Source organism: Burkholderia stabilis (assembly GCF_001742165.1).
In the GTDB taxonomy this organism is placed as follows: domain Bacteria; phylum Pseudomonadota; class Gammaproteobacteria; order Burkholderiales; family Burkholderiaceae; genus Burkholderia; species Burkholderia stabilis.
The window spans coordinates 515,165-572,835 of record NZ_CP016444.1; the positions used below are offsets into that span (position 1 = coordinate 515,165).

Genomic DNA, 57,671 nt, shown 5'->3' on the forward strand with positions numbered 1-57,671 from the left:
AAAGTTAAAGGAATCGTGATTAATTGCCGGGTGCTCCGGCCGGCGCCGCCGAATCCGTCAGAGCCCCGTCTGACAAGGATTTTCGGGGAATTCGCGGTTCGCCCATTTCCGGGGGAATCCCGCACGAGCCGCAACTTTTTAGTGTTTTTTTTATGTTTGCGGTGTCGGGTAGGCGATCAACAGGAGGCGCGGAAAGAAAGGCCGAAAGGAGGGCGGCAAGTTGCAGCAAGGTGCGATCGAAAAGCATGGGCTGCACGACCCTTCGTGCCCACAGGATCGCAGGCGTGTTTGCGTCGAACGTTCTGCCGTTGCTTACCGCGATGTCCGAATCATCTCGTCATCCTGCGCTAACGTGACAATGCCGCCAGTTGACACCGGTCTGCGCATCTCCTGATCGACTGCGACGACTTGATCTCGGTCCGGGACATCAGTTCGGCACATCACCCGAGTCGCTCGTACACAATCTTTCCCGGCGAGAACGAATCGCTGCGCGCGACTGGCCACCACGTGTCATACAGCGCGGACCCAAAGGGTCCGTCACCCAGCAGCACACCCGGCTTCAGATACTCGAGCAGCGACGACAAAAGATCGATCTGGTGCGGCGTGACACGCTGGACAATGTGATGCGCGCGCAACTCGGACGGGTGTTCAAGGCCCGCAGCTTGCACCAGCTCCTGCAGCGCGTGCAGCGTATTGCGGTGGAAATTGTAGACGCGCTCGGCCTTGTCAGGCACGACGAGCGCGCGCTGGCGAGCGGGATCCTGGGTCGCGACGCCGGTCGGGCAGCGGCCTGTATCGCAGTGCTGCGCCTGGATACAGCCGACTGCGAACATGAAGCCGCGTGCCGAGTTGATCCAGTCCGCGCCGATCGCGAGCGCGCGTGCGATGTCGAATGCGGTGATGATCTTGCCGCTTGCGCCGAGCTTCACCTGATCACGCAAGCCGATCCCGACCAACGTGTTGTGCACGATCAGCAAGCCTTCCTGCAGCGGCATGCCAACGTGGTCGGTAAATTCGAGCGGTGCGGCGCCGGTGCCGCCTTCCGCACCGTCGACCACGATGAAATCCGGCACGATGCCGGTTTCCAGCATGGCCTTCGCAATGCCGAAGAACTCCCAGGGATGTCCGATACACAGCTTGAAGCCGGTCGGCTTGCCACCCGAAAGATCGCGCAGTTGGTCAATGAAGACGAGCAGTTCGCGAGGCGTCGCGAACGCCGAGTGCGCGGACGGCGAGATGCAGTCCTGCCCCATCGGGATGCCGCGCGTCTCGGCGATTTCGCGCGTCACTTTCGCCGCGGAGAGGATGCCACCGTGACCGGGCTTCGCGCCCTGCGACAGCTTCACCTCGATCATTTTCACCTGCCCATCGCGCGCTTGCTGCGCGAATCGATCCGGGTCGAATGTGCCATCGGCGTTTCGGCAACCAAAGTAGCCCGAACCGATTTCCCAAATGAGGTCGCCGCCATGTTCGCGATGGTACGGCGAAATGGACCCTTCACCCGTGTCGTGCGCGAAGTTGCCTTGCTTCGCGCCGCGATTGAGGGCGCGGATCGCATTCGCCGACAGCGCGCCGAAGCTCATCGCCGAGACGTTGAAGATCGACATGTCGTACGGCGCCAGGCGGGACGCGCCGACGCGGATCCGGAAATCGTGTCCGTCGAGTTGTGTCGGCACGAGCGAATGATCGATCCACTGGTGCGCGACGATCTTCACATCGAGTTTGGTGCCGAACGGTCGCTTGTCCCCGACGTTTTTTGCTCGCTGGTAGACGAGGCTGCGCTGCACATGCGAGAACGGCTTCTCGTCGGTGTCGCCCTCGATGAAGTACTGACGCACGGCCGGGCGAATGAACTCGGACAGGAAACGCAGGTGGCCCGCGAGCGGGTAATTGCGCAGGATCGCGTGCCGGTGCTGCCGCATGTCGGACAGGCCTAGAACGATCAGCGCGGTGACAGGAATGAGCCACAACCACGAGATCGCCTGCCGGGCCACGAGGATGGCAACGGCAGCGAAGAAAAGGGCCACGCACCACATCGCTAGGTAGCGTTTGCTGAACATTGGAACTCCATGAGAAAGATCGAGCGCACCGAGCGACTGTGGAAGGTCGATCGGGGGTTTCAGGCGCCGTCAATCCAGCCACGAAACCTCAATAGGCCGGGTCGGCTTCAGGAACGACGCCGGCGACGCCTGATCATGAATTTGTGAACCTTGGGCGGAATGAATTACGAATCGGCGGGGCAGGCAGGACGCCCGCTGCCGAAGCTGCGCACGGCGCTCGCGATCCGGGCGGCGAACTGCTCGATCATGCGCTGTTGCACGCGCACCATGTCGGCATAGCTCCCAGGGGCGGCCTCGTTGAGCCGCGTGCTGCACGATATGCGCGGGCCCGGCGTGTCCTGCTGCACGCCGACGGCCCAGTCGGCTTCGAACTGGGCCATGCGCCCCGGCCACGCGTCGAAGCGGCGCACCTGCGTGCGGATGCTCATGACGGTCTGGTTCGACGGGCGCGGCAGGCCGGTGACGTTGCGCGCGCCCAGTTGCTCGACGAGTGCCGACGAAAGCGCCGCGCGCAGCTCGTCGCCGAGCGGTGCGACCCAGCGTTCGTTGTCGAGTATCACCGCGGTGCCCGTGCCGCTGCGAACGACCATCTGCTGCTGGTCGAGCTGGGCGGGGATGCCGACCGGCAACACGTTGATCGCCAGCGGCACGGTGCCGCGCGCGGTCGTCGCCGTCGCGGACGCGGCCGGCGAGACGAGCGTGTAGTAATGCACCGGGTTCGACGCGCAGGCGGTCAGCGTGATGACGGCGCCGGCGCCCAGGGCGATCGTCCTGGCGCGAATCGGGAAGCTCATGGTTGTCGTGGCTCCTGTTGGACAGGCGGGTTTGAAGTGTCGGCGGGCGCGAGCGGTGCATGATCGGCCCCGGCGCCGCGGAGCAGCGATTCGGGGCGGCGGCCCAGCATGTCGGTCAGCGTGCGCAACGATCGCGCGGTGCGCTGGACTTCGGTCAGCGTGTTCGCCAGGTTTTCCTGTAGCGGGCCGTCCTCGGCGATGCCCTGGCGCAATGCGCCGAACGTCTGGTTCGCCTGGTCGAGCGCGCGCGTCGTCGACGGCAGCAGCTGGCCGTTGACCTGCCTGAGCGTCGCGTCCAGGTTCGTCAGGCTCGAATCGACATGCTTGCCGATCGAATCCAGCGGCATCTTGTTGATCTTGTCGACGATGTCCGCGATCTGCTCCGGCAGCTTGTCGAACGCACTCGTGACGGTGGGAATGGTCAGCGGCGTCGCATTGGCATCGAACGGCACCTTCGGCGCGTTCTTCACGAAATCGAACGAAATGTAGAGCTGACCCGTCAGCAGGTTGCCGGTACGCGTTTCCGCCCGGAGCCCGTACTCGACCAGGCCCGCGAGGAACTGGGCGGCGCGCGGATTGCCGTTGCCTTCGGTCTTCTGCAGTTTCTCGACGACGGGGCCGAGCCGATACGGATAGACCTTGACCATGACGATGGACTGGAAGCGCTGCGCGCTACGGTCGAAGTCGAGCTGGGTCGAGACGACCTTGCCCATTTCGATGCCGGAAAATTCCACCGGCGCCCCGACCGCGAGCCCGCGCAACGGCTGTTCGAAACGCAGCCGGATGAGCTGGGACGGACCGTCCGGCGCGGCCATCGCGGCGGCTTCGTCGACGGCGAGCGTAAACAGGTTGCCGGCAGGGGCGGCCGTCGTGCCGCCGTCTTCCGGTGTCGCGAACGCGATGCCGCCGCCCACGATCGTCGCGACCGACTGGGTTTTCAGCTTCAGGCCGTTCGCGTCGAGCGAAAGATCCATGCCGCTCGCATTCCAGAAGCGCGTATCGGTCGTCACCAGGCGATCGTACGGCGCATCGATGAACACCTGCAGGTTCATGTCGCGACTTTGCATGTCGAGCTTGTACGACGCCACGTGGCCCACCATCAGATGGCGGTAGTAGACCGGCGAGCCGATATCGAGCGAGCCGAGATCGGCGGCGCGCAACGCGAAGCTCGTCCCCGGCGTGCCGTTGATGACGGTAGGCGGCGTTTCGAGCCCGGTGTAGGCTTTGCGCGCCTTGTCCGAGCGGCCCGTGTCCATGCCGATGTATGCGCCCGAGAACAGCGTATCGATGCCCGATACGCCGCTCATGCCGACGCGGGGCCGCACGACCCAGAAGCGCGTGTCGTCGCGAATGAGGTTGCGCGCATTCTTCACGAACGAAACCGTCGCGACCACGTGTGAACTGTCGTCGCTCAGCGAAATGGCGGTCACGGTGCCGATCACGACGTCCTTGTACTTGACGGGCGTCTTGCCGGCCTCGAGGCCCTGCGCGGTGTTGAACGTGATCGTGATTTCCGGTCCGACGGACAACCACGCGTGGATCACCATCGACAGGCCGATCAACGCCGCGACGAGCGGCACGAGCCAGACGAGGGAAAGCCGCATGCGGTTGCGTGATACGGGCGGGTCGTGGGGTTCGAGGCCTTGCGGGCCGGATGCAGGATTCATGCTTCCTCGGCGTCCCAAATGAGGCGTGGGTCAAAACTCATCGCAGACAGCATCGTGAGGATGACGACCATGCCGAAAAACAAAATGCCGGCGCGCGGCTCGATCTCGGACAGCGGACCGAACTTCACCAGCGCACAGATGATCGCGACGACCAGCACGTCGAGCATCGACCAGTAGCCGACCAGCTCGACCGCGCGGTACAGCACGGTCCGCTCGCGCATGGCCGTCACGCTGCGCCGGCCGGTCGTGACGAGCAACGTGCCGATCGCGAGGAACTTCGTGCACGGCACGACGACGCTCGCGATGAAGATGACCGACGCAATGCCGTACGAGCCGGCTTTCCAGAACACCACGACGCCGCTGAGGATCGTCGATTCGCTGTGGCTGCCGAGCAGCGTGGTGCGCATCACCGGCAACAGGTTGGCCGGGATGTAGAAGATCAGGCTGGCGATCAGGAGCGCCCACGCACGCACGATGCTGTCCGAACGACGCGCATGCAGCGCGGACCCGCACCGCGGGCAGCGTTCCGTTTCGGCGGCAGGTGGCTCGGCGGCCGGCGTGGCGGATGCATGTGTGCGGCAGACGAGGCCGCACGCATGGCACCCGACCATGCCCAGTTGACCGGCGCGCACGGGCAGGCTCACGGGTGGCCTCCGGCGGGTTCCACCGGCACGACCCGGTCCCATAGCTGGCGCGTATCGTGCCCCGCGATCAGCGAGATCAGCACCATCAGAACGGTCGTGGCCCACAAGCCGGCGCCGGGAATGATCTGCATGATGCTGGACAGCTTGATGATGGCGATGAGGATGCCGAGCAATCCGACCTCGATCATGCTCCATGGCCGCAGCGCGACGAGCAGCCGCATCAGCGGGCCGAACGCGGGTGCGCGATGTCCGGCACGGGCAAAGGCCAGCACCCAGATCAGCGTGGCGATCTGCAGGAACGGCACCACCACGATGGCGAGGGCCGTGGGAATCGCGATCGGCGCGGCGAAGCCCTGGGCAAGCGCGAGCGCGGATTGCCACAGCGTGGCCTCGCTGTGCAGCCCCTGCATGCTGATCCGCATGATCGGGCAGAGGTTGGCGATGGCAAAGACCACGCCGGCCGCAACCGCCAGTGCGAGCCACCGGTCGATATCGAGCCAGCTCGATCGAAACAGCACCGCGGAACATCGTTCGCAGCGCGCGACCTCGTGAGGCGCCAGCGCGCGGCGTCGGTAGACGCTGTCGCAATGCTCGCAGGCGATCAGGGTCGGAAATGTGTCCATGTGTTCGGGTTGCGCGCGCGGATAGATTCGATGACTTGCTTTGCAGTGTGCTTGGCGTCGATGGACGTTTTTGTGCGGCTTGATGGAGAAATGATGGAGCCGCGATCAAAAGGCGCAGGCCGCCGGGCAGCCATGCCGGGCGGCGAATGCGGTGCGACGGGTTATGAACGTGCCCTGCGCGCCAGCTTGACGAGGTCGATCACCGTCGCGGCCAGCCCGGCCAGCAGCACGGCGGCGAGCACCAGATAGCTCGGCGTCTCCCGGATCACAACCGCGATCGGGTTGTCGGTCGCAGGAGACGAAACGACGAGGATCAGGCCGTAGACGACGAACCACCCGGTCGCGATCGTCAGTACGACAGCGATCGTCAGGAGACCGATGATCCGTGCAACGCGCGGCCGCGATCCATGCTGCGTGTTCACGGGGTGCTGCGCAGCCGGTAGCCGACGCCGCGCATCACCTCCGGCATCCCGGACGCGCCGGCGCATTCGAGCTTCTTGCGCAACCGGCTGATATGGCTGTCGACGGTACGTTCCAGCGCATCGACGTCGGCGAGGCAGGCATCGATCAGTTCGCCGCGCGTGAACACGCGGTTCGGCGAGCCGGCCAGGTGGGCGAGCAGCCGGAATTCGGTCAGCGTCAACGCGACGCCGGTTTCCCCGGTGTCCGTGCGGACCGTGGTCAGATAGCTTTGCGTATCGATTTCGAGGTTGCCGACCTTGATGAAGCGTCCCGCCGCGGCCGTTTCCAGACGGCGCAGGATCGCGCGGATGCGCGTGACCACCTCGGCCGGATTGAACGGTTTCGTGATGTAGTCGTCCGCGCCGAAGCGCAGCCCCTGCAAGCGATCGATTTCGCGGTCGAGCGCCGTGATGATGACGATCGGCGTGTCGCCGCGGCGTCGCAGTTCGACCAGGACTTCCCAGCCGTCTTTCTTCGGCATCCAGATGTCGAGCAGGATCAGGTCGGGTTTCAGAACGGGCTGCACGTCGAGCACGGCCTGGCCGTGACCGACGCGATAGGTGCGAAAGCCGTCGTGAGCGAGGTAGGCGTCGAGTATTTCGGCGATCTCCGGCTCGTCTTCGGCGATGAGTATCAGAGGGTTCATCGGTATCACTGGAAGTGAACGTGACCATGTAGGCAGGCCGGCGGCGCGGCACGTGCGCCGCCGGACTTCACCGTGCGTTCAGTCGTCGCGAACGGATGGGCGACGACTCGCTGCTCAGTTGTTCGCCACGTCGTTGGCGGGCGGCACATCGGTGTCGGTCAGGCCGCCACCGAGTGCCTTGTAGAGCGCGACCGCGTTGCCCAGTTCGGCGTTGCGCAGATCCAGCAACGCCTGACGCGCGGCATACAGCTGCCGCTGCGAGTCGAGCAGTTCCAGCCGATCCTCGATGCCGGCGCGATAGCGCAGGTTCACGAGATCGGTACGGCGCTCGGCGCTCTTGACGACCCTGGTCTGCGCGTCGATCTGGCGGCTGAACGTCTCGCGCCCGGCGAGACCGTCGGCCACTTCGCGGAACGCGGTCTGGATCGAGCGTTCGTACTCGACGACCGCGCTGGACTTGCGCACTTCCGCGAGATTCAGTTCGGAGCGCAGCCGGCCGCCCTGGAAGGTCGGCAACGTGACCTGCGGTGCGAAGCTCCACACGTTCTGGCCGCCGGCGAACAGGCTGCCCAGCCCCGGGCTCAGGAAGCCGATCGACGAGGTCAGCGACAGGCGGGGGAAGAACGCCGCGCGCGCCGCGCCGATGTCGGCGTTGGCGGCGACGAGGTTCTGCTCGGCCTGCTGGATGTCCGGCCGGCGATACAGCAATTCAGACGGCAGGCCGGCGGGCAGTTGCGTCATCACCGGCTGGCGTTCCAGCGACAACGGGTCGGGCAGGTTCTTCGGCAGGTCGGTGCCGACCAGCAGCCGCAGCGCGTTGCCCGCCTGCTCGACGGCGCGCGAACGCGCTTCGAGATCGGCGCTGGCGCTCGCGACCTGGCCTTCGGCCTGCGCGATGTCGACGCCGCTCGCCTGATCCGCGAGCTTGAGCCGGCGCGCGAGGTCGAGCGACTGGCGCCAGTCGTTCAGCGTGCGTTCGGACAGCGCACGCTGTTCCTGCGCGAGACGCTCGGCGAAATACGCGTTGGCCACGGAGCCGACGAGCGCGATCTGCACCGCGCGGCGGCCGTGATCGGTCGCGAGGTAGCGCGCGAACGCCGCATCGGACAGCGACTTGACGCGACCGAACAGGTCGATCTCGAACGCGCTGACGCCGACGTTCACGCCGTACTGGTTCTGCGTCGTCTCGAATATCGGCGGGTTCGATTGCGAGTCGGCCGGCGTACGCTGGCGCGTGAAGCTCGCGCCGGCGCCGATCGACGGCAGGCGCGCGGAACGCTGGATGCCGTACTGCGCTTCGGCGGCCTGGACGTTCAGCGCGGCCAGGCGCAGGTCGCGGTTGTTGTCGAGCGCGAGCTCGATCAGGCGCTGCAGGCGACGGTCGCCGAACATCGTGCGCCAGCCGAGATCGGCCGCGTTCGCGTGCTGCTCGGCCGCGGCTGCGGTCGTATAGGCGGTCGGCACCGGCATTTCGGGCTTGACCAGCTTCGGCGCCATCGAGCACGCCGACAGCGCGAGGGCGGCGGAAACCGCAGCGGAAAGAATGAGCAATCGCATGGCATCAACCTTCTTGTTCATGGGTCACGGTGGCGGGCTTCTTGCCGGATGCGCGCCATGCCGAGATGCGTTCCTGGATGCTCATCACGAACACGAAGAAGACCGGAACGAAGAAAATGGCCAGCACGGTGGCGGTAATCATGCCGCCCAGCACGCCGGTACCGATCGCATGCTGCGTCTCGGAGCTGGCGCCGGAGGCGATGACGAGCGGCACCACGCCGAGCCCGAACGCGAGCGACGTCATCAGGATCGGTCGCAGGCGCAGCTTGGACGACTGCACGGCAGCCTCGATCAGCCCCTTGCCTTCCTCGCGCAGCTGCTTCGCGAACTCCACGATCAGGATCGCGTTCTTCGCCGACAGGCCGATCACGGTAATCATCCCGACCTTGAAGAACACGTCGTTCGGCAGCCCGCGGAGCATCACCGCGCCGAGTGCGCCGATCAGGCCGAGCGGCACCACCAGCATCACCGACAACGGAATCGCCCAGCTCTCGTAGAGCGCCGCGAGCACCAGGAACACGACGATCATCGACAGCGCCATCAGCATCGGCGCCTGCGATGCCGATTCACGCTCCTGCAGCGACTGGCCGGTCCATGCCACCGTGAAGCCCGGCGGCAACTGCGCCGCCAGACGCTCCATCTCGGCCATGGCCGCGCCGCTGGAGTAGCCGGGAGCCGAACCGCCGGAGATACGTGCGGACGGGTAACCCTGGAAGCGCACCATCTGGAGCGGGGCTTCCGACCAGACCGGATGCACCACTTCGGACAGCGGCACCATGCCGCCGGTCGCATTGCGCACGTAGAGCTTCATCACGTTTTCGATCTGCATGCGTGCCGGGGCATCGGCCTGGATGATCACCTGCTGCATGCGGCCCGCGTTGGGGAAGTCGTTCACGTAGGTCGAGCCCATCGCGGCCGACAGCGTGTCGCTGATGGTCGTGAACGACACGCCGAGCGCTTCGGCCTTCTCGCGGTCGATGTCCAGCCGCACGCTCGTGCCGGCCGGCAGGCTGTCCGGATAGACGCCGGTCACCACCTTGCTTTGCGCGGCCAGTTCGAGCAGCTTGGTTTCAGCCGCCTTGAGCGCCGCGTAACCCTGGTTGGCGCGATCCTGCAGGCGCATCGTGAAGCCCGAGCTGGTGCCCAGCCCGTCGATCGCCGGCGGCAACAGGCTCATGACCGTGCCTTCCGTCACGCCGCCCATTGCTGCCTGTGCGCGCATCGCTTCTTCCAGCGTGGACGAACCCTCGCGCTTGTCCCAGTCCTTGAGCACCGAGTAGTTCAGCGCCGCGTTGGAGCCGAGGCCGGAGAAGCCGTAGCCGATGATGGAGATGCTCGACTGGATCGCCGGACGCGACGCGAGATGCTTCTCGAGGGTCTTGACCACGTCACCCGTGCGCTCGACGGTCGAATCCGCCGGGAGCAGGAAGCCGGTCATGAAGTAGCCCTGGTCTTCCTCGGGCAGGAACGACGACGGCAGCATGCGGAAGCCGAACACCAGCGCGGCGGAAATCGCGACGAACAGCAGCATCACGCGGCCCGTGCGGCCGACCAGGCGGCCGACACGCGTTTCGTACCAATCCGTGAGGCGGTCGAAGCGGCGGTTGAACCAGCCGAAGAAGCCGCGCTTCTCGTGGTGGCCGTGCTCGATCGGCTTGAGCATCGTCGCGCACAGGGCGGGGGTCAGCGTCAGCGCGAGCAGGGCCGAGAACATGATCGACACGGCCATCGACAGCGTGAACTGCTGATAGATCACGCCGACCGAGCCGCTCGACATCGCCATCGGGAGGAACACGGCCGTCAGCACCAGCGTGATGCCGATGATTGCGCCGGTGATTTCCTTCATTGCCTTGATCGTCGCGTCCTTCGGCGACAGGCCTTCTTCCACCATCAGGCGTTCGACGTTCTCCACGACGACGATCGCATCGTCGACGATGATGCCGATCGCGAGCACCATGCCGAACATCGTCAGCACGTTGATCGAGAAGCCTGTCATCAACATGACCGTGAAGGTGCCGAGCATCGCCACCGGCGCTACGATCGCCGGGATCAGCGTGTAGCGCACGTTCTGCAGGAACAGGTACATCACCAGGAACACGAGCACCATCGCTTCGAGCAGCGTGTGAATCACCTTCTCGATCGAGATCTTCACGAACGGCGCGGTATCGAACGGGATCGAGTAGGTCATGCCGGCCGGCATGGTCTTGGCGATCATGTCCAGTTGCTCGCGCACGGCCTCGGCGGTCTTCACCGCATTGGCGCCCGGCGCCAGCTGCACGCCGGCGAAGGTGGCGGGTTTGCCGTTCTCGCTGTTGACGAAGGTGAATGCCTGCGGGCCGAGTTCGACCCGCGCGACATCGCCGAGCACGACCTTCGAGCCGTTCGCATTCGCGCGCAGCACGATCTTCGCGAACTGTTCCGGCGACGTGAGCTGGCCTTGCGCGGTAAGCGGCACCGTCACGCGCTGGCCCGGCAGGGCGGGCGCCGCACCGAGGCTGCCCGGGGCGATCTGCACGTTCTGCTGGCTGACGGCCGTCGTCAGGTCGTTCATCGACAGGCCGTAGGTGATCAGCTTCTGCGGATCGACCCAGATGCGCATCGCCTGTTCGGAGCCGAACAGCTGCACCTTGCCGACGCCTTCGACACGTCGCAGGTCCTCGACGACGTTGCGCGCCATGTAGTCGGCCAGCGCATTTTCGTCATAGCGGCCGCTTTCCGACTTCAGGCCGACGAACAGCAGGAAGCCCGTTGCAGCCGACTGCACGATCACGCCGTTTTGACGCACGACGGGCGGCAGGCGCGGTTCGACCGACTTGAGCTTGTTCTGAACCTCGACCTGCGCCATCGCCGAATCGGTGCCGGGCTTGAAGGTCGCGGTGATCTGCGCCTGGCCGGACGTATCCGCCGACGATTCGAAGTACAGCAGGTTTCGCACGCCGGACAGCTCGCGCTCGATGAGGCTCAGCACGCTGTCGCTCATCGTTTGCGGCGTGGCGCCCGGGTAGGTGGCGGTAATGGTGACGGTCGGCGGCGCGACCGACGGGTAGCGCGCAACCGGCAGTTCGGGGATGGCGATCAGGCCCAGCAGGATGATGAAGAGGGCGATCACCCACGCGAAGACCGGGCGCCGGATGAAGAATTGAGACATGACTGGAGGCTCCCCGTGACTCAGTGCGCGGAAGCGGTCTTGACCGCTTCAGGCGCCTTCCATGCGGTCGCGGTCACGGCCGCGCCGTCGCTCAGGCGCTCCATGCCTTCGACGACGACCTTCTGGCCCGCCTGCAGACCCGACTTGATGCGGTAGCTGCGGTGCGTCAGCTCGCCGACTTCGACGCCCTTGAGATGCGCGGCGCCCTTCGCGTCGAGCACCCAGACCTGCGTCTTGCCGCCGGCGCGCACGATCGCCTGCTGCGGCACGGTCAGCGCGTTGGCGTAGTGCGCGCGCGGGATGCGGGCACGCACGTACATGCCCGGCAGCAGTTCGCGCTTCGGGTTGTCGACCAGCACGCGCAGCAGCACGTCGCCGGTGCCCGGATCGACGTTGACGCCCGAGAACAGCATGCGGCCCTTCACGTCGTAGCGCGAGTCGTCGTCGCGCAGCACGTCGACCGGCAGCCCGTTGCCAGCGGTGTCCGGCTGCCCGGCGAGCGCGCCGCGCAGCGAATCGAGCGACGCGGCCGGCTGGCGTACGTCCACATAGACCTGGTCGATCTGCTGGATGCGTGCCATCGGCTGGCTGTCGCTGCTGGCGACGAGCGCACCTTCGGTCACGAGGGCCTGGTCGATGCGGCCCGTGATCGGCGCCTCGACGGTCGCGAACTTCAGGTCGAGCTGGCGGCGCGCGAGCGTCGCGCGGGCCTGCGCGACGTCGGCGGCAGCCTGGTCGCGCTGCGACACCGAGTCGTCGTAGACCTGCCGGCTAATCGCGTCGGCTTCGACCAGCGGCTTGAGTCGCGTGGTCTGCACCTTGGCCCGTTCGAGCGCGGCTTGCGCACGTTGCAGGGCCGCCGCGGCCGTGTCCATGTCGGCCTTGAACGGCGCCGGGTTGATCTGGAACAGCGGCTCGCCCGCCCGCACTTCCGAGCCCTGTTCGAACAGCCGTCGTTGCACGATACCGCTGACCTGCGGCCGGATCTCGGCGATCCGGTGGGCCGCGACGCGGCCGGGCAGGTCTTCGGTCAGGTCGAGCGGTGCGGCCGCCAGCGTCATCGCCGCAACCGGGATGGCCGGCGCAGCGGCCTGCTGTTCGGAGGGCCCGCAACCCGCCAGCATCGCCGCCACCAGCGCGCACACGGCGCTGTAGCAGGCTCTTTTCTGATTCTTCATGTGGACTCCTTGGGACGCAGGCACCCAATGGCCCGCATTTTCGGTTCGCAGTGTGCGTGCGCCCGATGGAGTTTTTTGTGCGGAAAGATGGAGGTTTGATGGAGGCGGCGAAAGAATCGCGGGAGGGCGATGCGAAGGCGGGCCGAGCCCGAAGAGACGGGCCTTCGGGCGATCTGGCGGTATGCGGAAGCGGGGAGCGCGGGGCGGGAATCCCGCAATCATCTGATGAAATGGCGGCGGCCGTGCATGCCGTCGGCGGTGGCGGGCGTGGACGCGAGGATGCGGGGCGGCAGGCCGGCGCGGGGGGCGTGTCGACGGCTCGCCGCGAGATTCAGTATGGATCGTTGTCGACGGCGCGTGGCGTGGCAGACGTCACGTCCTCCGGTTCGGTGTCGCGATGCGCGGCGATGCGGGGCTGTCGGGCCAGCGCAATTCGAACGCCGTGCCGCCGCATGCCGTCGGGCGACACGATGCCTCTCCGTCGTGCGCCTGCGCAATGGCGGCGACCACCGCAAGCCCCAGGCCGCTGCCGCCCTTCTGGTTGGATTGTGTATCGTCCACGCGCCGGAATGCATCGAAAATCCGGGCCGCGCAATCGGCCGGAATGCCCGGCCCCTCGTCCTCGACCAGCAAGCGACACGCGCCGTTTTCGACGCGCGTGTGAATGCGTATCGCGCCGGGGACCGCATAGCGCCGCGCATTCTCCAGCAGTGCGAGCAGCGCCTGGCGCATCCGGAACGGGTCGCAGTGTATGGGCCGCGTATCGAGATCGAGCACCATGCGTTGGCCGGCCGCGGCCAGCGAATCCTCGAACACCTCGACGACCGCCCTGACGTGCGTCGCCAGATCGGTCTCCTGGATGCTGACGCTCAGATGCCCGCTTTCAGCGAGGCTGATCACGCGGAGATCCTCGATCAGGCGCGTCAGTCCTTCCGCCTGGGTCAACAGGCTTCGGAACAGCGCCTCGCCCGGCTGGAAGACGCCTTCCGCGAGCCCCTGCAACCGCCCGCGCAGGACCGTGACCGGCGTACGCAGTTCGTGAGCGATCGCGGCATTCCAGAACGCCTGTTCGTCCGTCATCCGCTGCAACTGGGCCGCGAGTGCATTGAAGTCGTCCGCGATCAGCGCGGCTTCGCGCATCGATCGATCGCCGGCGACGGCGCGCGCGGTCAGATCGCCTTTGGCGACGCGGCGAATGCTGTCCGCGACGGAGTTGAGCGGCACCAGGATCCGGTGTGCGAGTCGAGCCGATACGACGATCGCGAGTGCCAGGCCGATCACGATGGTGATGCCCAGCCAGATCCACTCGGGGTTGGACGGAAACCAGCCCGCCTGGTAGCAAACCTCGCTCCAGTGCCGGAGCATCACGTAGTAGAACGCATAGAGCATCAGCACGACGATCAACGTGATGCCGAGCGCCAGCTCCGCCATCGATACCGCAATCTTGCGGCCCAGCCCTCCGAGCTTCATTTCGTGCTCCCAAGCGTGGCGTTGCGTCGATTCAAGACGGGAAAGTTGCGCGGTGTGATTGCCTTGGCGTCTGGTGAGAGGCATGACCGGGTCGCGCGAGCGGGGTTCCGGCCAGGGGCTGCCGTTGTGGCGCGGAAGGCCGCGGCGGGCCTCGGCGTGTCGAGATTCCCGGCTGCAGGTGTGCCGGAGACGTCATGTCGCCCGGGACCGGAGCGGGCCGGGCTTGTATCAACGGGATCGCTCCCGACCGATAGGGACGGCGGCCGAACGGCTCGATTTGCGCGGGACGGTATGGATTCTTCAGTCATGGTGTCCGCTTTGGTTCTTGCTGTTCACTCCATCGACTCGCAATGTTACCGCACGAAATTGGCCGTCGGATGACACGATGGTTCGGTATGCGTTGGAATGCGAGCGCCGCTGACGTTGCCGCGCGACGCGGGGAGACAGGGGTGTCGAGCCATCGGCTGGCCCGATGCCTGCCGGATGAATCCACGCGATCCGCGCGCTTTCGAGGCAGGGGAATACCCTGCCTTTTTTTCGTGGCCATTTGTTATGTATCATGACCTATATTGGTCAACGTTTTCTATCGTCGGAGTGTTTCAGCTCGCTTGACCCGGCGGGGTTCGATGGAAGGGGCGAGGATCGAGGAGGTGTGGGGTGTTGCTGCCGGTGCGAGCGGGAAGCATGAGCACACCGATGAGCGTGCGCTATCGCGTCCGGCGAGCGTTGATCCGGAAAACAAATGAAGCATCGAACCGAATCGGTACAGGAAGTTTCATGATGGATTTCAGATCTCCCGACATCGCGTTGTCCGTTGCCTTGCTGGCGTGGGTGACGGGCACCTATGGCATGAAGTTCGTCCGGAAGCGCAACCCGTTGCTCGGGGCCGCCTGGTGGGTCGTTGCGGCGTCCGCCATCAACGCGCTGATTTTCATGGCGACGGGCTGGTCAGGCTCGTCCGGCGTAGCGCACTTCCTGGACATGTTCACGAGAGGGTTCGGCATCCCGGTGATCGCGGCTGCCGGCATGATGGCCGTCACGCACGAATACAGGCCGATGGCCCAGCAGGTGGTGATGTTGTTCGGGATGGCCGTGGTGGGAACGATGGTGCTGATGACGCTCGAGTTCGTCGATGTCGTTCTGCCGTATTTCTATGTAGCGATGTGGGCGTTGATGGCGCTCTATCTGGTTTATTTCGTCGTGCGGCTGTTGCGCGCCGGGGAGGCGTTGCACGCGATGACGACGACGCTGGCGCTCGTGCTGTCGCTGGTCGTCGCGTATGTCGACGACCTGTACAAGATGCCTGGCAATACGCACGGCGCCGTATTCAGCTTTCCCGTGCTGGCGCTGCTGACGTGGTCGTATTTCGCGGTCTCGATCTATTACGCGTACTGCGCGCTGGAACGGAAGCGTCATGTCGAAACGGCCGGCGCTGAAGTCATGCTCCGGTGGCGTGAATTTACCTCATTCGAACAGGAATCCTGACATGAATGAGGATCTGAAAGCGTATGCGGCACCCGGCGCGGATCAGGCGGGACATGCGATGAAGACGACGCCTCGGCGCGGAAGGAAACGCGACGGCGAGTCGCGGGAGCGTTTGCTGCAAGCGGCACGCACGATTTTCGCCGAAAAGGGCTACGAGGCGGCGAGCATCGAAAGCATTGCCCTCGCAGCCGGTTATACGCGCGGTGCGTTCTATTCGAATTTCCGCGACAAGACGGTCGTACTGCTCGAGTTGTTGAGGCGCGATCACGAAGACGTCGAACGTGAACTGATGCGCATCGTCCAGGCCGGCAACGACCGCGAGGCGATGGAGCGTGCGATGCACGCGTACTTCAGGCAACGCTATCGCCAGCCGGACGCCTGCGTCATGTGGATGGAAGCGGCACTCCTGTCCGTGCACGACCGGCTGTTCCGCGTTCAGTTCGCTGCATTTCTGAACGCGCGGCGGGATCGGGGTTCGGCGTGCGCCGGCGCGCGACTGCCGTTGCCGATCGAGTTACTGACGCTCGGCCTGACGGGGCTGGGCGACGACGTGTTGCCCGACGGCGCGAGCGGACGGTGGCACCTGACCGATGCATGGGTCGACGCGGCGGTGACACGGGTGTTCGCGGGCTGCCCTTGCGACGAGACGATGGAATGACCTTGCGATCGCCGCGTACCGGTGCAAGGACAAACTGACGAGGACGGAATGAACATAAAAATGAATCGCAAACCCGGGCCGGATGCCCAGACCCGGCGCAACATACTCCGCCTCGCAGCGGTGGGCGCGGCGTCGCTCGCGGCCGGTGAAGTGTCGCTCGCGCAAGCGGCCGGCGCGGTCACCGGGAACGACGGCGTGCTCGACGTCGCGATCATCGGCGCGGGGCTCGCGGGGCTGACCGCCGCGCGCGACCTGAAGCGTGCCGGATGCGAATCGTTCGTCGTGCTCGAGGCGCGCGATCGCGTCGGCGGGCGAACCTACAACCACGACCTCGGCGGCGGGAGAGTTTCCGAGGCGGGAGGGCAGTGGTTCGGCCCCGGCCAGACGGCGATCGTCGATCTCGCGCGCGAGCTGAACGTCGATACCTTCGACACGTACTACGCCGGCAAGACGGTGTACCTGGCGGACGGTGCGCGGGTGGCCCAGGACACGCAGGGCACGGTGGGCGGCAACGGCACGATCGCGGCCCGGCTCAACGCGATGGCGAAGAACGTGCCTTCGGCGGCACCGTGGAAAGCGCCGAATGCGGCGGCGCTCGACAAACTGTCGCTGGGCGCGTGGCTCGCGCAGCAAGGCCTGACCAACGAGGAGAAATTCTCGTTCAGCCTGGCGGCCCGTTTGTCGCTCGGCACGGCGCCGGCGCAGCTCGGCTTGCTGCACTACCTGGCGACGATCAACAGCGCGAACAGCGACTACGACCAGCTCGAGTCGATCAAGGGGGGCGCACAGGAATCGCGTTTCGTCGGCGGTTCGCAGGTGCTGAGCATCAGGATGGCGAACGAACTGGGCGAACGGGTGAAGCTGTCCTGCCCGGTGCGCAGGATTTCCGGCTGGAATCGCGAGGTCGTCGAGCTCCATACCGACCAGGGCGTCGTGCGCGCGCGCCGCGTGATCGTCGCGTTGAATCCGGCGCTGTGCAATCAGGTCGTGTTCGACCCGCCGCTGCCGGATGGCCGCGCGCAGTTGCAACGCCTGTGGCCCGCTTATGCGCCGATGCGCAAGACGGTTCACGTCTACGACCGGCCGTTCTGGCGGGACGACGGGTGCAACGGTCAGGTCATCCCGGTCAACGGTCCGCTGCTGTGGGCCTATGACAACTCGCCGCCGGACGCCTCGATCGGGGTCATCAACGGCTTCATCGCACCGGGCGCGCTCGCGAGCGACGCGAAGGTGGCGGAACGGACGCTTTCCGCGATCTACGCGCAGGCGCTCGGCGACAAGGCGCTGCGCCCGACGCAGTTCCACGATTTCGACTGGGGCAAGGTGGACCCGTGGTCGCTGACCTGCATTCATCCGATTCCGCCCGGCTTCTGGACGAAGTGGGGCGAGTACCTGCACCCGCCGGCCGGGCGGCTGATCTGGTCCGGAACGGAGACGGCCGACATCTGGGCCGGCTCGATGGATGGCGCGGTGCGTTCGGGGCATCGCGCCGCACTGCAGGTTTTGGGTGCGCTCGCGCATCGGACGACGGAGGTTTGAGTGAAGCGAGCATGGATCATCGGTGTTGTCGTGGTCGCCGCCGTGTCGGCGACAGGCGTACTGTTCGGGCCCGATCTGTACGGCTATTACCGCTTCGGGAAGGCGCTGGACGGCGAGGCCGACACGCTCAGGGCCGATGCCGGCCCGTGGCCTCAGCCGCAGGAGACGTGTTTTATCTGTCACGGCCCGCGCGGGCAATCCGGTAACGGCGGATATCCGGCGCTGTCCGGCCAGCCGGCGGCCTACATCGAAGCCCAGTTGCGCGCGTTCGCCAGCGACCGCCGGCCGGACCCGTACATGGGGCCGCTTGCGCGCGGCATGGACGAGCAACAGATGAAGCTGCTGGCCGAGTATTTCGCGCGCCAGGCGCCGGTCCAGAACGAGAAGATCCGCGTCGACGCGGCACTGGCCTCGCGCGGCATGTCGGTGGTGCAGACGCGGAGCTGCGTCGCGTGCCACGGCGCGGGCCTGACGGGCAACGAGCGCGCGCCTCGCCTCGCGGGGCAGGGCGAGGCCTATCTCGCGGACCAGCTCGTCGCGTTCCGGGCGGGCAAGCGACATGACGAAACAGGCGCGATGAACGGGGTGGCCGCTGCATTGTCGGACGAAGACATCCGGGCCGTCGCGCATTACCTGGCGGGTATCGCGCCGACGCACGCCGCGGCCGCCGCCGCATCGGTGGATCCTGCGCCGCGCCTCGCGAATCACGGCGAAGCGGATCTGGTGAAGCAGATCACGGCCATCAAGGCCGGGAGTCGAGCCGATCCGGCCGGTGCGATGCATGCCGCTGTCGCCAGGTTGTCCGGCGACGACATCCGTGCCGTGGCGTACTACCTGGCCAACGTGTCTTCCGGGCGCGACGGCGGCGTCAGGTAACGCCGGGAGAGGCGATCCCGGCTGCTTGTGACGACGGCGCCGTCGGACCCCGGCGCCGATGTGGAGCGGGCAGGCAAGGGGCGGCCCCGGCGGCCGCGACATGGCGCGCGATGCCACGCGCCGCGACGGACGGAGGCCGCGGCCGCGAGCCGCCGGCCGGCGGCGCCCCGGATGGAAATTGGTGTCGGCATCGGGTATAGTCGTTCGCGACCGGCGATACGCCGGTCCTATCACATCAGGAGGGCGGGAACGCCCGGATCATGACGGAAGCGATGACAGTGCCTATTGAGCAACCGACCAGGAAACGGCGCACATCGAGTGCTGCACCCACCGGCGCGCAGCCTGAAGGCCTTCGGGCCCAGGGCGTTCGGACGCGCAAACTCATCGTGCGCGTGGCGCGGAAACTCCTGCTCGAGGGCGGTGCGCTGGAGTTTTCCCAGCGCGCGGTCGCGCAGCGCGCCGGCATCAGCGTCAGCAACCTCCAGTACTACTTTCCAACGCGGCTTGCCGTGCTTCGGGCGGTCATGGAGCCCGAGATCGAGGCCTACCTGAGCGCGCTGAAGCGCGCGCTCGAAAGCGGCGCGCCGCCGCGTGAAACGCTCGATGCATTGCTCGGCATGGCGCTCGAGAATGCGAAGGACGTCAAGGGCACGGCCCTGTGGGCCCACTTCGTTTCGTTCGCGTCGATCGATCCCGAATGCGCTCGGCTGATCGACGAATGGTATGCGTCCTTGACGCAAGCCATTGCCGCGCTCGTCCGTGCGGTGAATCCGGGCGTCAAGGCGGCCGATGGCGAGCACGTCGCGATGCTGCTCGTCGCGATGGCCGACGGGCTGGCGCTCCAGTACACGATGGGACGGCAGACGGACGGGCTCGATGCGAGGTTCCTGGCGTCGGCGTACAGCCTGGTGGAGGGCAAGGCGTCCGGCGGCAAGAGCCGATAGCGGTCGCAGCCTGACCAGGTGACACAGGAAGACAGGGCATGTCCCTGTCTTTTTTCTTTTGGCGCCGCGCGTGATCCCGCGTGGCGGGCGCTGCGTTTGACGATGGCGACGCGCAGGGTGGGCATTCAGCTTGCCCGAGGCCGGTTGCCGAGCGTTCCGCGGAATTTCGCCAGCTGACGCGATTCCGCCACGAGCTGCCCGCCCGTATCCCGCAATTCACCATCGATGACCAGCAGGCCATGGCGGACGTCCTTCGTCAGGAAGCGTGCGTGGATCGGCCCGGGGCCGGGCGCGGCCTTGAGGTGTACCGCATATTCGATCGTCGGCACCGATCCCCACTCGGCGCGATCGATGACGTTGTAGATCGGTGGCGGGAACGCATCGGCGAAGAGGGTCAGCGACGCGAGCGTCGGTAATGATTCGTTATCCAGAGAAATCCATCCCTCGATGGTGGCGGTGCGTTCCAGCCCGCCGTTCTGCAATGCACCAGGTGCGAGACGCAGGTCGAACTGCGAGATGAACGAGCGCATCGGATCGGGGATCGCCAGCGTGTCGATGCTCACGCACGAGCGATAAGGCGTGGCCGGCAGCTGCGGTCCCGCGCAGTGCGACGCCGTGGCGCCGGTCGTCCGGGAGAAGTCGCTGAACGTCGCCACGTAGAACGCCTTGAGTTCGCCTTCCTGTATCAGCGACAACGTCGCGCGCGACAGGCTTTTCGTCGATCCCAGTTCGACGATGCGGGCCGTTGCAGGGCCGGAAACGGGATGGCCGAGAAAACTCGCGTTGATCGACAGCAGGTCGGGGTGCGCGCTTCGGCCGGCGAGCGTCTCGGCTGCCAGCCGCGTGAGGTAGCCCCCGTTCGGATAGCCGAGGACGTTGAATCGAGACGAGATATCGACGGGTATTTCCACGCAGGCGCCTGACATTCCTGTTCCTGTGAAGCCATGCCCCGTCGACGGGATGGGGAATCGAATTGAGCGGCACGCGCACCGCGACGTGCACGCGAGTCGCTACCGCGCATGGGTTGCCGTGATCGAGCGTGTGAATGCCATGCGGCAATGCCATTGCCGGCGGATCGATGCGATTTCTTGCGAGGATTCGCGACCGCGAGCATAGCGGGCACGTGCGCCGCATTGAAGTTTATTTTGTGAATCGGCATGCATTCGTGCGATGAATGACCTGCTTCGCGCATCGTCGTCCGCACGCGTCAGACGGTCCTCCGAAGGCAGGGTAATCCCCCGTCTTTTTTTTATTTTGGTTATATGTATCATGACCTACGTTTGTCACATATTCCTACAAATGGATTGCGTGGTTCGTCGACTTGCCTTGCGCTACGAGCGGGGCGGGAGTAACGGCCGCACTCCGATCGGTCTGGAACGACGTGCCGAACGGGCCGCCTATCGTTCGTCATCCTGATGGACGGCTCCCGAGCGACTTTCATTGCAGTAGCCAAGACAAAATGCCAAAGAAGTCTTTCCCCAATGGAGCAGCCGATTTGCATCGGAGGCAGTGGCTCAAGTATGCGGGCGCGTCAGCCGCCGCCGTGGGCACGCTTGCGATCGGCGCGCGGCAGGCGAGCGCCGGCGAAGGCGACACGTCCGGCACGCCGGGCGACGTGCTCGACGTGGTCATCATCGGCGCGGGGCTGGCCGGACTGACGGCCGCGCGCGACTTGCGACAGGCCGGTTGCGAATCGTTTGTGGTGCTCGAGGCGCGCGACCGCGTCGGCGGCCGGACCCTCAACTACAACGTGGAAGGCGGATTTGTCACCGAGGTCGGCGGCCAATGGATCGGACCGGGTCAGACCGCCGTCGCCGATCTCGCCCGCGAGCTGGAGATCGGCACGTTCCCGAGTTACTACGAAGGCAAGACGGTCATCCTGGGCGGCGAAGGCCGCGCGACGGCCGACCTGAAAGGCACGTTCGGAACCGACGAGGCCGTATCGTCGAAGCTCAGCAAGATGTCGCGCGACGTGCCGTCGGGCGCGCCGTGGACGTCCCCCCGGGCCGGCGAGCTGGACAAGCTGTCGGTGGCGGACTGGCTGGTGACGCAGGACATCAAGCCCGAGGACCGGGTGGGTTGGGAGGGCTCGTGCACGCTGAGCGGCGGCGCTCCGCCGGTCAGCATGGGGCTGCTGCACTTCCTGTCGATGATCAATTCGGCGTCCAACGACTTCACGCAACTCGACTCCATCAAGCACAGCGCACAGGAAACGCGCTTCATCGGCGGCTCGCAGATCCTTTGCACGAAGATGGCCGGGCAACTGGGCGACAAGGTGCGCCTGTCGACCCCGGTGCGCCGGATCTCCGGTTGGGATCGCGACATCGTCACGCTGCATACCGATCGTGGAGCGGTGCGTGCGCGCAAGGTCATCATGGCCATCCACCCGGCCCTCTGCAACCAGGTGCAGTTCGAGCCGGCGTTACCCGAGAAGCGGGCGTCGCTGCAGCGTGCGTGGCCCGCTCACTCGCCGGCGCGCAAGACGGCGATGGTCTATCGCCGTCCGTTCTGGCGCGAGAAGGGGTTGAACGGCCATATCTTCCAGGTCGGCGGGCCGATCATCTGGGCGTACGACAACTCCCCGCCGGGCGGCGAGATCGGGATCATCAATGCATTCGTCCGGAACGCGCTGTTGCCGACGGACCGGAAGGCCGCGCAACACATGCTCACGGACATCTATGCGCAGGCGTGGGGTGACGACGCGTTGTCACCCGTGTCGTATCACGACCACGACTGGAGCCGCGTCGACCCGTGGACGATCACGTGCGTGTCCGCGATTCCACCCGGTTTCTGGACTGCGCACGGCGAGGGACTGCATTTGCCGTGCGGCAATCTGATCTGGTCGGGGACCGAAACCGCGAACATCTGGGCCGGCTACATGGATGGCGCCGTGCGTTCGGGCCATCAGGGCGCATTGCAGGCGCTGAACAGCCTGCGTCGCGCATAGGAGAGCAATCATGAAAAAACGCATCTTGCTCGCCATTGCGGGGCTCGTCGCCGTATCGCTCGTCGTCTTCGGGCCGACGTTGTTGAATCTGTACCGCCTTCAACAGTTCGTGTCCGCGTCGGAAGATGCGTACCGCGCCGATGGCGGACCGTGGCCGCACCAGACCGACACGTGCCTCGGCTGTCACGGCGTCAAGGGTACGTCGGTCGATCAGGGTTATCCGAGCCTGGCGGGGCAACCGGCGTCCTACGTGGCGGCCCAGCTTCACGACTTCGCGAGCGGCAAGCGCGCCAACCCGAACATGGCGCCGCTGGCGATGAGCCTGAGCGAGGCCGAAATCAAGTCGCTGTCCGAGTACTACGCGCGGCAGCCGGCCCGCGGCAACCGGTACTTCGAAGCCGATCCGCAACAGGCGGCACAAGGCAGGCAACTGGTCGAGAAGGGGGCGTGTGCCGCGTGCCACGGTGCCCGCTTGATGGGCCAGGCGCAGTTCCCGCGACTGGCGGGCCAGGGGCACGACTATCTCCTGAAGCAATTGGAGGCGTTTGCCGCCGGCACGCGAACCGAAGCGACCGGCACGATGCAGCGCGTCGCCGCCGCGCTGTCGCCGAAAGACCGCGAGGCCGTCGCCCAGTACCTGGCGAGTTTGAATCCGGAGAAGGAATGATGAACCGTATGCAATCGGAATGGAGTGTTTGATCATGGACAGCAGATCGCTCGTACTTTGCTTCGCCAGTGCGTTGCTGGCAACCACGACGGCCACGTACGGCTGGAAGTTTCTCAAGCGGCGCAATTTCCTGCTCGGGATCGAGTGGCTCATCGTCACGGTCTCTTCGACCAACGCGCTGATCTACTTCGCGACTCACTTCGAAATCTCGGGGCTCGTGTCGCATGTCCTGGATGCGTTTTCCCGCGGCTTCGGGATGCCGCTCGTCGCCGTCGCGGGCCTGATGGCCGTGACGCGCGGCTACAGGCCGTCGGGCCGCCAGGATGTCTTGCTGTTCGGGATTTCCACCGTCGGCACCGTCGTGCTGGTGTCCGGCCTGATCGCGAAAGTGCAACCGTATTTCTATGTCGCGGCATGGGCATGGCTGACGATCTATCTCGCGGGTTTCGTGCGGAAACTGCTGGCGGCCGGCGAGCGGTTTCACGCGATGACGACGACCGTCGCGGCAGTGACCTCGATGGCGATCGCGTGCATCTACGACTTCTATCCGATACCGGGAGACGAGCACAACGTCGTGCTCAACTTCTTCGTACTCGCGCTGGTGACGTGGTCGTACATGACGGTCGTGCTGTATTACGCCTATTGCGCGCTGGAGCGCGCAGGTCAGACGCATGACGCCAGCCGGTTCCGCTCGCCACGGAACGGGGATCGTCGCCTCGCGTAAGCGCGTGGCGACGCGCATCGGAGCATTCGCGTCGATCGAAGACACGCGCCGGAGACGGCTGTCGTGTCGTCGTGCCGCGCAGGGTCGAATCGCCTCCGTGACTCACCGCGGCCGATCGCGCGCGTGAGTCACGGTGTGCCGGAGCGCGGCTTGCGTGCATCGGCCGTCGCATATTCACAGGCCTTCGTCGGGCGGTGTCGACATCGATCCGTCGACGACCCGAGCGTCTCGTTGTCCGGCTTGTTCTGGATGGGGGCGGCGCGGAGCCGACCGCGACATGTGAAGGCCGTCGAACAATCGTCACAGGAAAGAGGGGGCACTAGCCCTTCGCGTGCCCTTTCGTCGTACGTGCCAAGCGGCGCGCCGGCAGGCGCGCCGCCGTGATCGGCTTCGCATGCCAGGCATCCTGCTTTGTCCACGCATTGAATTCGTACCGGGAATACCCTCTCTTTTTATTTTGTTCTAAATTTATCATCATTACCTAACATTGTTATCCCGTTCTATAGTCAAGACGGTACAGCGGACCCGCAAGCAAGGCGGGGGCGAACCAACAGGAGGTGACAGATGGACGATCTCAAGCGCAGGGCTTTCGCAGAAGACGGCGCGGTTCTGATCGAGGGTGTGTTGAACGAGGAGCAGCTGGCCCGATGCCGGCTCGCGTTCGACTGGGGTATTGAAAACCCGGGGCCGATGGCGTCGAGCCTGCTCGACGGTACCGAATTCCGGTCACACGTCGACAACGCGAATCCGTATGCGAAGGAACGGCTCGACGAGCTGGTCGCCACGCTGCCGCTCGGTCGCCTGTTTGCCGACTTGTGGGGATCGGAGCACGCGTGGTTCTTCGCCGAGGAGCTGTTCCTGAAGCGAGGCGGAAAGGGCGCACGCTCGTTGTGGCATCAGGACACCTCGTACCTGCCGTGGGCAGGGATGCACTTCGGCAACGCGTGGATCAGTTTCGAGGCCGTTCCCAAGCGCAACGCGCTCGAGATCGTCCGGGGTTCGCATCGCGGCGTGCGTCACGACGGCACCACGTTCCAGAACGTCGACGATCCCACCGAGCCGCTGCATGGCGGTGGCGTCTGGCCGCGGATGCCGGACATCGAAGCCGAGCGCCGCGCCGATCCGGGCAAGTACGACATCATCTCGTGGGCCACGAAGCCGGGCGACGTCCTGCTGCTTCATCCCGGCGTGCTGCACGGCGGCGGCGTGGTCGATCCGGCGTTTCCCGATCGCCACACGCTCGTGCTGCGCTTCTTCGGCGACGACGCCACGTTCAGCCCGCTGCCGGACAACAGCGCATCCGGCTTCACGCCGGCCGGCGTGCTGTTCGTGGACGAGCTCGCGTCCTTGAAGGCGGGCGACCCGTTTCGCGCGCCGTGCTTCCGTCAACTCGTCTGAATCCGGAGGATTCCAGTCATGGCAACAACCAGCAAGCGGCAACAGATCATTCCACCCGGGTTCAAGGCGTGGTACGACACCTACCATTTCGCCCCGGCCACGCGTGTGGGCGACACGATCTGGGTTTCCGGCCAGGTCGGGATCGGCGCGGACATGCGGCCGGGCGACGGCGTGCAGGCGCAGGCGCGCATCGCGTTCGAATCACTGAAGGCGATTCTGGTCGAGGCGGGCGCGAGTCTTGCCGACGTGGTGGAACTGACGACTTTTCATACGGATCTGCGCGCCGAGGTTGAAGCCTTCACCACCGTGAAGGACGAATACTTCCCGGATCGCTATCCGTCGTGGACGGCGGTCGGGGTAACGCAGCTCGCGCTGCCCGAGCTGTGTGTCGAAGTGCGGGCGGTGGCGGTGGCCGGTTCCGGTGCTGCCTGACGCGGACGCCCGGCCGTTCGCGCGGCCGGTGCGGCGTCGACGCAAGAGGGTGTTCGACGCCGCCACATCCGGCAGAAGAATACCGACAATATTTCGTATTACTTACAACGTAGAGCACATCGGCCGGTGATGTCGAGCGTTTCGCGGTCGCGGAGGTCGCGCGATGGCTGTCCATGAAGCGGCGCGCCAGCCGCACGAAACGGATTGAACGCCTGTCGCCCGTCAACCGCACAACCGGTGAATGAAAGCCGAGTCTCGGAAGGAGAACATGATGAAGAAGCACACGATCGGAACCGTGTCCGCAATCGCGGCTGCGTTGTTGGTGATGGCCGGCAGCGCCGTGGCTGACGACCTCACCCCCGCAGGAGCCGAACGCGGCGCGAGCAAGGACGGCTCCATTCCGGCCTTCGCCGGCAAGCAGGAGCCGCAGTCGGGCTGGGAATACGGCAAGACGCGTGGCGATTTCTGGAAACACCGGAGCGAGAAGCCGCTTTATTCGATCGATGCCGCGAACGTCGACAAGTACGCGAGCAATCTGTCGCCCGGCCAGATCGCATTGATCAAGCAGCGCAAGGGTTACCGGATGGATGTCTATCCGTCGCACCGCGAGTGCCAGCTGCCGGAATTTGCCGAGCAGAACACGAAGGCCAACCTCACGGCCGCGAAGCTCGCGTCGGATGGAGAAACGCTCGAAGCGGGCGTCTTGCCCGGCGTGCTGTTCCCCCAGCCGAAAAACGGCGCCGAAGCGATCCTGAACTACGAGAACCGGTATCGGGGTATCGGTATCGAATGGCCGCTGGTCGTCACGTCCATCTCGCCGCGTCCGGGCGGCGGCGAATGGATCGACGGGATCGGCCCGCAGGTCTTCTATTTCCCGTCGGGCAAATCGGGCAAGAGCGGGCCGAAGGATGTCGACCAGCTCAGCCTGGCCGCCTATTTCTCGGCCACTTCGCCGGCCGCGCTGGCCGGGCAGGCATTCGTGCAGCGCCAGTATTTCAACAAGGACTCGGAAACCTACTACTACTTTCCGGGCCAGCGCCGTGTGAGACGCATGCCGGCCTATACGCATGACGCGCCGCTGATCGGCTTCGAGAACCAGTACCTGATCGACGAAGCCAACATGTTCAACGGCTCGATCGACCGGTTCAACTGGAAGCTCGTCGGCAAGCGCGACTTGCTCGTTCCGTACAACGCATTCGGCATGTACAAGTTCAAGAGCAAGCTGCACGACGTCGCAACCCCGGACGGCATCGCATCGGCGAACCGCCGCTACGAGATGCATCGCGTATGGGTCGTCGAGGCGACGGTCAAGCCGAGCGCGCGCCACGTCGCGTCGAAGAAGGTGTTCTACCTCGACGAGGACAGCTGGCTCGCGCTCGTCGGCGAGGACTACGACGCGCAGGGCAAGCTGTGGAAGGTGCGCGAGAGCTACCCGATTCCGGTATGGGAGCTGGGCGGTGCCTGCGACAACGAGCCGATGGCGCAGTACGACGTGCTGAGCGGGCGTTACGTATTCGATTCGTCGACGATCGGCCAGGGCAAGGATATCCGCTGGTATCAGGAGATCAACGATCCGCGCTTCAAGTCCGATTTCTACTCGGCGGAATCGCTGAGATCGGTCAGCGAACGCTGATTGCGGTAATAAAAAAACAAAACAGGCCCGACGTGCGCGCTCGCGCCGTCGGCATCCGGTCTGGAGATGGGTGGGTGGTGCGATGAAAGCAAGCAATATCGTTAAGAGTACTACGGTGTCGATTGCAATGCTGGGCGCGGCAACGTCGACTGCGTACGGGTACGAGTTCACGCTCGGGGACGGAGTCGTCCAGGGGTCGTGGGTGAGCAATCTCACGGCGGGCGGCGGGATCCGGACCAAGAATCCGAGCTGCTCGCTGACCGGCGATCCGAACGCATACGGATGTGGTGCGGCCGCCAATACGAACCAGTGGGGTTACGGCGACAACGGCGACCTGAATTACCGCAAGGGGCAGCCGTTCAGCACTTACGTGAGCGCGACCAGCGAGCTGCTGCTGAAGATGCCGAGCGAAGGGCTCAAGTTCATGGTGCGCGGCACGGGTATGTACGACTTCCTCGCCGGGAGAACGGCCAGAACGCCGCTGTCGAGCACGGCTGCCGCGCAGGTGGTGTACAACACGCAGCTACTCGATCTGTGGGCGCAGAAGGATTTCACGATCGGCGGGCGCAACGCGCACGTCCGGTTCGGCAACCAGGTGATCAACTGGGGCGAGAGCATCTACGCGCAGAGCGGCATCAACGCGACCAATTCGATCGATGTGCAGAAGCTGCTGATTCCGGGTTCGCAGCTCAAGCAGGCGCTGCTGCCGGCGCCGATGCTGAGCCTCGCCGCCGATCTTTCCCACGGCTTCAGCACCGAAGCGTATTACCAGTTCCAGTGGAACGGCAACCGTATCCCGCCGGTCGGGTCGTACTGGTCGCTGGCGAACGTCATCGGCCGCGGCGCCGAACCATTCACGATCAACGCGAACAACCCGAACTTGGCCGGCCCGGGAGTGGGCACGATCGCCAATGCGATCGGCGGCGGGGCCGCGGCGGGCAACCAGGACACGCTGACCGCGATCAAGAACGGGCTGGTGAACGGTGCGTTCGCCGGGCCGCCGTTCAACGATATCGGTATTCCGGTTTCGACGCAGCTGCCCGCGAAATACCGGCCGCAGTTCGGCGTGAAGTTCAATTACGCGCCGCGCTCGTTCGATGCGAACTTCGCGTTCTACTACCTGAACTACACGGACAAGTCGCCGGTGCTGTCGACGCTGGCCAACGGTACAGCCCAGTGGTCGTATCTGCAGAACCGGCAACTGTTCGGCGCGAGCGCGAACTTCGGGGTCGGCCCGTGGGCGATCGGCACTGAGCTGTCGTATCGGCCGCGCGATGCGGTTGCGCTGTCGAGCTGTTACGGCGCGGGCGGCCCGACCGACCTGATCACGAACGGCGTACAAGGGGTCGACTGCCAGCAGTGGGCCGACAAGAAGAAGTTCCAGCTGGACGTGAACGGGCTGCTGGCTCTGACGCGCAGCGAGTACCCGTTCCTGAAGCTGATCGCGGCGGATTCCGCCGCGTTGACCTGGGAACTCACGTGGATCTACTACCCGGGCCTCGGTTCGGACGTGACGCGCACGGTGGGCGGGCAGCCGGTCACGCAGGTGCCGGCCACCGGCTATTTCCCGTGGTTGAACAACAACTCGGGGCTCGGCTATCCGATCGCGCAAGGGCAGGGCACGTCGAGTTCGGTGGGCGCGACGATCGACTTCAACTGGACGTACGACGGCTCGCTGATTCCTGGCTGGCAAGTGACACCGGGCGTGACGTTCAGCACCGGCCTCTACGGGTACACGCCGACCTTCACCGCGAACTACATGCAGGGCGCGAAGTCGGTGAACGTCTACGTGCTGTTCAACCAGAATCCGCCGACGTGGCAGGCGGGCATCAACTTCGCGGCGTTCTTCGGCGGCCATCAGTCGGTGGGGAACCCGTATTCGGACCGCAATTTCGTCGGTGTGTTTGCTACCCGGAACTTCTGACGGGTGCAAGCGGAAGCGAGCGCGCGTGTCGGGCAGCGCCGGAAAACATGAAGGGGTCATGCAGTGCTTAATCGTCTGGTCAGCCGCCTTGAAAGGCTTTTTTTCGGTCATCGCGCGATCGTGCTCGCGGCGATCGGCCTGTTCACCGTCGTGATGGCCGTGTTCGCGATGCAACTGCGTATGGATGCCGGCTTCGAAAAGCAGATGCCGATCGGCCATGAGTACATCCGCACGTTCCAGCAATACCGGAACGACCTGCTCGGCGCGAACCGGATCACCGTCGTCGTGCGCGCGAAGCACGGCTCGATCTGGACGCCGGACGGCCTGACACGGCTGTACAAGGTGACGCAGGCGGTGACTTACCTGCCGAACGTCGACCGGATCGGCGTGCGCTCGCTGTGGACGTCGAATGCGTTCGTCAACGAGATCACCGACGAGGGTTTCCGCGCGGAACCGATCATTTCCGGCACGATCACGCCGGATCAGCTGACGCCGCAGATCGTCGAGAAGATCCGTCGTGCGACGACACTGGGCGGCTATGTCGGCACGCTCGTGTCGCACGGCGAGGACAGCGCGATGATCACGGCAGAACTGAACGAGCACGACAGCGCGGGCAAGGTGCTCGATTACGTCGCGTTCAATCATTTGCTGGAACAGAAGATCCGCCAGCCGTTCGAGGATGCGGGCTACGAAGTCCAGATCATCGGCTTCGCGAAGCAGATCGGCGACATCGCGGACGGCGCGAAGGGCGTACTCGGCTTCTGCGCGATCGCGCTGCTGCTGACCGCTCTTGCGGTGTACTGGTATTGCCATTCGCTGCGCTTCACGGTGCTGCTGATCGCGTGCTCGCTGACGTCGTTGGTCTGGCAGTTCGGCACGCTGAAGCTGCTGGGTTTCGGCCTCGACCCGCTCGCGGTGCTGGTGCCGTTCCTGGTGTTCGCGATCGGTGTTTCGCACGGTGTGCAGCAGGTGAACTTCATCGTGCGCGAGATTTCGCACGGGCACAGTTCGTACGAGGCGGCGCGCCGCAGCTTCAGCGGGTTGCTGATTCCGGGCGTGCTGGCGCTGATCACCGCGTTCGTGTCGTTCATCACGCTGCTGCTGATCCCGATCCCGATGGTGCGTGAACTGGCGATCACCGCGTCGCTCGGCGTGGCATACAAGATCGTGACGAACCTGATCCTGCTGCCGGTGGCCGCGTCCTGCTTCAACTTCACGAAGCGCTACGCGGACAGCGCGCTCAAGCGCGGAGAGCGGCGCTCGGCATGGCTGCGCCCGCTGGCGCGCGTCGCGCAGCCGAAGTATGCGGGGGCGACAGTCGCACTGACGCTGGTCGTGTTCGCGATGGCCGCGTGGCAAAGCCGCGATCGCGTGATCGGCACGCTGCAGCCGGGCGCGCCGGAACTGCGCGAGGACGCACGGTTCAATCGCGACGCAACGGCGATCGCCGGCAACTACGACATGGGCCTCGACTGGCTGACGGTTGCGATCGAGTCGGCCGGCAAGGGCTGCGACAACCCGGCGGTCGGGCTGTACGAAGACGATTTCGCGGCGGCCATGCGCACCGAGCCGGGCGTGGTGTCCGTGCAGTCGTACTCGGGCATGCTGCGCGCGTACAACCAGGGCTACAACGAAGACTATCCGAAGATGAACGTGGTGCCGATCGACCCGGAGAACTACGGGGCGGTATCGGTCGACGTCGGGCGCGTGAAGGGCTTCATGAAGGCCGACTGCACGATGTCGGCCGTGCACCTGTTCCTGACCGACCACAAGGCGACGACGATCAACCGCATCCTCGACGACGTGAAGCAGTATCGCGCGTCGCATCCGTTCCCCGGCATCGCCGTGCGGCTCGCGGCCGGCAACGCGGGGGTGCTGGCGGCGACCAACGAGGAAGTCGCGGGCAGCGAGCTGCCGATGATGCTGTACGTGTACGGCGCGATCCTGATCCTCGTGTTCCTCGCGTATCGCGACTGGCGCGCGATGATCGCCTGCTGTGCGCCGCTGTCGGTCGCGACCTTCATCGGCTACTGGTTCATGAAGGAACTGCAGATCGGGCTGACGGTTGCAACGTTGCCGGTGATGGTGCTGGCCGTGGGGATCGGCGTCGATTACGCGTTCTACATCTACAACCGGCTGCAGGTGCATCTCGCGAGCGGGCAGACGATCGTGAAGGCGGTGCAGCACGCGATGCTCGAAGTCGGCGTCGCGACGATCTTCACGGCGATCACGCTCGCGATCGGCGTGGCGACGTGGAGCTTCTCCGCGCTCAAGTTCCAGGCCGACATGGGCAAGCTGCTCGCATTCATGTTCATCGTGAACCTCGTGATGGCGATGACCGCTTTGCCCGCGCTCGCGTCGCTGCTCGAACGCTGGTTCCCCCGCCGCAAGCCGGCCCGCGCGCCGGGTTTGTTCAGCCACTGAAGCTTGCGAACACGCTGACGGAGATTCCCGCATGGTCAAGACCCTGGCTGCTTGCGCCGCACTTTGCATCGTCGCGGTTGCCATCCCGCGATTTCGTGAAACCGCCGCAAGCCCGACCGCGCCGGCTCGTGCGTTCGCGACCGACACGGCACGCACCGGTGTGCGCCATGCCGCGGCCGGGGAAACGGGCGCCGCGGCGTCGTCGAACGACGGCAAGGCCGAGCGACAGGCAGCGGTCGCACCGGGTGCCGACCAGCCGCCGGTCGTTGTGCTTCACGAAGCGAATGCTGGCTGGTCGTCGCTGTTCAACCACTGAAGCCCGCACACACTACAGAGATTCACCATGATCAAGATGCTGGTTGGCTGTACCGCGCTCTGCGCCGCCGCGACGGTCTTCGCGCAACCGCAGGACGGAACAGTAGCGGCCTGGGCCGCGAAGCCCGCGCACACGTGGGCCGCCCCGACACACATGATGCTGATGGACGCGACGCGTGCCGGGTCGCGGGTCGTCGCGGTCGGCGAGCACGGCATCGTGCTGCTGTCCGATGACGACGGCAAGACCTGGCGTCAGGCACGACGCGTGCCGGTGTCGGCGACGTTGTCGGCCGTGTCGTTCGCGGATGCGAAGCACGGCTGGGCCGTCGGCCAGTGGGGCGTGATTCTCGCGACCGACGACGGCGGCGACACGTGGGTCACGCAGCGGCTCGATACGTCGGTCGACCAGCCGCTGTTCTCGGTGCTGTTCACGAATGCGCAGGACGGCATTGCGGTCGGCCTGTGGTCGCTGATGCTGCAGACCCATGACGGCGGCAAGACGTGGGCGCGTACGACGCTGCCGAAACCGCCCGGCGGCGGCAAGGCCGACCGCAATCTCTATCACGTGTTTGCCGACGCCGCACACGCGCTTTACGTCGCGTCGGAACAGGGGATGGTGCTCAAGTCGGCCGATGGGGGCACGAACTGGACCTATCTGCCGACCGGCGGCAAGGGCACGTTGTGGTCGGGCGTCGCGATGCCCGATGGCCGGATCGTGGTCGGTGGGTTGCTCGGCAGCCTGTACCAGAGCAGCGACGGTGGCGCGAGCTGGACGGCCGTCGACAGTCGCACGCGGAGTTCGATCGCCGATCTGATGGCGGCAGGCGACGGCCTGGTCGGCGTCGGGCTCGATGGCCTGGTGTTGAAGCAGCGGGCCGGGGCCGCAACGGTCGAGGTCGCGCAGCGACCGGATCGTGCGACGCTGACTGCCGCGCTGCCCGGCAAGGGCGGCACGCCAATGCTGTTCTCGCAGGACGGCGTGTTGACGTCGCCTTGATTGCAACTCGAGCTGCACGGGATTTTTATCGGCAAAACTGAGTGATGGAGGCAAACATGAGCGATTCGCAGTACAGGATTCGGGATGAATCGCCCGGCAATGCCATGCGGTTCGATGCATCGCACGCAGATCGTGCGTTGCAAATGTACCGGCCCATCGGCGGGTGGATCGAGCGGCCGGACAACATCCAGCCTCAGCTGGAAGGCGATGTTCGTGCGGACGTGGTCGTCGTGGGCGCCGGCTTCGCTGGCCTGTCCACTGCGCTGGAACTGACCGCGCGCGGCGCCAGCGTCGTCGTGATCGAGCGTGAGTTCGCGGGCTTCGGCGCGAGCGGGCGCAATGCCGGCTATCTCGCGGGCGGGCAGGGGCTTGAATACGAGCTGTTCGTGAAACGCGTGGGGCACGAGCAGGCGAAACGAATCGTCGGATTCTATGACGAGGGCGTGGTCTACGTCGAACGCAAGCTCGTCGAATACGGGATCGACTGTGACTACCGCGCGTCGGGCATTGTCCGCGCCGGCGTGCATCCGTCGCAGGAGAAGCGCTTGCGCGAGAACATGGAGACCGGCATCGCGCTTGGTTCGCCCGCTCAGTATCTCGATGGTGCGGCGATGCGCGCACGCGGGATTCCACCTGCGTTCCTGTTCGGCTGCTACATCCCCGGCGGCGGCACGCTCGACCCCGGCAAGTACGTGACGGGCTTGCGGCGCGCGGCGCTCGCGGCGGGTGTGAGGCTTTACGAGAACACCGCGCTGCTCGACTTCGACGCGGGCGAGACCGTGCGAGTCCGGACGGCGCGCGGCAGCGCAAGCGCACCTGTCATGGTGCTCGCCACCAATGCGTATACGCCGCAACTCGGCTTGCTTGGCAACAAGGTGATGCCGCTGCGCGTGTCCGCTCTCGAAACCGAGCCGTTGTCCGATGCGCAACTGGCGGCACTGGGCTGGCCAAATCGCGAAGGAATCGTGACACCGCACTTGACGATGGAGAGCCACCGGCTCACTGCGCGGAATACGCTGTTGGTGACAACCAAGCGGCTGGATTACGTTTATGGATCGCGTACGCCGAACGTAGCGGACGAAGCGGCCTATCGCGCACTGCTCGCGACGTTGCACGCGCGTTTTCCGCAACTGGGCAACCAGCCGGTGCGTGCGTGCTGGAGCGGCTATATCTCGATTGCCAGCGATGCACTGCCGGTGGTCGGCGCGACCGGCACGCACGGCAACGTGTTCTACACGGCTGGATGCTCGGGGCACGGCGTCGGCACGCAGTCGCTGATCGGGCAGGTGCTGGCCGACCGGATCAGCGGCGCGGAGTCGCCACTGCTCACGACGCTCACGCACCGCACGCCCACGCTACCGCCGGAGCCGCTGCGCTGGTGCTCGATCAAGGCAGTGCTGGGCGTCGCGAACTTGCTCGACGAGCGCGTGAATCGCCACGCGGATCGCGGATAGCGTCGTGCGACATCGTCACGACGGACCGAACACGATGACCGAACCCAAAGCACACCACGGTGGCAGAAGGCGGCGCCCGACGCGTGCCGCTTCGTCAGGCAGCGATCTCGACGGCTTGCGGGCCCAGGGCCTGCGTACGCGTAACACGATCGTTCGCGTCGCACGGGAACTCCTGCTGAAAGGTGGCCCGCTGACCTTCTCGCAACGCGCAGTCGCCGCCGGTGCCGGAATCAGCGTGAGCAATTTGCAGTACTACTTCCCGACCCGTCTGGCCGTGCTGCGGGCCGTGATCGAACCGGTCATCGATGCGTACCTGGTCGAGCTGAAACGCGTGCTCGATAGCGATGCATCGCCGGACGACGTACTCGAACGCGTGCTGGCACGCTCGCTGAGCGATGCGAAGGATGCGCAATACGGCGCGCTGTTCAGGCATTTCCTGTCGTTCGCCGCCATCGATCCAGAGTGCCTCAAGCTGTTCGACGGATGGTACGACACACTGACGCGCGAGATCGCGGCGCTGTTGCGCACCGTCAATCCGGCGTTCGACGCGGCCGACGGCCTGCACGTTGCCACGCTGTTGATTGCGACCGCCGACGGCCTGACGATGCAATCCGGGTCAGCGCGATTTACGCAGCGGCTGGATGCGATGTTCATGGAGACGGCCCATTGCCTCATCTACGGAAAGCGACCTTGAGGCAACCTCCTGCGGTGACGGTGAGTTGCGAGTAGGCGCCCCGGTCACGGCGCGGTTGCGCGATATCGTGCCGGGTGCGCCGGGCCGGGACCGTGCGATAGCGGCAGAGACGTGTTGAGCTGACGGCAGCTGCCCGTTACGCGTCACCGGCCGTTTGCACACGTCATCCGCATGTGAAGAGCGGTCTCGACGCATTCACCGCCATCAATCCGGATCGCTGGCGATCCAGTACAGCACCTCCAGCGCAGCCGCGACGTGCAGACGCTGCTGTGCGAGCGGGCGGGGCAGCAGCGACTCGGCGCGCTCGAGCCGGCGCAGCAGCGTGTTGCGGTGAACATGGGTTTTCTCGGCTGCGTCGGTCACGCTGCAGCCTTCCGCGAGAAACGCGCGCAGCGCAGCGCGCAGCGATTTGTCGGCGGTGGCCAGGTTGCCCAGCGTATTGGTGACGAACTGTTGTACGGATTCCATATGGTTCGTCATCAGTGCGATCAGGCTCATGCTGTCGGCGTGTACCACGCCGACGCCGGCATGGAGCCTGCCGAGCAACCGCTGTGTCGCCAGGGCATCCAGGTGGCCGTGCCGGAATCCTTCCATGCCGCTCCCGGCGGTTGCGACGGCCATGTGCACGCCGGGCAGCAGCTTGATCGCACGCTGCAGCGAAAGCATGTCGAGCGGTTTGCCGTCGTGATACGTCCAGACCCACAACGTCGCCGTGTTCGCGACGACGACCAGCGCATTGCGCGTGCCCGCGCACTGGGCCAGCGCATCGGCTGCCCGTTCCAGCAACCCCAGCTCGATATCCGCTTCCTCGCTCCAGACGATCGCGGCGTGATGGCGCTGCTCCAGCGTATAGCCCAGGCGCCGGCTGGCCTCTTGCGCGCTGATGGTTGCGCCTTCGACGATCTGCGTGACGAGTTCGCGCCGGTCGGCGTGAGTGCCGCGCAGTCGGGCTTCGCGTTCGGCGCGCATGAACTCCGCCATGCCCACCATGTTGGTGTCGATGAAAGTCGCGATCGAACGTGACGACACGGCGAGGAATTCGCGCAGTTCTTCCGGGTCCTGGGTCAACGCAAACGCGAGCTCCATCCAGCGTTGCCACACGACGCTCTGCGACGAACGGGCCGCGACGAACACGAGGTCGGTCAGGCCGCGCCGCACCAGTTCCTGCGCACTGCTCAGCATGTCGGCGGACAGAAAGCGGGAGACCGGCGCGCAAGGGTTCTCGAGGTTGGAGGTTGCCCAGTGAATCAGCCCGTTGCGGTTGATCCGGCGTACGGCCGCCGCGAGCACGGGGTCGCTCATCGTCGTGCTGGCCGCCACGTTCTCCTTGTCCAGTTCCTGCAGCCATTCCGTCTGCACATTCAGCGCGATCTCGGCACCCTGGCGCATCAATTCCCGGATGCGGGGCGACGGCATCGGCCATGGCGGCGGGGTAACGGGGGGGAGGTTCTGGGACATGGCAGGCAAGACGCAAACGAAGAGGTGCAAGTTGCACCAATTGTAGTCGCGTACTGTGCGTTCGACACCTTGTTTGAGCTAATTCGGTTGATAACAATAACGTCACATAGCGCATTTCGACGCGATCTGGAGACAAGCCGTGACCGTACACCCTCTTCCGTCCACCGAGCATGTGGATGTGCTCATCGTAGGCGCCGGCCTTTCCGGTATCGGCGTTGCGCGTCAACTCGAGACGGACCGCCCCGGCACGACGTACCTCATTCTGGAAGCGCGTGCCGCGACCGGCGGCACATGGGACCTGTTCCGTTATCCGGGCATCCGCTCCGACTCGGACATGCATACCTATGGCTACGGTTTCAAGCCGTGGGCCGACAAGAAGGCGATCGCCGGAGCGGATGCGATCCTTTCGTACCTGAGAGAGACGGCAGCCGAATACGGGATCGATCGTCACATCCGCATGAATCACAAGGTGATCCAGGCAAGCTGGTCGAGTGCGCAGGCTCTGTGGAGCGTCGAAGTCGAGCGCCTCGATACCGGCGAACGCAAGACGATCCTGGCCAAGTGGTTCTTCAGCGCCGCGGGCTTCTATCGCCACGACGAAGGCTACACGCCGAAACTCGACGGGATCGAGAACTTCGGCGGCCCGGTGGTTCACCCGCAGCACTGGCCGGAAGATCTCGACTACAGCGGCAAGCGCGTGGTGGTGATCGGCAGTGGCGCGACTGCCGTCACGCTGTTGCCGGCGATGGCCGGCAAGGCCGGGCACGTGACGATGCTGCAGCGCACGCCGACCTACGTGGTGAGCCTGCCGTCGGAAGACATCATTGCCAATACGCTGCGCAAGATCATGCCTCACAAGTGGGCCTACGCGATCGTGCGGCGGAAGAATGTCGCGATTTCCCGCTTCATCTGGCGCTTCTGCCGGTCGCGTCCGCAGGCTGCACGGCGCCTGATCCGCTACATGAACAAGCGCCAGTTGCCGAAGGATTATCCGGTCGACGTCCACTTCAACCCGCCGTACAACCCGTGGGACCAGCGCCTGTGCGCGGTGCCGGACGGTGATCTCTTCAAGTCGATCCGCGATGGCCGCGCGTCGGTCGTGACGGACCGCATCAAGACCTTCACGGAAACGGGCATCGTGCTTGAATCCGGGCAGACATTGCCCGCCGATATCATCGTCACGGCGACCGGGCTCAGCGTCAGGTTCTTCGGCGGGATCAAGCTGACGGTCGACGGCGAACCGGTCGATCTCCACAGCAAGGTGGCTTTCAAAGGCATGATGCTCAGCGGCGTGCCGAATTTCGGGTTCTCGATCGGCTATACGAATTCGTCGTGGACGATGAAGGTCGGGCTGCTGGCCGAACACTTCTGCCGTTTGCTGACGCATATGGAGCGCGGCGGCTACGCGGTCTGCATGCCTGAATTGCCGGACAGCGATATGCCGACGCGCCCGTTGCTCGATTTCGGTGCCGGGTACGTGCAGCGCGCGATCGGCGGCCTGCCGCGTCAGGGCCCCGGCACGCCGTGGATCATGTCGATGGACTATCACGTCGATGTCAAGATCCTGCGGCATGGCCCGATCGAAGATCCGTGCCTGCGCTTCCGGTATGCGCAGGCAGCGGGCGGAACGGATCGCGTCGTGGCCCGTCGGGCCGTCGGAGCCTGATCATGACGATCCACGCCATGGAAGAGATCCAGGACGCGTTCTGCGATCTGTCGAGCGGAGTGCGCCTCTGCTATCGCACCTACGGGCCCGACGACGGCGAGCCGTTGCTGCTGATCGCGGGCATGACGCTGCAGTTGACTTTCTGGCCGCCTGCGCTGATCGGCGCGCTGATTCAATGCGGCTATCGCGTGATCGTGTTCGACAATCGCGATGTCGGGCGCTCGTCCCGCATCCCGCTGCCGGGGCCGAGTGTGCTCCAGCAATTCCTGCGCCGGCCCGTCAAGGACGGCTACGACCTGAATGACATGGCGCAGGACACGATTGGCTTGCTCGACAGCCTGCAGGTGGCGCGCGCGCATGTCGTCGGCATGTCGATGGGCGGCATGATCGGCCAGGTGCTCGCCGCGGGCTATCCGCAACGCGTGCTGTCGCTCACCTCCATCATTTCCACGACCGGCGCGCGCGAGGTCGGACAGCCGGCCATGTCCAGCATGCTGATGCTGACCGCGCCGCCGCCGCGCACGCGCGAAGCGGCGGTGGAGCAGTACAGCCGCATCATGGCCCACATCGGCACGCAGGCGTATCCCGCGGATGACGTCGCACGACGCGCGTACGCGGCCCAGGCGTGGGATCGCGGCCAGCAGGCGCGCGACCATGAGAGCACGACCCGCCAGATCGGCGCGATCATCAATTCAGGAGACCGGACCGACGAACTCCGGCGAATCCAGGCGCCGACGCTGGTCGTGCACGGCGATCGCGACCTGCTGGTCGCGCCAAGCGGCGGCGTCGCGACCGCCGCAGCCATCGCGGGTGCCGACATGGTCACGGTGCGCGGCATGGGGCATGACATTCCCGATGGCGTCGTGCCGCTGCTGACGAGTCTGATCGATGGTCATATCCGGCGCCGTGCGACACGCGCTACCGCGGAACCCGTACGCGCCGGCAGGCACATTGCGTGAGCCGGCTCGCTTGCGGCAGGCGATCCGCGCGTGACGCCGGGACGCAGCGCTCACGCCATCGCCGGCCACCGAACCGGCCCGTCGCCGCGTGAGAACCAGGAACATTTTGCAAGCCGCTTGTCGTCGTGACGCGACGCGATCGCACGATCGACAAGCCGGAGGAGACACCATGCATCAAGGCTACCCAACCGACCTTGCAGCGCGCTTCGAGCGCCAGCGCCGCGCTTTCGCACTGGAGCCGAACCCGGCGCTGGCCACCCGGCTGGCGCGCCTCGAACGGCTTGCTGCGTGGCTCGATACGCACGAGCACGACATCGTATGCGCCATCGACGCCGATTTTCAGGGCCGCTCGGCTCACGAGACGCGGCTGGCGGAGGTGTTCATCGTGCGCGCCGGTATCAGGCACGCGCGCCGGCACCTGAAGCACTGGATGCGGGCGCGCCGCGTGCCGACCGCGCTGCATTTCCGTCCCGGCTACAACCGGCTCGTGCCGCAACCGCTGGGCGTGACGGGCATCATCTCGCCGTGGAACTACCCGCTGCAGCTTTCGCTCGGGCCGGCACTCGCGGCGCTCGCCGCCGGCAATCGCGTATTGATCAAGCCGTCCGAGCTTACGCCGGCGCTCTCCGACCTGCTCGTGTCGATGGCGCGCGAGACCTTTGCGCCGGACGAGCTGGACGTCGTGGTGGGCGACGTCGAACTGGGCAAGGCGTTTGCCGGCCTGCCGTTCGATCACCTGTTCTTCACCGGTTCGACCCAGGTGGGGCGTGTCGTCGCACAGGCGGCCGCGGCCAACCTGACGCCCGTGACGCTCGAGCTCGGCGGCAAATCGCCGGCCATCCTCGATGCGTCGTGCAACGTCGCGATTGCCGCGCAGCGCATCGCGTTCGGCAAGCTGCTCAACGCGGGCCAGACCTGCGTCGCGCCCGATTACCTGCTCGTGCCCACCGGAATGGCCGACCGTGTCGCGTCGCAGCTGTCGCGGGCCGTCGCGCGCCTGTATCCGACGCTCGCCGCCAATCCCGACTACACGGCCATCATCAGCGCACGCCACCGCGCACGCCTCGCCGACATGGTCGACGAAGCACGTCGCGCGGGCGCGCGCATCCTCGAAGTCAACCCGGCCGGCGAATCGTTCGGCACGTCGTCGCGAAAATTCGCGCCCACGATCGTGGTCGGCGCGCCGGCTGATACGCGGCTGATGAACGAAGAGATCTTCGGCCCCGTTCTGCCGATCGTCGAATACGCGAATCTCGACGATGCGCTGGCCTACATTCAGGACCGCGCGCGTCCGCTGGCGCTGTACTGGTTCGGCGAAGACGCGTCGCGCCGCGATCGCGTGTTGCGCGAGACGGTGTCCGGCGGCGTCACGATCAACGACTGCCTGTGGCACCTGGTGCAAGAAAACCAGCCGTTCGGCGGCGTCGGGCAGAGCGGCATGGGCGCCTATCACGGGCAGTGGGGCTTCGACACCTTCAGCAAACTGAAGCCGGTGTTTCACCAGACCCGCTTGAACGGCGCCGTGCTGTTCCATCCGCCGTACGGTCGTGTCTTCGATTTGCTGCTGCGCACGCTGTCGCGTCTCGCGTGACCTCCGAATCCTGTATCGAGAGAAATGCCATGAATCATCAGTTCGACTACATCGTCGTGGGCGGAGGCTCAGGCGGCAGCGTGGTAGCAGGGCGCCTGACCGAAGACCCGAACACCACCGTCTGCCTGCTGGAAGCGGGAGGCAGCGGCAACGACATGGCGATCAACATCCCGGCCGGCACGGTCGCGATGTTGCCGACCCGCCTCAACAACTGGGCGTTCGACACGGTGCCGCAGCGCGGGCTCGGCGGGCGCGTCGGCTATCAGCCGCGCGGCAAGGCGCTGGGCGGTTCGTCCGCGATCAACGCGATGGTCTACATTCGCGGCCACCGCAGCGACTACGACACGTGGGCTGCGCTCGGCAATCCCGGCTGGTCGTATGACGAAGTGCTGCCTTACTTTCGTCTGAGCGAGCACAACGAGCGCATCAACGACGAGTGGCACGGCCAGGACGGCCCGCTGTGGGTCAGCGACCTGCGTTCCGACAACCCGTTCCAGGCGCGCTTCCTGACGGCTGCCCGCCAGGCCGGCCTGCCGCTGACGGACGATTTCAACGGCGCGCAGCAGGAAGGCGTCGGCATCTACCAGGTCACGCAGAAGCAGGGCGAGCGGTGGAGCGCGGCGCGCGGCTATCTGTTCCCGCACCTCGGCAAACGCGCCAATCTCGCCGTCGAGACGCACGCGCAGGTCCGGCGCATCCTGTTCGAGGGCAAGCGTGCGGTGGGTGTGGAAGTGCTGCAGAAAGGCACGCTGAAGACATTTCGCGCCCGGCGCGAGGTGGTGCTGGCAGCGGGCGCGCTGCAGACGCCGCAACTGCTGATGCTGTCCGGTATCGGCCCGAAGGGCGAGCTCGCGCGCGTCGGCATCGAGACGCTGCACAATCTGCCCGGCGTGGGCCGCAACCTGCAGGATCACCCCGACTTCATCTTCAGCTACCGCACGCGCAGCCTCGATACGATGGGCATCTCGCTGGGCGGCAGCGCGCGAATGCTGCGCGAGATCATGCGCTTTCGCCGTGAACGGCGCGGCATGCTGACGTCGAATTTCGCCGAAGGCGGCGCGTTCCTGAAGACGCAACCGGGCCTCGACGCGCCCGACATCCAGCTGCATTTCCTGGTGGCGCTGGTCGACGACCACGCGCGACGCATGCACCTGGGTCACGGGCTGTCCTGCCACGTGTGCCTGCTGCGCCCGCGCAGCCGCGGCTCGGTCACGCTGCTCAACCGCGACCCGGCTGCCGCGCCGCTGATCGACCCCGCGTTCCTCGACGATCCGCGGGATCTGGAGGACATGGTGGCGGGCTTCAAGATCACGCGCAGCCTCATGAATGCGCCCGCGCTCGCGGAGTGGATCACGCGGGACATGTTCACGCGCGACGTGCACAGCGACGACGAGATCCGGGCCGTGCTGCGCAAGCGCACGGATACCGTCTATCACCCGGTCGGCACATGCCGCATGGGGCAGGACGCGATGGCCGTGGTCGATCCGCAGTTGCGTGTACATGGCATCGACGGGCTGCGCATCGTCGATGCATCGGTGATGCCGACACTGATCGGCGGCAACACCAATGCGCCCACCATCATGATCGCGGAGAAGGCGGTCGACATGATGCGCGGCGTGAGCCGCGTGGCGCCCGCGGTGCGCACGGCAGCGGTGGAAACGCGCCGGTTCACGACGTCGGGCATCGCGGCCGGCCGATAGGGTGAAAGTCCGATCACGGTGAAAGTCGGATTGTCATCTGCGTCGGACTTTCACGCGACCAAGCGAATGCGTGCATGCAGCGTCGGGACGACGCGTCCCGTCGATGCCATTTATCACCCGCAGTTTTGACGAAGAGTTGCCGAATCATGTCTGCCATCCGATCGCCATTCTGGCCCGCGCATCTGGCCGCGCATCAGGTGCCGCCCGCGACCAACCTGTTTCGTCACGTGGAGGCCGCGGCGGCGCGTCATCCCGACAAGCCGTTCATTCTTTTCTATGACACGCCGGTCTCGTTCGCGCGCTTCCAGCGTGAAGCCGAGCACGTGGCAGGCTTCCTGCAGCAACGGTGCGGGGTGAAAGCGGGTGACCGCGTGCTGCTGTACATGCAGAACAGCCCGCAATGGATGATCGCGTACTACGGCATCCTGCGTGCGAACGCGGTGGTCGTTCCGGTCAATCCGATGAACATGACCGACGAGCTGGCGCATTACATCGAGGATAGCGGTGCGAGCACGGCGTTCGTCGCGCAGGACCTGTATCCGCGCATCGCGCCGCTCGTGGGCGGCGCGAGTGGCCTCGCGAACGTCGTCGTGGCGACGTATGGCGACTACGTGGCGCAACCTTCGGCCGTCGCGTTGCCCGATTTCGTGGCTGCGCCGCGCCACGTCGACGGGCCGGGCGTGGTCCACTGGCGCGATGCGCTCGCTGCGGAACTGGCGCCGGGCGAACTGACGGCGGGCCCGGACGACATCTGCCTGATGCCCTACACGTCCGGCACGACGGGCAAGCCGAAAGGCTGCGTGCATACGCATCGAAGCGTCATGTGTACGGCGGCGGGCTTCGTCGACTGGTTCGACGATCCTGAAGACGCGATCCACCTGGCGGTGCTGCCGCTGTTCCATGTCACCGGCATGCAGGGCGGGCTGAACGGCCCGCTGTACCGCGGGTCGACCGTCGTCGTGCTGCCGAGATGGGACCGCGATGCCGCGGGCCGCGCGATCGGCCGCAACCGCGTATCGGTATGGCAGTCGATCTCGACGATGATGGTGGATTTCCTGTCGAATCCGAACTTGCAGGAATACGACCTGTCGAGCCTGCGCTCGTTGCGCGGCGGTGGCGCGGCAATGCCGGACGCGATCGCCCGGAAGCTCAAGGACGCGGTCGGGCTCGATTACGTCGAAGGCTACGGGATGTCGGAAACGATTGCCGCGACGCACATCAATCCGCCGGCACGCCCCAAGCCGCAGTGTCTCGGCATTCCGGTGTTCGACGTCGATGCGCGGATCGTCGATCCGATTACGTTCCAGCCGGTGCCGCAAGGGGAGGTGGGCGAGATCGTCATGAATGCGCCGCAACTGATGCAAGGGTACTGGCGCAATCCGGATGCTACGAGGGACGCGTTCGTCGAGATCGACGGCAAGCGCTTCCTGCGCACCGGCGACCTCGGCCGCGTCGATGCGGACGGCTATTTCTTCATGGCCGACCGGCTGAAGCGGATGATCAACGCATCGGGCTACAAGGTGTGGCCGGCCGAAGTCGAGACGATGATGTACCGCCATCCGGCGATCAAGGAAGTGTGCGTGATCGGCACGCGCAGCGCGCATCGAGGCGAGACCGTCAAGGCATTCGTCGTGCTGGACCCGGCATACCCCGACGGGGTGACGCCCGACGACGTGATTGCATGGGTGCGCGATCATATGGCGTCCTACAAGGTTCCGCGAATCGTCGAATTCGTCGATGCGCTGCCGAAATCCGGATCCGGGAAGATCATGTGGCGGGAACTGCAGGAAAGGGAAGAGGCCGCGACAGCCGCGGCTCAAGGCAACGCAGTGGTGTGACTGACCCGCGACGCGTTACGCGTCGACCTGGATGAAGCAGCCATGAGGGAAGTTCCTCATGTGTTGCGTTGATTTTATGTTTGTCATGACGACCTATCATTGTTAATGTGAACTACCAATCGGACGGCCCGGTTTGCGAAGTCGTCCGATCGGGTCGGTCACTGTTATCGAAGGGTTCCCTGCGCGGGAGCCGGACATGGTGTACGGAGAAAGAGAATGAGGAACGATTCATACAAGGTCATGCGCTTCACGGCATGGAGCGCGATCATCGGCGGCCTGCTGGCCTACGCGAACGTCGGGCTGGTATCGATGGTGGCCGGCACGGATATGGGCATGTTGCTGCACGGTGCGACCATGCTGAGCTTGCCGTCCGACATGCGCGACCTGTTTCGCTTGTCGATGCTGGCCGACGTGTTCGGCTTCTATCTCGCGGTGCTCGTGATCGGCGGGTACTTCCTGCACACCTTCAAGGATGAACTCGGCTCGCTGGGTTACATGATCGCGTTCGGGATCGGGGCGTATGCGGTGCTCGGCATCACGGGCGCGGCACTGCAGTTGTCGGTGCTCAATCCGCTGGCGCAAATGTATGCGGGCGGAGACGACGCAACGAGGGCCGCCGCCGCGGCAGCATGGACGACGGTCGCCAACGGCACGCAAAATGGGTTGTGGTGGACCGAAGGCCCGCTGGTGTTCTTCTGGGCGCCGATCGTCGCCAATCAGCTGAAAAAATCCGGTTGGAACGGGTCATTCTTGCTGAAGATCGTTGCATGGTTTTTCGCGGTCATTTTTGTGTCCGGATTCTTTCCGGAATACGAAGCCGTGACGGGTGTGAGCGAGATCGTCGTCGTCCTCCTGTTGCCGTTGTGGATGGTGTGGTTCGGCTTGCAGTTGCTTCGCCGCGCACGAAAAGTTCCGGCACGCGTGCAAGGTGCTGGCGCGATCGCCTGATGCAACGCTCGAACACATCTCAATGGAGGACTGGATATGTCTACCTTGATCGTGAGCTACCCACGCACGGAAGGAGCGACCTTCGACCGCGAGTATTACCTCTCGAAGCATGGTCAACTCGTCGGCACGGCGTGGAGCAAGTTCGGTCTGCAATCTGCCGAATTCCTGTTTCCGTCATCGACCCGGCAACCCTTCGTTTGCGTGGCGATACTGCGTTTCGGCGATCAGGCAGGAATCGATATGGCGCTCTCTTCCGGTGAAACTCGCGAGGTGATGAGCGACGTGAAGAATTTCACCGATATCACGCCGACGATTTTCCGCGCGGACGACTGACAGGTCGTTCGGTTGGCCGACTTCGTCATTGCCATCGGGCCTGCGATCCATGCGATGAACGATACCCTCTGATCAACAGAACTGCTGATGAAATTGAAGATTGGGATTCCTCTGGAGACGGCCACCGGCGAACGGCGCGTAGCGACCGTACCCGAAGTGGTCGAGAAGCTGAGCAGGCTGGGGTTTTCGGTTGCCGTTCAAAGCGGCGCCGGGGCCGGCGCGAACTTTGACGACGACGCATACCGCGCGGCCGGCGCGAGCGTCGTCGCGACAGCGGCCGAGCTCTGGTCCGGCAGCGACATCGTGTTCAAGGTGCGCCCGCCGACCGGCGACGAAGTGGCGCTGATGCGCGAGGGCGGCATGCTGATCGGCTTCGTCTGGCCGGCGCAGCACCCCGAACTGATGCAGCAGCTGGCCGCCAGGCGCGCCACCGTGCTGGCGATCGATTCGCTGCCGCGCACGCTGTCGCGCGCGCAGAAAATGGATGCGCTCACGTCGATGGCCGGTATCAGCGGCTACCGCGCGGTGATCGAGGCCGCGCATGCGTTCGGCCGCTTCCTGAACGGCCAGGTCACGGCGGCCGGCAAGGTCCCGCCGGCCAAGGTGTTCATCGCCGGTGCCGGCGTGGCCGGCCTCGCCGCGATCGGCACGGCAGCCAGCCTCGGCGCGATCGTACGCGCCAACGACACGCGTGCGGAAGTGGCCGATCAGGTCAAGTCGCTGGGCGGCGAGTTCGTCAAGGTCGACTACGAAGAGGAGGGCTCGGGCGGCGGCGGTTACGCGAAGGTGATGAGCGAAGGCTTCCAGCAGGCGCAGCGCGCGATGTACGCGCAGCAGGCGAAGGACGCCGACATCATCATCACGACCGCGCTGATCCCCGGCAAGCCCGCGCCGAAGCTGATCACCGCCGAGATGGTGCAGTCGATGAAGCCCGGCAGCGTGATCGTCGACATGGCCGCCGAACAGGGCGGCAACTGCGAACTCACGGTGCCCGGCGAGGCGGTCGTGCGCCACGGCGTGACGATCGTCGGCTACACGGATCTCGCGTCGCGCCTGTCGCGGCAGTCGTCCACGCTGTATGCGACCAACCTGCTGCGCGTGGTCGAGGAGCTGTGCAAGGGCAAGGACGGCTCGATCAACGTCGACTTCGACGACGACGCGATCCGCGGCCTGACCGTCATCAAGGAAGGCAACGTTACGTGGCCGCCGCCGCCGGTCAAGCAGGCGGTCGTCGCGCCCAAGCCGCAGGCGGTGCCCGCAGTGGTCGCGCCTGCGAAATCCAAGGGCCACGGCCACAGCGGCGAGCCGATGTCGGCCAAGGCGCTCGCGATCACGTTCGCGTTCGGCGCGCTGGCTTTCCTGTTCGTCGGCCAATACGCGCCGGCGAGCTTCCTGTCGCACTTCACGGTGTTCGTGCTCGCGTGCTTCGTCGGCTACATGGTGATCTGGAACGTCACGCCGTCTCTGCACACGCCGCTGATGAGCGTGACCAACGCGATCTCGTCGATCATCGCGATCGGCGCGCTCGTGCAGGTCGCACCGCCCTCGGTGAACTGGCCAACGCGGGCGATCGCCCGTCCGGGCTGATCCTCGGCCTGGCGGTGGGCGCGCTGACGCTCACGGCCGTCAACATGTTCGGTGGCTTCGCGGTCACGCGACGCATGCTGGCGATGTTCCGCAAATAAGGGGACGACAACCATGACTTCAAACCTGACTACCGTCTCCTATATCGGCGCCGCGATCCTGTTCATCCTCAGCCTCGGCGGCCTCGCCAACCCTGAAACCGCGCGTCGCGGCAACCTGCTCGGCATGATCGGCATGCTGATCGCGGTGCTGGCCACCGTGGCCGGTCCGCGCGTGTCGGCCGCGGGCATTCCGTACGTGGTCGCGGCACTGGCCGTCGGCGGCGCCGTCGGCCTGTACGCCGCGAAGAAGGTGCAGATGACGCAGATGCCGGAACTGGTCGCGCTGATGCACAGCCTGGTCGGTCTGGCGGCCTGCCTCGTGGGTTTCGCGAGCTACATCGACACGTCGCTGCAGTTCAGCGGCGCCGAGAAGGCCATCCACGAAGTGGAGATCTACGTCGGCATCCTGATCGGCGCCATCACCTTCGCGGGCTCGATCATCGCGTTCGGCAAGCTGTCGGGCAAGATCGGCGGCAAGCCGCTGCTGCTGCCGGCGCGGCACTGGATGAACCTGGCCGCGCTGCTGATCGTGATCTACTTCTGCCGCGCGTTCCTGCATGCGGAAAGCATCCAGGACGGCATGTTGCCGCTCGTCGTGATGACGGTGATCTCGCTGCTGTTCGGCGTGCACATGGTGATGGCGATTGGCGGCGCGGACATGCCGGTCGTCGTATCGATGCTCAACAGCTACTCGGGCTGGGCGGCGGCGGCCACCGGCTTCATGCTCGGCAACGACCTGCTGATCGTGATCGGCGCGCTGGTCGGCTCGTCGGGTGCGATCCTGTCATACATCATGTGCCGCGCGATGAACCGCAACTTCATCAGCGTGATCGCGGGCGGCTTCGGCAGCGGCGCAGGCGCTCCGGCGGCAGCCGGCGGCGGCGCGCAGCCGGCCGGCGAGGCGGTCGCGGTGAGCGCGGCGGAAACGGCCGAGCTGCTGCGCGAGGCGAAGCGCGTGATCATCGTACCCGGCTATGGGATGGCGGTGGCGCAGGCCCAGCACACGGTGTTCGAACTGACGAAGCTGCTGCGCGAGAAGGGCGTCGACGTCCGTTTCGCGATTCACCCGGTCGCGGGCCGCATGCCGGGCCACATGAACGTGCTGCTGGCCGAAGCGAAGGTGCCGTACGACATCGTGCTGGAAATGGACGAGATCAACGGCGACTTCCCCGAAGCCGACGTGTCGATGGTGATCGGCGCGAACGACATCGTGAACCCGGCCGCGCAGGACGACCCGACGAGCCCGATCGCCGGCATGCCGGTGCTGGAAGTGTGGAAGGCGAAGACGTCGATCGTGATGAAGCGCAGCATGGCTTCGGGCTATGCAGGCGTCGACAATCCGCTGTTCTACAAGGACAACAACCGCATGTTGTTCGGCGACGCGAAGTCGATGCTCGGCGAGGTTTTCGGCATGCTCGCGATCTGATCAGCTCATCGAATTATTTATCGGGTATCCCGGAATCGGGATGCCCCGCCATTTCACAATAAAGGAATATTTGCATGATCAAGTCCCGCCGGAATTTTATGATCACGTCCGCAGGCATTGCTTCGGGACTCGCGCTGTCACGCGTTGCGTTTGCAGATGCAGCCAAGGTGTCGGAAACCGATGCGACGGCGGTCGCACTGGGCTACTTGACCGACGCGACCCGCGTGAACAAGGCGAAGTATTCGAAGTATGCAGCGGGGGAGGACTGTCGGAACTGCACGTTATACCAGGGGAAACCGAATGATCCGTTTGCCCCGTGCCCGATTTTCGGCGGCAAGCAGGTTGCGGCCAAGGGCTGGTGCAGTGCGTATAGCAAAAGAGCTTGATGTCTCGAAGGCTGTATTCCCGCGTAAATCATGTGGATGCTGCATATCGTTGCGTGCCTCCACATAGTAAACACGATCCAGGCGAATTATGAAAACGCAAATCACCGAGCTTCTCGGCATCGAACACCCCATCGTTCAGGGCGGCATGCATTTTGTCGGCTTGGCCGAACTGGCCGCTGCGGTTTCCAACGCGGGAGGGCTGGGCATCCTGACAGCGCTGACGCAGCCCACGGCGCAGGCGCTCGCCGACGAAATCCGTCGCTGCCGCGAACTGACCGACAAGCCATTCGGCGTGAACCTTACCTTTCTTCCCGTGCGCACGCCGCCGGACTACGCCGGATACGTGAAAGCGATCATAGATGGCGGCGTCAAGGTCGTGGAGACGGCGGGGAACAATCCTCGGAAATGGTTGCCGGGGTTGCATGAGGCCGGTATCAAGGTCATTCACAAATGCACCTCGGTGCGCCACGCGCTCAAGGCCGAGGCGCTTGGCTGCGATGCGGTCAGCGTGGATGGTTTCGAGTGCGGCGGTCATCCCGGCGAAGACGATGTGCCCAATTTCATCTTGCTGCCGCGTGCAGCCGACGCGCTGAGCATCCCGTTTTTGGCATCCGGAGGCATGGCTGACGGCCGCTCACTGGTCGCCGCCCTGTCTCTCGGCGCCGCCGGCATCAATATGGGCACGCGCTTCGTGGCGACCCGGGAAGCACCCGTGCATCCGCGCGTGAAGGAAGCGATCGTTCAGGCCAGTGAACTGGACACGCGTCTGGTCATGCGGCCGCTGCGAAATACCGAGCGTGTGCTCCGCAACGCGGGCGTCGATCGCCTGCTGGAAAAAGAGCGGCAACTGGGCGCCGAGATCCGCTTCGAGGACATCGTGGACGAAGTGGCGGGCGTCTACCCGCGTGTCATGCGAGACGGCGACCTCGATGCCGGCGCGTGGTCCTGCGGCATGGTCGCGGGACTCATCCACGACGTTCCCAGCGTTGCCGAGCTGATCCGTCGGGTGATGAGCGAGGCCGAGCAGATTGTCAGGCAACGCCTGTCAAAGATGATCGGCTGAGCACGCGCGGGCCAGGCGGCTAACGGAGGGAACGCGCATCGGTCAAATGCGCCGATGCCACGTGCGAACAAGCGTACTCGGCGTCAGCTATGCGCTGCGTCTGATCGGTACAGCGGCACGCAGCAATCGGCTCCGCCCGGCTTGCGTGCCGAAGTCGCGTTCATAATTGACGGAGATGTCGGGAGCGCGTGCCGGGGACATGCGGTAACAAGACACGTTGGCGCCCCGGCTCAATGGGCCGTGACGGCACGGCGGTGTCCCGCCATGCGCGTCGAGTCGAATCCGGGATTCGTTATCTGCGCACCGCTGCGAAGCATTGCAGCAATCGGTATTTTGCGCGCAGTCCCGGGTGGCTAAGATCACCCCCTCGGGCGGACGCCCATATCGTCAACCGGTCCGCCCGCCCCCGAATCATGGACAACCGCACGGACTTCCCTCCGCTCGTTTCGCTGCCGGAAAGCCGGCATCGCCCCCTCCCGGTGCGCGCGTTCGCCGGTCCGGCGTTGCGCGCCGGGACGGTCGCGCCTGTCCCCAGGCCACCGAGGCAACGATGACGCAAGCGGCCGAAGACGTGTGCATCACGCGGATCAGCTTCCTGACACCCGGCAACTATGCGGCGGACGATCCGTTGCCGGGCCTCGAGCAGACGCTCGAGCTGTTCCGGATCGGCGAGGCGCTCGGCTACGACTGTGCGTGGGTGCGTCAACGCCATCTCGAGCGGGCCGTGTCGTCGGCGGCGACGTTTCTTGCAGCGGCGAGCCAGCATACGACCCGGATCGGGCTCGGCGCGGCCGTGATCCAGATGGGTTACGAGAATCCGTTCCGGCTGGCCGAGGATCTGGCGACCGTCGACATCCTGTCGCGCGGCCGCCTGAACGTCGGGCTCAGCGCGGGTGCGCCGCCCCACGGCGCGTTGCTCGGCGACAGGTTGTTCGACGGCGCGCCGGAACAGATCGACTTTTCGCACGCGCGCGTCGCACGGCTGCGCGCGAACCTGACGGGTGAACTGCTCGGCGACGAACAGTGTTTCGTCGAATCGCCGGCCGGGCGTGAACGGCCGCGCGTGATGCCGTATGCGCCCGGGCTGACGCAGCGGCTCTGGTATGGCGGCGGCTCGTTGCGTTCGGCCGAATGGGCCGGCCGCAACGGCTTCAACCTGCTGATCGGCAATCTGAACTTCGGCGAGCGCTCGGACGATTTCTTCGACACGCAGCGCGGTCACATCGACACGTTTCGGGCGAACTGGCGCGGCGCGCATCCGCCGCGCATCGCGCTCGGGCGCGTGATCGTACCGACCGACAGCGCGGATCGGGTCAGCCGCCGACGCTATCGCGCGTTCGCCGCGCAACGCGTCGAGCGTACGCGCGGCCCGCAAGGCCCGCGTCGCACCCTGTATGCGCAGGACCTGGTCGGCAGCGCCGCGGAAATCGCCGAGCGTCTGCTTGCGGACCCGGTCGTCCGGCAGATCGGCGAGTTACGCCTGGAGTTGCCGTACGACTTCGCCCCCGACGAGTACGAGCAGATCCTGACCGACTTCATGCTGCACGTCGCGCCGTGTCTAGGCGGACAGGGCGTGCGAAGCGTGGCGTCGCCTCCCGAACTGCCTGCGTCGGGGGCGCGATCGTGAACGGCGTCTCTGCGCATCGAGCGCAACGATCGCCGTCGTCGCCCGTGCTGAGCGCTGCCGGCATCGCGAAGCGGTTCGACGCGACCGTCGCGCTGGCGTCGCTCGACCTGTCGATCGCGGCCGGTGAAGTCGTCGCGCTGATGGGCGCGAACGGCGCGGGCAAATCGACCTTCGTGAAGATCCTGAGCGGCGTGATCCGGCCCGATGGCGGCACGCTGACGCTGCGCGGCGCGCCTTATCGGCCGGCTTCGCCGCACGCGGCGAAGCGGCTCGGCGTCGCCACCGTGCACCAGTCGGTTGCCGACGCCGTCGTGCCGACGCTGTCGATCGCCGACAACCTGTTGCTCGACCGGCTGTGCGATCCGGCCTCGCCGTGGCGCGCAACGCCGGCCGCGCGGCGCGCCGCGGCACAACCGCTCGCCGGGCGCGTCGGGCTCGACGCCGACGTGTCGGCGCCGCTTGCGTCGCTGTCGCTGGCCGATCAGCAGCGCGTGACCCTGGCGCGCGCGCTCGCCGCGCAGCCCGGCCTGCTGATTCTCGACGAGCCGACCGCGAGCCTGTCCGCGCCGGAAGCGCAGCGGCTCTTCGCACTGCTGGACGTATTGCGCGACGACGGTGTCGCCATCCTGCTGGTGTCGCACCGGCTCGGCGACTTGCGCCGCATCGCCGATCGCGTCGCGATCGTCCGCGACGGCCGGATCGTCGCCGACCTGGCCGCGCCGGTCGATTTCGATGCCGCCGTGGAAACGATGATCGGGCGGCCGTTGCCGAAAGCGCGCGCGGCGGATGCGGGCCGCGTCGCCTCGTCGCCCGACGCCGGCCTCGGCCTGCGGAACTTCCGGCTCACACCGGCCAGCGCGCCGTTCGATCTCGACGTCCGGCGCGGGGAGATCGTCGCGATCGCGGGCCCGGTCGGCGGCGGCAAGTCGCGCCTGGCCAGCGCGATCTTCGGCGCTGCGCGCCCGGCCGCCGGCGAGATGACGCTCGACGGCCGGCCGTGGCGGCCGCGCTCACCGGCCGACGCCATTCGGGCCGGCGTGTTCCTGGCCGGCGAGGACCGCTGGCGCTCGTCGCTGTTTCCTGACAGCGTGCCGTTCGCGTCGATCGCCGGCACGATCAGCTTTCCGTTCCTGTCGCGCTGGTTTGCCGGCGGCGCGGTGCGGCCGGCCCGCGAACGCGCGGCCGCCGCGGCGGCGATCGCTGCCTTCGGCATCCGCTGCACGGGCCCGGACGACCGGCTCGCGCACCTGTCCGGCGGGAACCAGCAGAAAGTCGTGCTCGCGCGCTGGCACGCGGAACGCGCGCGGCTGTTGCTGCTCGACGAACCGTTTCAGGGCATCGACGCCGGCGCGCGCGCCGATATCGTCGATACGTTGCGGCGTCACGCGCATGAGCGCGCGACGCTCGTGTTCGTCAGCGATCTCGAAGAGGCGGCCGAAATCGCGGATCGCATCGTGCGGTTCGATCGCGCCACGCTCGACTCTCCGCTTCCGTCTTCCTCCTGAGTGACCGTGCCTCCATGAAACCCGTTTCCTCTTCGCTGGCGCGCGATGCCTTGCCTGCCCGAGCGGCGCGCCGCCCCGCGCCTGCCCGCATCCGCGCAGTGCTCGAACGCACGGGCATCCTGGTCGTGCTGGCCGCACTCGTCGTCGTGTTCGCGCTCAGGGAGCCGGCGTTCCTGAACGTCGACAACCTGTTCAGCATTCTGCAGGCCGTGTCGATCGTCGCGCTGCTCGGCATCGGCGTGACGATCACGCTCGCAGCGGGCGGCTTCGATCTGTCGGTGGGCAGTGTGGCCGCGTCCGCGCAGATGGCCGCCAGCTACGTGCTGGTCGTCTGGCACGGCGGCGCGCTCGCGGCGGTTGCCGCCTGCATCGTGCTCGGCGTGGCGGCCGGATTGTTCAACGGCTTGCTGATCACGCGGCTGCGCGTGCCCGACCAGCTCGCGACGCTCGGCACGCTGTTCCTGCTGGCGGGCCTGCAACTGATCCCGACCGGCGGCCGGTCGCTCGCGACCGGTTCGGTGCTGCCCGACGGCACGGACGCGACGGGCGTGTTCCCTGCCGCGTTTCTCGCGCTCGGGCGCTTGCGGCTGTTCGACGTCGTGCCGTTGCCGGTGCTGCTGCTCGCGGCGGTGACGGTGCTGGCCTGCGTCGCGATGGAAGCGACGCGCTGGGGCCGCGTGATTTACGCGATCGGCGGCAACGAAACGGCCGCGCGACTCGCCGGCGCGCCGGCCGCGCGCTACCGGGTTGCCGCGTACGTCGTGTCGGGCGCGATCGCGTCGCTGGGCGGCGTGCTAGTCGCCGCGCGGGTCGGACGCGGCGACGTGAGCGCCGGGCATTCGCTGCTGCTCGACGCGGTGGCCGCGGCGCTGGTCGGTTACGCGGTGTGGGGCGCCAAGCGGCCGAACGTGTTCGGCACGGTCGTGGGCGCGGTATTCGTCGGCGTGCTGCTCAACGGGCTGACGATGCTGAACGCGCCGTACTACATGCAGGATTTCATCAAGGGCGTGTTGCTGGTGCTCGCGCTGGCGTTCACGTTCGGCATCGGCCGCCGGGGCGATGCGCGTGCGTGACGGGGCGGTGCTTCAAGCGACACGGCTGTGGCGTGTCGCAGCGCCTGCAGTCGGCCCGGGGGGCGGTCTCCGGTCCTCGATTCCTGCGACGCCGATCAACTGCGCTCGATTGCGTGTGGCCCGCATCGACGCGATGCGGCCAAAACCGCTTTGACATCCGAAGGAATATCGATTTCAGAATCGCTCGGTTTGAACGTGCATTCTGCGCTGATAGATTGTTCGGATATCGTCCTTCACGGAGACAGGCAGAACATGCGATCGTCGCTTCGCCGCAAGTCACGCATCGACCGGACGGTCGGCGCGCTCACGCTGTTTTGCGCTGCGGCATGGGCCGCGTTCGCACCCGCGGCGCACGCCGGCCCGCTCAAGGGCGCCCCCGCGCCGTTCGACAAGGGCGGCGTGAAGATCGCGCTCGTCAACTATCTGTCGACCGGCGATTTCTTCCAGGCCTACGAGGCCGGCGCGCAGAAGCAGGCGAAGGCGCTCGGCGTCGATCTGCGCATCTATGAGGGCCGGCAGGATGCGGCCGAACAGCGCGAGCAGATCCAGCAGGCGATCAGCATCGGTGTGTCCGCGATCATCGTCAACCACGGGTTGCCGGAATCGTTGAAGGACGTCGTCCAGCGCGCGCTGGACAAGGGGATCAAGGTCGTCGCGTTCGACGTCGATCTCGGCAATCCGAAGGTGCCGCAAATCGAGCAGAGCGATCGCGACCTGGCCAACCTGCTGCTCGGTCAGGCTGTGAAGGACAACGGCGACGCATTCGCGGCCGGGTATGTGTACGTCGCCGGCTTTGCGCCGCTCGACCGGCGCGATGCCGCATGGCGCGACTTCAAGCGCGCGCATCCGAAGGTGCAGGAGAAGGCGCGCTGGGGCACCGTCGACAATCCGATCGCGCAATCGGTCGCGAACCAGGCGGCGGCGGTCTATCGCGCGAATCCCGACATTCGCGTCGTGTTCGCGCCTTACGACGAGTTCGCGCGCGGCGCGAAGCTCGCCGCGGACGAAGCGAAGCTGTCGTCGAAGATCCGCATCTACAGCGCGGATATCTCGACGTCCGACATCGAGGCCATCCGCGCGCCGAACAGCGCATGGGTCGCGACGGCCGCGACCAATCCCGCGGTCGTCGGCGCCGTGTCGGTACGGGCCGCCGCGCTGCTCGTTGCCGGCCAGGACCCGGGCGCGCGCATCGTCGTCAAGCCGACGCTGATCACGCGCGACGATCTCGTGAAAAACGACATCCGGACCGTGGCCGAACTCGGCGCGAAGATCCCGGCGTTCCGCGCGAGCGACGCGGCGAGCGCCGCATGGATTCCGAAGGCGGACTGACCACCGCCGACAGCGGGCGGCACACGCCGCCCGGCACGAAGCCCCACCGACTCACGCACCGGCCACTCGACCATGACGACCCTGAACGACTATCTCGACCAAAAACGCGACGCCTGGCGCGCGAAGCAGGAAGCGGCACGCAACGATCCCGATTTCAAGGCGACGCCGCTGAAGGCGACCGTGCGCGCGCTCGGCCGCAGCGGCGTGCGCGAGATCCGCATTCGCGACTTCCAGGTGATCAGCGACAGCCCGCCCGACTTCGCGGGCTACAACCTCGGGCCCGCGTCGCCGGAGTTGCAACTCGGCGTGCTGGGCAGTTGCCTCACGCACATCACGCTGATCCAGGCCGCCGAGCGCGGCCTGAAGATCGATGCGATCGAGGTGGAAGTGACCGGTGATCAGCATCCGCTCGCACAGCAGCCGGGTTTCGAGCATGTGCCCGTGTTCCCGCACAACCTTCGCTATACGCTCGATATCGTGTCGCCCGAGCCGCCCGACGCGATTCGCGCGCTGCATCAGGCGGTCGAAGCGGTTTGCCCGATCTTCAACCTGCTGAGGCTGCCGCAGACCATCGACGGGGAGTTGCGGCACATCCGTGCATCAAGTGCCGGGGTGCATGCTTCGTAGCGGATTTGCCGGAACGCGACGACGGCGCATGCCGAAGGTAGGCCGGCCGCGCGATGCGCTGCCGATGATCCATCCACGTGTCGTGTTCCCGGCAAACGCATGCTGCGTCGTCGGGCCGCGCGCTGCCGTTCCTGCGAGGATCGGTGACGCGCGGCGCCGAGACGCAGCATGTCCGTCACGCGACGGCCGCCACCTGCTCGGCATCGCGCTTGACCTGCTCGATATCGCGAAACTGTGCGGCCGGGTGTTCGTCCGGCAACCGCGCCGCGCCGCCGAACAGCTTCTCGCGCAGCGTGCCCGGCGCATACTGCGTCGGATAGACGCCGCGCCGCTGCAGCTCCGGAACGAGGTGGCGCACGATGTCTTCGAAGGTTTCGTGCGCCACCGCGTACGCGAGATTGAAACCATCCACGTCGGTTTCGGCAACCCATTGCTGCAGGATGTCCGCCACGGTCGCGGCCGACCCGACGAACACCGGCCCCAGTCCGCCGATGCCGCCCCATGCCGCGAGCGCCTCGATCGTCCATGCGGTGTCGCCGCCCGACAGGTGCTCGACCGCCGAAACGATCGCGTTCGTTTCGACGCGCCTGACGGGATCGGTCGGCGCATACTCGCCGAAGTCGATGCCGGTCCAGCCCGACATGAACACCAGCGAGCCGTCGTACGACACATAGCGGCGGTACTCGTCGAACTTGGCCTGCGCCTTCTCGTCGGTTTCGTCGACGATCACCGTGACGAGGTTGTAGATCAGCACCTTGCGCGGATCGCGTCCCGCGGCGGCGGCCTGCGCGCGCACGTCGGCCACGTAGCGCGCGAGCTGTTCGCGGCTCGGCGCGGCGACGAACACGCATTCCGCGTGCTGCGCGGCGAACGCCTTGCCGGGGCCGGACGCGCCGGCCTGGAACAGCACCGGCGTGCGCTGCGGCGAGGGTTCGCACAGATGGTAGCCGGGTACGTCGAAGAAGCGGCCCTTGTGACCGATCTCGTGCACCTTCTCGGGATGCGTGAACACGCGGCCGTCGCGATCGCGCACCACCGCGCCGTCTTCCCAGCTGCCCTCGAACAGCTTGTACAGCACCTCGACGTATTCGGCCGCG

General features: G+C 65.9%; 46 protein-coding genes and 1 pseudogene (1 of these 47 cut by a window edge). 33 read left to right on the plus strand and 14 right to left on the minus strand.

Annotated elements, in window-relative coordinates:
• Positions 1 to 440: 440 nt before the first annotated feature.
• The 11 genes from BBJ41_RS34880 to BBJ41_RS34930 form a co-directional block, all read right to left on the minus strand.
• On the minus strand, positions 441 to 2,060 hold the full coding sequence (locus BBJ41_RS34880; protein ID WP_069750869.1) for an FMN-binding glutamate synthase family protein: 1,620 nt from the start codon (positions 2,058 to 2,060) through the stop codon (positions 441 to 443).
• Positions 2,061 to 2,224: 164 nt separating this feature from the next.
• Positions 2,225 to 2,854 (minus strand): PqiC family protein, encoded by a 630-nt coding sequence (locus tag BBJ41_RS34885; RefSeq protein WP_069750870.1) that lies wholly within the window; start codon positions 2,852 to 2,854, stop codon positions 2,225 to 2,227.
• Positions 2,851 to 4,521, minus strand: coding sequence for a PqiB family protein (locus tag BBJ41_RS34890; protein ID WP_069750871.1), 1,671 nt, complete (start codon positions 4,519 to 4,521; stop codon positions 2,851 to 2,853). The genes BBJ41_RS34885 and BBJ41_RS34890 overlap by 4 nt, the downstream gene beginning before the upstream one ends.
• Positions 4,518 to 5,165 (minus strand): paraquat-inducible protein A, encoded by a 648-nt coding sequence (locus BBJ41_RS34895; RefSeq protein ID WP_069750872.1) that lies wholly within the window; start codon positions 5,163 to 5,165, stop codon positions 4,518 to 4,520. The genes BBJ41_RS34890 and BBJ41_RS34895 overlap by 4 nt, the downstream gene beginning before the upstream one ends.
• Positions 5,162 to 5,788, minus strand: a complete 627-nt coding sequence (locus BBJ41_RS34900) for a paraquat-inducible protein A (protein ID WP_069750873.1) — start codon at positions 5,786 to 5,788, stop codon at positions 5,162 to 5,164. Before BBJ41_RS34900 ends, BBJ41_RS34895 begins: the two co-directional genes overlap by 4 nt.
• Positions 5,789 to 5,949: 161 nt before the next feature.
• The gene (locus BBJ41_RS34905) at positions 5,950 to 6,210 is read right to left on the minus strand and encodes a hypothetical protein (protein ID WP_069750874.1); all 261 of its coding nucleotides are present in this window, start codon (positions 6,208 to 6,210) and stop codon (positions 5,950 to 5,952) included.
• A complete protein-coding gene (locus BBJ41_RS34910; RefSeq protein WP_069750875.1) occupies positions 6,207 to 6,896 on the minus strand; it encodes a response regulator in 690 nt (229 codons plus the stop codon). The genes BBJ41_RS34905 and BBJ41_RS34910 overlap by 4 nt, the downstream gene beginning before the upstream one ends.
• Before the next feature lie 114 nt (positions 6,897 to 7,010).
• Positions 7,011 to 8,453, minus strand: coding sequence for an efflux transporter outer membrane subunit (locus tag BBJ41_RS34915; protein WP_069750876.1), 1,443 nt, complete (start codon positions 8,451 to 8,453; stop codon positions 7,011 to 7,013).
• Between the two features lie 4 nt (positions 8,454 to 8,457).
• The gene (locus tag BBJ41_RS34920; protein ID WP_069750877.1) at positions 8,458 to 11,601 is read right to left on the minus strand and encodes an efflux RND transporter permease subunit; all 3,144 of its coding nucleotides are present in this window, start codon (positions 11,599 to 11,601) and stop codon (positions 8,458 to 8,460) included.
• Between the two features lie 20 nt (positions 11,602 to 11,621).
• Complete coding sequence (locus BBJ41_RS34925; protein WP_069750878.1) at positions 11,622 to 12,779, minus strand: efflux RND transporter periplasmic adaptor subunit; 1,158 nt, start codon at positions 12,777 to 12,779, stop codon at positions 11,622 to 11,624.
• A gap of 372 nt (positions 12,780 to 13,151) precedes the next feature.
• On the minus strand, positions 13,152 to 14,249 hold the full coding sequence (locus BBJ41_RS34930; RefSeq protein ID WP_069750879.1) for an ATP-binding protein: 1,098 nt from the start codon (positions 14,247 to 14,249) through the stop codon (positions 13,152 to 13,154).
• Between the two features lie 780 nt (positions 14,250 to 15,029).
• On the opposite strand from BBJ41_RS34930, the gene BBJ41_RS34935 reads away from it, so the two are divergent.
• From BBJ41_RS34935 to BBJ41_RS34955, 5 genes are all read left to right on the plus strand, one after another.
• Positions 15,030 to 15,734: a hypothetical protein gene (locus BBJ41_RS34935; RefSeq protein ID WP_069750880.1), complete on the plus strand. Its 705-nt coding sequence runs from the start codon at positions 15,030 to 15,032 to the stop codon at positions 15,732 to 15,734.
• 1 nt (position 15,735) lies between these two features.
• Positions 15,736 to 16,392: a TetR/AcrR family transcriptional regulator gene (locus tag BBJ41_RS34940; RefSeq protein ID WP_069750881.1), complete on the plus strand. Its 657-nt coding sequence runs from the start codon at positions 15,736 to 15,738 to the stop codon at positions 16,390 to 16,392.
• 60 nt (positions 16,393 to 16,452) lie between these two features.
• Complete coding sequence (locus BBJ41_RS34945; RefSeq protein WP_069750882.1) at positions 16,453 to 17,931, plus strand: flavin monoamine oxidase family protein; 1,479 nt, start codon at positions 16,453 to 16,455, stop codon at positions 17,929 to 17,931.
• A complete protein-coding gene (locus BBJ41_RS34950) occupies positions 17,932 to 18,807 on the plus strand; it encodes a c-type cytochrome (RefSeq protein ID WP_069750883.1) in 876 nt (291 codons plus the stop codon).
• A gap of 272 nt (positions 18,808 to 19,079) precedes the next feature.
• Positions 19,080 to 19,751 (plus strand): TetR/AcrR family transcriptional regulator, encoded by a 672-nt coding sequence (locus BBJ41_RS34955; protein WP_069751456.1) that lies wholly within the window; start codon positions 19,080 to 19,082, stop codon positions 19,749 to 19,751.
• A 125-nt stretch (positions 19,752 to 19,876) separates the two neighbouring features.
• Here the strand turns inward: BBJ41_RS34955 and BBJ41_RS34960 are convergent, their stop codons facing one another.
• The gene (locus tag BBJ41_RS34960) at positions 19,877 to 20,677 is read right to left on the minus strand and encodes a thioesterase family protein (protein ID WP_083282109.1); all 801 of its coding nucleotides are present in this window, start codon (positions 20,675 to 20,677) and stop codon (positions 19,877 to 19,879) included.
• Between the two features lie 533 nt (positions 20,678 to 21,210).
• Here BBJ41_RS34960 and BBJ41_RS34965 point away from each other — a divergent pair.
• The 12 genes from BBJ41_RS34965 (at position 21,211) to BBJ41_RS35020 (ending at position 35,360) form a co-directional block, all read left to right on the plus strand.
• On the plus strand, positions 21,211 to 22,698 hold the full coding sequence (locus tag BBJ41_RS34965; protein WP_069750885.1) for a flavin monoamine oxidase family protein: 1,488 nt from the start codon (positions 21,211 to 21,213) through the stop codon (positions 22,696 to 22,698).
• Between the two features lie 10 nt (positions 22,699 to 22,708).
• A complete protein-coding gene (locus BBJ41_RS34970) occupies positions 22,709 to 23,365 on the plus strand; it encodes a c-type cytochrome (RefSeq protein WP_069750886.1) in 657 nt (218 codons plus the stop codon).
• A gap of 34 nt (positions 23,366 to 23,399) precedes the next feature.
• Complete coding sequence (locus BBJ41_RS34975; RefSeq protein ID WP_069750887.1) at positions 23,400 to 24,089, plus strand: hypothetical protein; 690 nt, start codon at positions 23,400 to 23,402, stop codon at positions 24,087 to 24,089.
• A gap of 564 nt (positions 24,090 to 24,653) precedes the next feature.
• Positions 24,654 to 25,487 (plus strand): phytanoyl-CoA dioxygenase family protein, encoded by an 834-nt coding sequence (locus BBJ41_RS34980; RefSeq protein WP_069750888.1) that lies wholly within the window; start codon positions 24,654 to 24,656, stop codon positions 25,485 to 25,487.
• A gap of 18 nt (positions 25,488 to 25,505) precedes the next feature.
• Positions 25,506 to 25,919, plus strand: a complete 414-nt coding sequence (locus BBJ41_RS34985; protein WP_048247617.1) for a RidA family protein — start codon at positions 25,506 to 25,508, stop codon at positions 25,917 to 25,919.
• Between the two features lie 268 nt (positions 25,920 to 26,187).
• Positions 26,188 to 27,552 carry a DUF1329 domain-containing protein gene (locus tag BBJ41_RS34990; protein ID WP_069751457.1) on the plus strand — a complete coding sequence of 455 codons (1,365 nt, stop codon included), beginning with the start codon at positions 26,188 to 26,190 and terminating at the stop codon, positions 27,550 to 27,552.
• Between the two features lie 82 nt (positions 27,553 to 27,634).
• Positions 27,635 to 29,476, plus strand: a complete 1,842-nt coding sequence (locus tag BBJ41_RS34995; RefSeq protein WP_069750889.1) for a DUF1302 domain-containing protein — start codon at positions 27,635 to 27,637, stop codon at positions 29,474 to 29,476.
• 63 nt (positions 29,477 to 29,539) lie between these two features.
• Positions 29,540 to 31,900, plus strand: a complete 2,361-nt coding sequence (locus BBJ41_RS35000; RefSeq protein WP_069750890.1) for an efflux RND transporter permease subunit — start codon at positions 29,540 to 29,542, stop codon at positions 31,898 to 31,900.
• A gap of 31 nt (positions 31,901 to 31,931) precedes the next feature.
• Positions 31,932 to 32,216, plus strand: a complete 285-nt coding sequence (locus tag BBJ41_RS35005) for a hypothetical protein (RefSeq protein WP_069750891.1) — start codon at positions 31,932 to 31,934, stop codon at positions 32,214 to 32,216.
• A 27-nt stretch (positions 32,217 to 32,243) separates the two neighbouring features.
• Complete coding sequence (locus BBJ41_RS35010; protein ID WP_069750892.1) at positions 32,244 to 33,212, plus strand: WD40/YVTN/BNR-like repeat-containing protein; 969 nt, start codon at positions 32,244 to 32,246, stop codon at positions 33,210 to 33,212.
• Positions 33,213 to 33,316: 104 nt separating this feature from the next.
• Positions 33,317 to 34,666: an NAD(P)/FAD-dependent oxidoreductase gene (locus BBJ41_RS35015; RefSeq protein ID WP_069751458.1), complete on the plus strand. Its 1,350-nt coding sequence runs from the start codon at positions 33,317 to 33,319 to the stop codon at positions 34,664 to 34,666.
• A gap of 34 nt (positions 34,667 to 34,700) precedes the next feature.
• Positions 34,701 to 35,360, plus strand: a complete 660-nt coding sequence (locus BBJ41_RS35020) for a TetR/AcrR family transcriptional regulator (RefSeq protein WP_069750893.1) — start codon at positions 34,701 to 34,703, stop codon at positions 35,358 to 35,360.
• A gap of 204 nt (positions 35,361 to 35,564) precedes the next feature.
• Here BBJ41_RS35020 and BBJ41_RS35025 read toward each other — a convergent pair whose 3' ends face one another.
• Positions 35,565 to 36,848 (minus strand): PucR family transcriptional regulator, encoded by a 1,284-nt coding sequence (locus BBJ41_RS35025; RefSeq protein WP_236872206.1) that lies wholly within the window; start codon positions 36,846 to 36,848, stop codon positions 35,565 to 35,567.
• A gap of 109 nt (positions 36,849 to 36,957) precedes the next feature.
• On the opposite strand from BBJ41_RS35025, the gene BBJ41_RS35030 reads away from it, so the two are divergent.
• The 16 genes and pseudogenes from BBJ41_RS35030 to BBJ41_RS35105 all read left to right on the plus strand — a co-directional run bounded on the left by BBJ41_RS35030 (position 36,958) and on the right by BBJ41_RS35105 (position 56,574).
• Entirely contained in the window at positions 36,958 to 38,484 is a 1,527-nt protein-coding gene (locus BBJ41_RS35030; RefSeq protein ID WP_069750895.1) for a flavin-containing monooxygenase, read from the plus strand.
• A 2-nt stretch (positions 38,485 to 38,486) separates the two neighbouring features.
• Positions 38,487 to 39,443, plus strand: a complete 957-nt coding sequence (locus BBJ41_RS35035; RefSeq protein WP_083282110.1) for an alpha/beta fold hydrolase — start codon at positions 38,487 to 38,489, stop codon at positions 39,441 to 39,443.
• 169 nt (positions 39,444 to 39,612) lie between these two features.
• Positions 39,613 to 41,034: a coniferyl aldehyde dehydrogenase gene (locus tag BBJ41_RS35040; RefSeq protein ID WP_069750896.1), complete on the plus strand. Its 1,422-nt coding sequence runs from the start codon at positions 39,613 to 39,615 to the stop codon at positions 41,032 to 41,034.
• Between the two features lie 29 nt (positions 41,035 to 41,063).
• Positions 41,064 to 42,734, plus strand: coding sequence for a GMC family oxidoreductase (locus BBJ41_RS35045; protein WP_069750897.1), 1,671 nt, complete (start codon positions 41,064 to 41,066; stop codon positions 42,732 to 42,734).
• A 146-nt stretch (positions 42,735 to 42,880) separates the two neighbouring features.
• Positions 42,881 to 44,572 (plus strand): long-chain fatty acid--CoA ligase, encoded by a 1,692-nt coding sequence (locus tag BBJ41_RS35050; RefSeq protein ID WP_069750898.1) that lies wholly within the window; start codon positions 42,881 to 42,883, stop codon positions 44,570 to 44,572.
• Between the two features lie 240 nt (positions 44,573 to 44,812).
• Positions 44,813 to 45,520, plus strand: a complete 708-nt coding sequence (locus tag BBJ41_RS35055) for a hypothetical protein (protein WP_236872207.1) — start codon at positions 44,813 to 44,815, stop codon at positions 45,518 to 45,520.
• Positions 45,521 to 45,556: 36 nt separating this feature from the next.
• Positions 45,557 to 45,853: an EthD family reductase gene (locus BBJ41_RS35060; protein ID WP_069750900.1), complete on the plus strand. Its 297-nt coding sequence runs from the start codon at positions 45,557 to 45,559 to the stop codon at positions 45,851 to 45,853.
• Positions 45,854 to 45,940: 87 nt separating this feature from the next.
• A pseudogene (locus BBJ41_RS35065) lies at positions 45,941 to 47,538 on the plus strand (Re/Si-specific NAD(P)(+) transhydrogenase subunit alpha).
• 13 nt (positions 47,539 to 47,551) lie between these two features.
• The gene (gene pntB / locus BBJ41_RS35070) at positions 47,552 to 48,964 is read left to right on the plus strand and encodes a Re/Si-specific NAD(P)(+) transhydrogenase subunit beta (protein ID WP_069750901.1); all 1,413 of its coding nucleotides are present in this window, start codon (positions 47,552 to 47,554) and stop codon (positions 48,962 to 48,964) included.
• Positions 48,965 to 49,038: 74 nt separating this feature from the next.
• Complete coding sequence (locus BBJ41_RS35075) at positions 49,039 to 49,350, plus strand: high-potential iron-sulfur protein (RefSeq protein ID WP_069750902.1); 312 nt, start codon at positions 49,039 to 49,041, stop codon at positions 49,348 to 49,350.
• A gap of 88 nt (positions 49,351 to 49,438) precedes the next feature.
• A complete protein-coding gene (locus BBJ41_RS35080; protein ID WP_069750903.1) occupies positions 49,439 to 50,413 on the plus strand; it encodes an NAD(P)H-dependent flavin oxidoreductase in 975 nt (324 codons plus the stop codon).
• 550 nt (positions 50,414 to 50,963) lie between these two features.
• Complete coding sequence (locus tag BBJ41_RS35085) at positions 50,964 to 52,040, plus strand: LLM class flavin-dependent oxidoreductase (protein ID WP_069750904.1); 1,077 nt, start codon at positions 50,964 to 50,966, stop codon at positions 52,038 to 52,040.
• The gene (locus BBJ41_RS35090; RefSeq protein WP_069750905.1) at positions 52,037 to 53,545 is read left to right on the plus strand and encodes a sugar ABC transporter ATP-binding protein; all 1,509 of its coding nucleotides are present in this window, start codon (positions 52,037 to 52,039) and stop codon (positions 53,543 to 53,545) included. The genes BBJ41_RS35085 and BBJ41_RS35090 overlap by 4 nt, the downstream gene beginning before the upstream one ends.
• Positions 53,546 to 53,559: 14 nt before the next feature.
• A complete protein-coding gene (locus BBJ41_RS35095) occupies positions 53,560 to 54,618 on the plus strand; it encodes an ABC transporter permease (RefSeq protein WP_069750906.1) in 1,059 nt (352 codons plus the stop codon).
• A 252-nt stretch (positions 54,619 to 54,870) separates the two neighbouring features.
• A complete protein-coding gene (locus BBJ41_RS35100; protein ID WP_069750907.1) occupies positions 54,871 to 55,947 on the plus strand; it encodes a substrate-binding domain-containing protein in 1,077 nt (358 codons plus the stop codon).
• Positions 55,948 to 56,019: 72 nt separating this feature from the next.
• On the plus strand, positions 56,020 to 56,574 hold the full coding sequence (locus tag BBJ41_RS35105; protein ID WP_069750908.1) for an OsmC family protein: 555 nt from the start codon (positions 56,020 to 56,022) through the stop codon (positions 56,572 to 56,574).
• A 175-nt stretch (positions 56,575 to 56,749) separates the two neighbouring features.
• Here BBJ41_RS35105 and BBJ41_RS35110 read toward each other — a convergent pair whose 3' ends face one another.
• Positions 56,750 to 57,671, minus strand: the 3' portion of a protein-coding gene (locus tag BBJ41_RS35110; RefSeq protein WP_069750909.1) for an LLM class flavin-dependent oxidoreductase. It continues 479 nt past the right edge of the window; only the last 922 of its 1,401 coding nucleotides appear in the window; the start codon falls outside the window, past its right edge; it ends in the stop codon at positions 56,750 to 56,752.

Excerpts from the sequence above, each read along its gene's own strand:
- BBJ41_RS35100 (WP_069750907.1), top strand. The coding sequence starts at position 54,871 with ATGCGATCGTCGCTTCGCCGCAAGTCACGCATCGACCGGACGGTCGGC.
- BBJ41_RS34885 (WP_069750870.1), bottom strand. The coding sequence starts at position 2,854 with ATGAGCTTCCCGATTCGCGCCAGGACGATCGCCCTGGGCGCCGGCGCC.
- BBJ41_RS34995 (WP_069750889.1), top strand. The coding sequence starts at position 27,635 with ATGAAAGCAAGCAATATCGTTAAGAGTACTACGGTGTCGATTGCAATG.
- pntB (WP_069750901.1), top strand. The coding sequence starts at position 47,552 with ATGACTTCAAACCTGACTACCGTCTCCTATATCGGCGCCGCGATCCTG.
- BBJ41_RS34970 (WP_069750886.1), top strand. The coding sequence starts at position 22,709 with ATGAAAAAACGCATCTTGCTCGCCATTGCGGGGCTCGTCGCCGTATCG.
- BBJ41_RS34925 (WP_069750878.1), bottom strand. The coding sequence starts at position 12,779 with ATGAAGAATCAGAAAAGAGCCTGCTACAGCGCCGTGTGCGCGCTGGTG.
- BBJ41_RS34945 (WP_069750882.1), top strand. The coding sequence starts at position 16,453 with ATGAATCGCAAACCCGGGCCGGATGCCCAGACCCGGCGCAACATACTC.
- BBJ41_RS35035 (WP_083282110.1), top strand. The coding sequence starts at position 38,487 with ATGACGATCCACGCCATGGAAGAGATCCAGGACGCGTTCTGCGATCTG.
- BBJ41_RS35080 (WP_069750903.1), top strand. The coding sequence starts at position 49,439 with ATGAAAACGCAAATCACCGAGCTTCTCGGCATCGAACACCCCATCGTT.
- BBJ41_RS35020 (WP_069750893.1), top strand. The coding sequence starts at position 34,701 with ATGACCGAACCCAAAGCACACCACGGTGGCAGAAGGCGGCGCCCGACG.
- BBJ41_RS34900 (WP_069750873.1), bottom strand. The coding sequence starts at position 5,788 with ATGGACACATTTCCGACCCTGATCGCCTGCGAGCATTGCGACAGCGTC.
- BBJ41_RS34960 (WP_083282109.1), bottom strand. The coding sequence starts at position 20,677 with ATGTCAGGCGCCTGCGTGGAAATACCCGTCGATATCTCGTCTCGATTC.
- BBJ41_RS35015 (WP_069751458.1), top strand. The coding sequence starts at position 33,317 with ATGCGGTTCGATGCATCGCACGCAGATCGTGCGTTGCAAATGTACCGG.
- BBJ41_RS35105 (WP_069750908.1), top strand. The coding sequence starts at position 56,020 with ATGACGACCCTGAACGACTATCTCGACCAAAAACGCGACGCCTGGCGC.
- BBJ41_RS35085 (WP_069750904.1), top strand. The coding sequence starts at position 50,964 with ATGACGCAAGCGGCCGAAGACGTGTGCATCACGCGGATCAGCTTCCTG.
- BBJ41_RS35095 (WP_069750906.1), top strand. The coding sequence starts at position 53,560 with ATGAAACCCGTTTCCTCTTCGCTGGCGCGCGATGCCTTGCCTGCCCGA.
- BBJ41_RS34920 (WP_069750877.1), bottom strand. The coding sequence starts at position 11,601 with ATGTCTCAATTCTTCATCCGGCGCCCGGTCTTCGCGTGGGTGATCGCC.
- BBJ41_RS34935 (WP_069750880.1), top strand. The coding sequence starts at position 15,030 with ATGGATTTCAGATCTCCCGACATCGCGTTGTCCGTTGCCTTGCTGGCG.
- BBJ41_RS34965 (WP_069750885.1), top strand. The coding sequence starts at position 21,211 with ATGCCAAAGAAGTCTTTCCCCAATGGAGCAGCCGATTTGCATCGGAGG.
- BBJ41_RS35005 (WP_069750891.1), top strand. The coding sequence starts at position 31,932 with ATGGTCAAGACCCTGGCTGCTTGCGCCGCACTTTGCATCGTCGCGGTT.
- BBJ41_RS34910 (WP_069750875.1), bottom strand. The coding sequence starts at position 6,896 with ATGAACCCTCTGATACTCATCGCCGAAGACGAGCCGGAGATCGCCGAA.
- BBJ41_RS35010 (WP_069750892.1), top strand. The coding sequence starts at position 32,244 with ATGATCAAGATGCTGGTTGGCTGTACCGCGCTCTGCGCCGCCGCGACG.
- BBJ41_RS34980 (WP_069750888.1), top strand. The coding sequence starts at position 24,654 with ATGGACGATCTCAAGCGCAGGGCTTTCGCAGAAGACGGCGCGGTTCTG.
- BBJ41_RS34890 (WP_069750871.1), bottom strand. The coding sequence starts at position 4,521 with ATGAATCCTGCATCCGGCCCGCAAGGCCTCGAACCCCACGACCCGCCC.
- BBJ41_RS35040 (WP_069750896.1), top strand. The coding sequence starts at position 39,613 with ATGCATCAAGGCTACCCAACCGACCTTGCAGCGCGCTTCGAGCGCCAG.
- BBJ41_RS34990 (WP_069751457.1), top strand. The coding sequence starts at position 26,188 with ATGATGAAGAAGCACACGATCGGAACCGTGTCCGCAATCGCGGCTGCG.
- BBJ41_RS34930 (WP_069750879.1), bottom strand. The coding sequence starts at position 14,249 with ATGAAGCTCGGAGGGCTGGGCCGCAAGATTGCGGTATCGATGGCGGAG.
- BBJ41_RS34880 (WP_069750869.1), bottom strand. The coding sequence starts at position 2,060 with ATGTTCAGCAAACGCTACCTAGCGATGTGGTGCGTGGCCCTTTTCTTC.
- BBJ41_RS35075 (WP_069750902.1), top strand. The coding sequence starts at position 49,039 with ATGATCAAGTCCCGCCGGAATTTTATGATCACGTCCGCAGGCATTGCT.
- BBJ41_RS34975 (WP_069750887.1), top strand. The coding sequence starts at position 23,400 with ATGGACAGCAGATCGCTCGTACTTTGCTTCGCCAGTGCGTTGCTGGCA.
- BBJ41_RS34985 (WP_048247617.1), top strand. The coding sequence starts at position 25,506 with ATGGCAACAACCAGCAAGCGGCAACAGATCATTCCACCCGGGTTCAAG.
- BBJ41_RS35045 (WP_069750897.1), top strand. The coding sequence starts at position 41,064 with ATGAATCATCAGTTCGACTACATCGTCGTGGGCGGAGGCTCAGGCGGC.
- BBJ41_RS34955 (WP_069751456.1), top strand. The coding sequence starts at position 19,080 with ATGACAGTGCCTATTGAGCAACCGACCAGGAAACGGCGCACATCGAGT.
- BBJ41_RS34915 (WP_069750876.1), bottom strand. The coding sequence starts at position 8,453 with ATGCGATTGCTCATTCTTTCCGCTGCGGTTTCCGCCGCCCTCGCGCTG.
- BBJ41_RS34940 (WP_069750881.1), top strand. The coding sequence starts at position 15,736 with ATGAATGAGGATCTGAAAGCGTATGCGGCACCCGGCGCGGATCAGGCG.
- BBJ41_RS35060 (WP_069750900.1), top strand. The coding sequence starts at position 45,557 with ATGTCTACCTTGATCGTGAGCTACCCACGCACGGAAGGAGCGACCTTC.
- BBJ41_RS35050 (WP_069750898.1), top strand. The coding sequence starts at position 42,881 with ATGTCTGCCATCCGATCGCCATTCTGGCCCGCGCATCTGGCCGCGCAT.
- BBJ41_RS35055 (WP_236872207.1), top strand. The coding sequence starts at position 44,813 with ATGCGCTTCACGGCATGGAGCGCGATCATCGGCGGCCTGCTGGCCTAC.